Annotated in this window: 55 protein-coding genes and 2 tRNA genes (2 of these 57 only partly in view); 38 read left to right on the top strand and 19 right to left on the bottom strand. The window is 65.8% G+C overall.

Features of this window, described 5'->3' with window-relative positions:
• The 10 genes from OKW76_RS06995 to OKW76_RS16180 all read left to right on the top strand — a co-directional run.
• Positions 1-25 carry the 3' portion of a hypothetical protein gene (locus OKW76_RS06995; protein WP_265552338.1) on the top strand. Its footprint begins 779 nt before the window's first position, so the window shows 25 of its 804 coding nt (coding positions 780-804); its start codon lies beyond the left edge, outside the window; it ends in the stop codon at positions 23-25.
• A gap of 12 nt (positions 26-37) precedes the next feature.
• On the top strand, positions 38-1,123 hold the full coding sequence (locus tag OKW76_RS06990; RefSeq protein ID WP_265552336.1) for a DUF4043 family protein: 1,086 nt from the start codon (positions 38-40) through the stop codon (positions 1,121-1,123).
• Positions 1,124-1,297: 174 nt separating this feature from the next.
• Positions 1,298-1,867 carry a hypothetical protein gene (locus OKW76_RS06985; protein WP_265552334.1) on the top strand — a complete coding sequence of 190 codons (570 nt, stop codon included), beginning with the start codon at positions 1,298-1,300 and terminating at the stop codon, positions 1,865-1,867.
• A 142-nt stretch (positions 1,868-2,009) separates the two neighbouring features.
• Positions 2,010-3,215, top strand: a complete 1,206-nt coding sequence (locus tag OKW76_RS06980) for a hypothetical protein (protein WP_265552332.1) — start codon at positions 2,010-2,012, stop codon at positions 3,213-3,215.
• The gene (locus tag OKW76_RS06975) at positions 3,212-3,823 is read left to right on the top strand and encodes a hypothetical protein (protein WP_265552330.1); all 612 of its coding nucleotides are present in this window, start codon (positions 3,212-3,214) and stop codon (positions 3,821-3,823) included. Before OKW76_RS06980 ends, OKW76_RS06975 begins: the two co-directional genes overlap by 4 nt.
• A complete protein-coding gene (locus tag OKW76_RS06970; RefSeq protein ID WP_265552328.1) occupies positions 3,820-4,272 on the top strand; it encodes a hypothetical protein in 453 nt (150 codons plus the stop codon). Before OKW76_RS06975 ends, OKW76_RS06970 begins: the two co-directional genes overlap by 4 nt.
• 29 nt (positions 4,273-4,301) lie before the next feature.
• The gene (locus OKW76_RS06965; RefSeq protein WP_265552326.1) at positions 4,302-4,907 is read left to right on the top strand and encodes a hypothetical protein; all 606 of its coding nucleotides are present in this window, start codon (positions 4,302-4,304) and stop codon (positions 4,905-4,907) included.
• Positions 4,907-6,547, top strand: coding sequence for a transglycosylase SLT domain-containing protein (locus OKW76_RS06960; RefSeq protein WP_265552324.1), 1,641 nt, complete (start codon positions 4,907-4,909; stop codon positions 6,545-6,547). Before OKW76_RS06965 ends, OKW76_RS06960 begins: the two co-directional genes overlap by 1 nt.
• Complete coding sequence (locus tag OKW76_RS06955; protein ID WP_265552322.1) at positions 6,548-9,274, top strand: hypothetical protein; 2,727 nt, start codon at positions 6,548-6,550, stop codon at positions 9,272-9,274.
• A 522-nt stretch (positions 9,275-9,796) separates the two neighbouring features.
• The gene (locus tag OKW76_RS16180) at positions 9,797-9,994 is read left to right on the top strand and encodes a DUF6771 family protein (protein ID WP_322740117.1); all 198 of its coding nucleotides are present in this window, start codon (positions 9,797-9,799) and stop codon (positions 9,992-9,994) included.
• 447 nt (positions 9,995-10,441) lie between these two features.
• Here OKW76_RS16180 and OKW76_RS06950 read toward each other — a convergent pair whose 3' ends face one another.
• The 8 genes from OKW76_RS06950 to OKW76_RS06915 form a co-directional block, all read right to left on the bottom strand.
• A complete protein-coding gene (locus tag OKW76_RS06950; protein WP_265552320.1) occupies positions 10,442-10,813 on the bottom strand; it encodes a hypothetical protein in 372 nt (123 codons plus the stop codon).
• A gap of 20 nt (positions 10,814-10,833) precedes the next feature.
• A complete protein-coding gene (locus OKW76_RS06945) occupies positions 10,834-11,043 on the bottom strand; it encodes a hypothetical protein (protein ID WP_265552319.1) in 210 nt (69 codons plus the stop codon).
• 286 nt (positions 11,044-11,329) lie between these two features.
• The gene (locus OKW76_RS06940; protein ID WP_265552316.1) at positions 11,330-12,037 is read right to left on the bottom strand and encodes a restriction endonuclease; all 708 of its coding nucleotides are present in this window, start codon (positions 12,035-12,037) and stop codon (positions 11,330-11,332) included.
• 229 nt (positions 12,038-12,266) lie between these two features.
• A tRNA-Thr gene (locus OKW76_RS06935) sits at positions 12,267-12,342 on the bottom strand.
• A 17-nt stretch (positions 12,343-12,359) separates the two neighbouring features.
• The gene (locus OKW76_RS06930) at positions 12,360-13,250 is read right to left on the bottom strand and encodes a hypothetical protein (protein WP_265552830.1); all 891 of its coding nucleotides are present in this window, start codon (positions 13,248-13,250) and stop codon (positions 12,360-12,362) included.
• Positions 13,247-14,614, bottom strand: a complete 1,368-nt coding sequence (locus OKW76_RS06925) for a serine hydrolase domain-containing protein (protein WP_265552314.1) — start codon at positions 14,612-14,614, stop codon at positions 13,247-13,249. The genes OKW76_RS06930 and OKW76_RS06925 overlap by 4 nt, the downstream gene beginning before the upstream one ends.
• Positions 14,615-14,729: 115 nt before the next feature.
• Entirely contained in the window at positions 14,730-16,046 is a 1,317-nt protein-coding gene (locus OKW76_RS06920; protein WP_265552312.1) for a replication-associated recombination protein A, read from the bottom strand.
• 69 nt (positions 16,047-16,115) lie between these two features.
• A complete protein-coding gene (locus OKW76_RS06915; RefSeq protein WP_265552310.1) occupies positions 16,116-17,264 on the bottom strand; it encodes a glycosyltransferase family 4 protein in 1,149 nt (382 codons plus the stop codon).
• A gap of 94 nt (positions 17,265-17,358) precedes the next feature.
• Here OKW76_RS06915 and OKW76_RS06910 point away from each other — a divergent pair, with 94 nt between their 5' ends.
• From OKW76_RS06910 to OKW76_RS06885, 6 genes are all read left to right on the top strand, one after another.
• Complete coding sequence (locus tag OKW76_RS06910; RefSeq protein ID WP_265552308.1) at positions 17,359-17,577, top strand: DUF2945 domain-containing protein; 219 nt, start codon at positions 17,359-17,361, stop codon at positions 17,575-17,577.
• Positions 17,578-17,745: 168 nt separating this feature from the next.
• The gene (radA, locus tag OKW76_RS06905; RefSeq protein ID WP_265552306.1) at positions 17,746-19,119 is read left to right on the top strand and encodes a DNA repair protein RadA; all 1,374 of its coding nucleotides are present in this window, start codon (positions 17,746-17,748) and stop codon (positions 19,117-19,119) included.
• Positions 19,120-19,148: 29 nt separating this feature from the next.
• Positions 19,149-19,694, top strand: a complete 546-nt coding sequence (locus OKW76_RS06900; protein WP_265552304.1) for a CvpA family protein — start codon at positions 19,149-19,151, stop codon at positions 19,692-19,694.
• A gap of 43 nt (positions 19,695-19,737) precedes the next feature.
• Positions 19,738-20,178 (top strand): iron-sulfur cluster assembly scaffold protein, encoded by a 441-nt coding sequence (locus tag OKW76_RS06895; RefSeq protein ID WP_265552303.1) that lies wholly within the window; start codon positions 19,738-19,740, stop codon positions 20,176-20,178.
• Positions 20,178-21,953, top strand: coding sequence for a cation:proton antiporter (locus OKW76_RS06890; RefSeq protein WP_265552301.1), 1,776 nt, complete (start codon positions 20,178-20,180; stop codon positions 21,951-21,953). Before OKW76_RS06895 ends, OKW76_RS06890 begins: the two co-directional genes overlap by 1 nt.
• On the top strand, positions 21,950-22,282 hold the full coding sequence (locus tag OKW76_RS06885) for a DUF423 domain-containing protein (RefSeq protein WP_416221850.1): 333 nt from the start codon (positions 21,950-21,952) through the stop codon (positions 22,280-22,282). Before OKW76_RS06890 ends, OKW76_RS06885 begins: the two co-directional genes overlap by 4 nt.
• A 15-nt stretch (positions 22,283-22,297) precedes the next feature.
• On the opposite strand, the gene OKW76_RS06880 is transcribed toward OKW76_RS06885, so the two are convergent.
• Genes OKW76_RS06880 through OKW76_RS06865 form a run of 4 tightly spaced genes read right to left on the bottom strand, consistent with a single transcriptional unit; the run spans position 22,298 to position 25,611 of the window.
• Positions 22,298-23,794 carry a DUF4403 family protein gene (locus OKW76_RS06880; RefSeq protein WP_322740116.1) on the bottom strand — a complete coding sequence of 499 codons (1,497 nt, stop codon included), beginning with the start codon at positions 23,792-23,794 and terminating at the stop codon, positions 22,298-22,300.
• Positions 23,787-23,969 carry a DUF2256 domain-containing protein gene (locus OKW76_RS06875; RefSeq protein ID WP_265552299.1) on the bottom strand — a complete coding sequence of 61 codons (183 nt, stop codon included), beginning with the start codon at positions 23,967-23,969 and terminating at the stop codon, positions 23,787-23,789. Before OKW76_RS06875 ends, OKW76_RS06880 begins: the two co-directional genes overlap by 8 nt.
• Complete coding sequence (aroB, locus tag OKW76_RS06870) at positions 23,969-25,075, bottom strand: 3-dehydroquinate synthase (protein WP_265552296.1); 1,107 nt, start codon at positions 25,073-25,075, stop codon at positions 23,969-23,971. Before aroB ends, OKW76_RS06875 begins: the two co-directional genes overlap by 1 nt.
• Entirely contained in the window at positions 25,072-25,611 is a 540-nt protein-coding gene (locus OKW76_RS06865; RefSeq protein WP_265552294.1) for a shikimate kinase, read from the bottom strand. Before OKW76_RS06865 ends, aroB begins: the two co-directional genes overlap by 4 nt.
• Before the next feature lie 117 nt (positions 25,612-25,728).
• On the opposite strand from OKW76_RS06865, the gene OKW76_RS06860 reads away from it, so the two are divergent.
• From OKW76_RS06860 to OKW76_RS06845, 4 genes are read left to right on the top strand one after another with little or no spacing between them, the layout of a single operon-like run.
• Positions 25,729-25,866, top strand: coding sequence for a hypothetical protein (locus tag OKW76_RS06860; RefSeq protein WP_256504951.1), 138 nt, complete (start codon positions 25,729-25,731; stop codon positions 25,864-25,866).
• Positions 25,847-27,637: a hypothetical protein gene (locus OKW76_RS06855; protein WP_265552292.1), complete on the top strand. Its 1,791-nt coding sequence runs from the start codon at positions 25,847-25,849 to the stop codon at positions 27,635-27,637. The genes OKW76_RS06860 and OKW76_RS06855 overlap by 20 nt, the downstream gene beginning before the upstream one ends.
• The gene (locus OKW76_RS06850; RefSeq protein WP_265552291.1) at positions 27,634-28,557 is read left to right on the top strand and encodes a tyrosine recombinase; all 924 of its coding nucleotides are present in this window, start codon (positions 27,634-27,636) and stop codon (positions 28,555-28,557) included. The genes OKW76_RS06855 and OKW76_RS06850 overlap by 4 nt, the downstream gene beginning before the upstream one ends.
• Positions 28,558-28,570: 13 nt before the next feature.
• Entirely contained in the window at positions 28,571-29,518 is a 948-nt protein-coding gene (locus OKW76_RS06845) for an acetyl-CoA carboxylase carboxyltransferase subunit alpha (RefSeq protein WP_265552289.1), read from the top strand.
• A gap of 49 nt (positions 29,519-29,567) precedes the next feature.
• On the opposite strand, the gene OKW76_RS06840 is transcribed toward OKW76_RS06845, so the two are convergent.
• Both OKW76_RS06840 and OKW76_RS06835 read right to left on the bottom strand, forming a co-directional pair.
• Complete coding sequence (locus OKW76_RS06840; protein ID WP_265552287.1) at positions 29,568-29,768, bottom strand: Flp family type IVb pilin; 201 nt, start codon at positions 29,766-29,768, stop codon at positions 29,568-29,570.
• Positions 29,769-29,888: 120 nt separating this feature from the next.
• Positions 29,889-30,086 (bottom strand): Flp family type IVb pilin, encoded by a 198-nt coding sequence (locus OKW76_RS06835; RefSeq protein ID WP_265552285.1) that lies wholly within the window; start codon positions 30,084-30,086, stop codon positions 29,889-29,891.
• Positions 30,087-30,166: 80 nt separating this feature from the next.
• Here OKW76_RS06835 and OKW76_RS06830 point away from each other — a divergent pair, with 80 nt between their 5' ends.
• On the top strand, positions 30,167-30,565 hold the full coding sequence (locus OKW76_RS06830; RefSeq protein WP_265552283.1) for a (deoxy)nucleoside triphosphate pyrophosphohydrolase: 399 nt from the start codon (positions 30,167-30,169) through the stop codon (positions 30,563-30,565).
• A 16-nt stretch (positions 30,566-30,581) separates the two neighbouring features.
• Here the strand turns inward: OKW76_RS06830 and OKW76_RS06825 are convergent, their stop codons facing one another.
• On the bottom strand, positions 30,582-31,424 hold the full coding sequence (locus OKW76_RS06825; RefSeq protein ID WP_265552281.1) for a methyltransferase domain-containing protein: 843 nt from the start codon (positions 31,422-31,424) through the stop codon (positions 30,582-30,584).
• Between the two features lie 43 nt (positions 31,425-31,467).
• Here OKW76_RS06825 and OKW76_RS06820 point away from each other — a divergent pair, with 43 nt between their 5' ends.
• From OKW76_RS06820 to OKW76_RS06795, 6 genes are all read left to right on the top strand, one after another.
• Entirely contained in the window at positions 31,468-32,217 is a 750-nt protein-coding gene (locus tag OKW76_RS06820; protein WP_265552279.1) for a ComF family protein, read from the top strand.
• Between the two features lie 31 nt (positions 32,218-32,248).
• Positions 32,249-32,506: a glutaredoxin 3 gene (gene grxC / locus OKW76_RS06815; RefSeq protein ID WP_265552823.1), complete on the top strand. Its 258-nt coding sequence runs from the start codon at positions 32,249-32,251 to the stop codon at positions 32,504-32,506.
• 10 nt (positions 32,507-32,516) lie between these two features.
• Complete coding sequence (locus tag OKW76_RS06810) at positions 32,517-33,341, top strand: carbon-nitrogen hydrolase family protein (protein ID WP_265552277.1); 825 nt, start codon at positions 32,517-32,519, stop codon at positions 33,339-33,341.
• The gene (locus tag OKW76_RS06805) at positions 33,338-33,793 is read left to right on the top strand and encodes a DUF1178 family protein (RefSeq protein ID WP_256504938.1); all 456 of its coding nucleotides are present in this window, start codon (positions 33,338-33,340) and stop codon (positions 33,791-33,793) included. Before OKW76_RS06810 ends, OKW76_RS06805 begins: the two co-directional genes overlap by 4 nt.
• A gap of 76 nt (positions 33,794-33,869) precedes the next feature.
• A tRNA-Arg gene (locus OKW76_RS06800) sits at positions 33,870-33,946 on the top strand.
• Between the two features lie 91 nt (positions 33,947-34,037).
• Positions 34,038-34,439, top strand: coding sequence for a hypothetical protein (locus OKW76_RS06795; RefSeq protein ID WP_265552274.1), 402 nt, complete (start codon positions 34,038-34,040; stop codon positions 34,437-34,439).
• A 52-nt stretch (positions 34,440-34,491) separates the two neighbouring features.
• On the opposite strand, the gene OKW76_RS06790 is transcribed toward OKW76_RS06795, so the two are convergent.
• Positions 34,492-35,268, bottom strand: coding sequence for a class II aldolase/adducin family protein (locus OKW76_RS06790; protein WP_265552272.1), 777 nt, complete (start codon positions 35,266-35,268; stop codon positions 34,492-34,494).
• Positions 35,269-35,315: 47 nt separating this feature from the next.
• Complete coding sequence (locus OKW76_RS06785; protein ID WP_265552270.1) at positions 35,316-36,719, bottom strand: helix-turn-helix domain-containing protein; 1,404 nt, start codon at positions 36,717-36,719, stop codon at positions 35,316-35,318.
• Positions 36,720-36,945: 226 nt separating this feature from the next.
• Here OKW76_RS06785 and OKW76_RS06780 point away from each other — a divergent pair, with 226 nt between their 5' ends.
• The 9 genes from OKW76_RS06780 (at position 36,946) to OKW76_RS06740 (ending at position 51,809) form a co-directional block, all read left to right on the top strand.
• Positions 36,946-38,472: an acyl-CoA carboxylase subunit beta gene (locus OKW76_RS06780; protein WP_265552267.1), complete on the top strand. Its 1,527-nt coding sequence runs from the start codon at positions 36,946-36,948 to the stop codon at positions 38,470-38,472.
• Between the two features lie 229 nt (positions 38,473-38,701).
• Entirely contained in the window at positions 38,702-39,109 is a 408-nt protein-coding gene (gene mce, locus OKW76_RS06775) for a methylmalonyl-CoA epimerase (RefSeq protein ID WP_265552265.1), read from the top strand.
• 223 nt (positions 39,110-39,332) lie between these two features.
• Entirely contained in the window at positions 39,333-40,118 is a 786-nt protein-coding gene (locus OKW76_RS06770; protein WP_265552263.1) for an enoyl-CoA hydratase-related protein, read from the top strand.
• A gap of 93 nt (positions 40,119-40,211) precedes the next feature.
• Positions 40,212-42,470: a methylmalonyl-CoA mutase gene (gene scpA, locus OKW76_RS06765; protein WP_265552261.1), complete on the top strand. Its 2,259-nt coding sequence runs from the start codon at positions 40,212-40,214 to the stop codon at positions 42,468-42,470.
• Positions 42,467-43,273: a heme-dependent oxidative N-demethylase subunit alpha family protein gene (locus OKW76_RS06760; protein WP_265552259.1), complete on the top strand. Its 807-nt coding sequence runs from the start codon at positions 42,467-42,469 to the stop codon at positions 43,271-43,273. The genes scpA and OKW76_RS06760 overlap by 4 nt, the downstream gene beginning before the upstream one ends.
• Positions 43,270-44,289, top strand: coding sequence for a biotin synthase BioB (gene bioB / locus OKW76_RS06755; protein ID WP_265552257.1), 1,020 nt, complete (start codon positions 43,270-43,272; stop codon positions 44,287-44,289). Before OKW76_RS06760 ends, bioB begins: the two co-directional genes overlap by 4 nt.
• Positions 44,290-44,440: 151 nt before the next feature.
• Complete coding sequence (locus tag OKW76_RS06750) at positions 44,441-46,555, top strand: acetyl-CoA carboxylase biotin carboxylase subunit (RefSeq protein WP_265552256.1); 2,115 nt, start codon at positions 44,441-44,443, stop codon at positions 46,553-46,555.
• Positions 46,556-46,692: 137 nt separating this feature from the next.
• Entirely contained in the window at positions 46,693-48,474 is a 1,782-nt protein-coding gene (locus OKW76_RS06745) for a M14 family metallopeptidase (protein WP_265552254.1), read from the top strand.
• 32 nt (positions 48,475-48,506) lie between these two features.
• The gene (locus OKW76_RS06740) at positions 48,507-51,809 is read left to right on the top strand and encodes a PAS-domain containing protein (RefSeq protein ID WP_265552252.1); all 3,303 of its coding nucleotides are present in this window, start codon (positions 48,507-48,509) and stop codon (positions 51,807-51,809) included.
• Between the two features lie 121 nt (positions 51,810-51,930).
• On the opposite strand, the gene OKW76_RS06735 is transcribed toward OKW76_RS06740, so the two are convergent.
• Positions 51,931-52,554 (bottom strand): response regulator, encoded by a 624-nt coding sequence (locus OKW76_RS06735; protein ID WP_265552250.1) that lies wholly within the window; start codon positions 52,552-52,554, stop codon positions 51,931-51,933.
• Entirely contained in the window at positions 52,551-54,494 is a 1,944-nt protein-coding gene (acs, locus tag OKW76_RS06730; protein WP_265552248.1) for an acetate--CoA ligase, read from the bottom strand. Before acs ends, OKW76_RS06735 begins: the two co-directional genes overlap by 4 nt.
• A gap of 194 nt (positions 54,495-54,688) precedes the next feature.
• Here acs and OKW76_RS06725 point away from each other — a divergent pair, with 194 nt between their 5' ends.
• Positions 54,689-56,113 (top strand): DcaP family trimeric outer membrane transporter, encoded by a 1,425-nt coding sequence (locus tag OKW76_RS06725; protein ID WP_265552246.1) that lies wholly within the window; start codon positions 54,689-54,691, stop codon positions 56,111-56,113.
• A 21-nt stretch (positions 56,114-56,134) separates the two neighbouring features.
• Positions 56,135-56,307: the 5' portion of an MFS transporter gene (locus OKW76_RS06720; protein ID WP_265552243.1), read on the top strand. The gene runs 1,498 nt beyond the window's last position; the window shows 173 of its 1,671 coding nt (coding positions 1-173); the start codon lies at positions 56,135-56,137; its stop codon lies beyond the right edge, outside the window.

Below are 56,307 nucleotides of genomic sequence, written 5' to 3'. Positions count from 1 at the left end.
ATTCACCGATCTGTTCGACAAATAAGGAAAGTCGAACATGGCTGATTTTAAGCTGGCAAACGCAAATGCCAAAGAAGTATGGTCTACTAAGTACGCCAAGGAATATGTCGCGGAGTCGGGCTTTCTGCCCTTCATGTCCTCGGCTGATAACGCAATCATTCGCGTCAACACCGACCTAAAGTCGGCAGGCGATGTTGTCCACATCCCTTACATCGCATCGCTCAAGGGCGCGGGCGTAAGCGGTGGCGCAACTCTAGAGGGCAACGAGGAAGCTCTCCTGAACTACTCCACGGAAGTGAAGGTCCGCCATCGTCGTAATGCAGTAATGCTGGGCGAGCACGAGACTTTCAAGTCCGAACTCGACTACGCTAATATGGCGCGCGCTGGTCTAAAGGACTGGTCGGCAGAAGACCTTCGCGACGAACTCATCGAAAAGATGCAGAGCGTTGTCATTGAAGGTGGCGTGGACTCCGATGGAACCCCCATCGAAGATACCTACAAGCCTTTCGACACCGCAACGGCTGGCGAAAGGACCGCGTATCTCCTCAAGAATAACGACCGTATCCTGATGGGCACCGCTAAGGCAACCACTCAGGTATTCTCCACTTCGCTCGCGGCTGTCCCTTCCAGCGCAATCCTTACGGCTGATACCGTGTCGATGGCGAAGGAAATGGCAGAAACCACGGCTTCGTTCCGCATCACGCCTTACCGCACGAAGGAAGGCCAGAAGTGGTATGTGATGTTCGTCGGTGTCGAGGGCTTCCGCCAGCTTCGCAAAGACCCGCGCATCGAAGCGGCCAACCGCGACGCGCGTCCGCGCGAGGTGGAAACCAACCCGTTGTTCACCGGTGGTGATCTGGTTTGGGACGGCGTGATCGTGAAGAAGATTCCTGAAATCACTCAGGTTGGCAATCTGGGCGCAAGCTCGGCACCGATCGGTTTCGCGGCTCTTTGCGGCGCAAACGCTCTTGCGGTCGCGTTCTCGCGTAAGCCTTCTTTCCGCACGGAGAGCAAGGATTACGAGCATCGCGTCGGCGTCGGTATCACTGAGATTCGCGGCAGCGCGAAGATGAGTGCCGCTGGTACGCAGACCGGGCAAATCAGCATCTACTACGCTGCATAATCTCCCAAGGGAGTGCTCAAATGGGGGACAGGGCTTCGGCCCTGTCCCTTTTTGTATGTTGCCCCTTTCATAACAAACGCTAAGTGGGCCACGGCGTAGGTAAAGCCCAACTACGCCACACCTTAGCAGCCGCCTTCATGCGGCTGCTCTTTCCTTCATCCAGCTAAATACTGGATGAACTGTTCGCAAATAATCACAACGGCACTTCGCCGTCTCGGCATTCTTGCCGCTGGTCAACAGCCCGACGAAAGCCAGATTGAGGACCATCTAGAGACCCTCAAGGCACTTTACTTGCGCTGGGTCAATGACGGCACTTTCGGTCGCCTCTGCGATATTATCCCGCTGGCGGATACCGAACATCTAGCAAGTCCGATGACGCGCATTGCCGCGCTCGATCCCACAACCGTCATTTTACCCGAAACGATCCGTTGCGGCGGTCGCGAAGCTACTGCCGTGGATGGTTCGGTCATCGTAGTTGTGCATCGCACGACCCGCCAGACCGCCACATATATCTATGACTCGGCGTCGCATGATTGGCGGCAGATCGATCATTTGCAGCCAACGGATTTTGCCCCGCTGGCATACCGCGATCCCATCGGATTGGCCTGTTATCTCGCAATCGAGCTAAGCGAGGAATACGGCCAAGAAATCTCTGAGTTGACCGTCCGAAACGCGATGGCGTTCCGCACCTCGCTTACCCATGATTACTCGCGCGGCGATAACAGCCCGGTCCCGTATTACTGATATGGCTGGGGTGCCGCTGGGCTTACAGTCATACTCGCGCTTACGCTCGATCCAGCCTGAAACTCGGTTGGTAAATCTATATTTGGAGAAGGACGAAAGCGGAGCTTCACCGGATGAGGCGATGCGTCTCCAACGCCCCGGCTTGGTCAAGATGCACGCCATAGCGGGCAAGCCCATTCGCGGCCTGTATCAGTCGGACGGCGTTCTATCCAACAAGCTCATCATCGTTGCCGGAAATACCCTCTACCTCAGCGATGGTGCCAATCTTGAGACGGTGGGGACGCTCCCCGACGACAACGATACCGTCCGGATTGCCGCCACTTTTGAGCGCATCGGCATTGCGACCGCTGGTGAATTTTGGGTCTATGACGGGACGAAGCTCGCCAAGCTCGACCTTCCCGATGATCGCGCCGTCGTGGATGTCGATGTCATCAACAGCTACTTCGTTGTGATTACCTCGCCGGGTCAGTTCTATTGGCTGGCACCGGGCGCGAGTGCTTTTGACGCGCTCGATTTTGCGACCGCTGAGGCGCTCCCCGATGGCCTTAGGGCGATCCGGCGTATCCGCGATGATGTATTCCTGTTTGGGAGCCAATCGATCGAAGTTTGGCAATCCACAGGCGATGCAGACAGCCTTTACCAGCGCGCGCCCGGTCGCTTGATCGATCGCGGCGTTCAAGCTCGCGAGACCGTTGTAGCGCTGGATAACTCGGTCATTTTCCTTGGTGAAGACGGCTTGGTTTATCGCCTCTCCGATGTTCCCAAGAGGGTTTCGACCAACGGTATCGAGGAGCGTATCGCTGAGCGGTCGGACCTCTGTTCGGCGTTCAGCTACACATCGGAAGGGCATCTATTCTATGTCCTCACGATCCCCTCAGTGGGCACCTACGCTTATGATCTCTCGACTGAGATTTGGTGCGAGATGGCCAGCCATGACAGCATCGTCTTTCGCGGCCAGCACGGTTTTGATTCCGCGCTCGGGTCGGTTTGTGGCGATGCGCTGGGGAATGTCTACCGCTTCGACCGGCTCGCCACGACCGATGATGGTCTGCCGATCCTTCGCCTGATCTCGGGCACAATCCATACGGGCGCTCGACCGATCCCGAACGGGAGTTTCTCGGTTCATGTCGGCCTGAGTGAGGAAGCGACGATCCGCCTTAGATGGAGGGACGCTCGCTCGGATTGGTCAATGCCGCGATCCCAGACCGTCCGTGAAGGTAGCGAGATTGCCGATTTCTATCGGTTGGGCGCATCGCGCGGGGCTTATCGTCATTTCGAAGTGTCGTGCAGCGATCCGGTATTTCTGAGGATCAGCGGGGCGGTCGCCAATGAGGCGTGGACGATATGAGTAATAAGCTCAACATCGGCACCTTCATGGCCGGTCGCGCTATGGTCGATCCCGACAATGGCCATCCCACCATCGAATTCTTGCGCCAGCTTAACTCGATAATCCAGCAGCTTGGGAAACAGACCAACGCGAACACCGAACTGCTTGGACTGATCGAACTCGCGTTGGAGCAAGCTGGAATCGCGATCTTGACGGCGGAAGAGGCGCGAGATGCCGCTATGGCGGGTGCCCGCGATCAAAATCTCGTGAATAGCTATGTCGATCCCGGCGCGGTCCTTTCGTGCGCCGATCTAACCATAACGGTCTTGCCGCATGACCGCGTGTATGGGGATGGCACGCGGGTATCAGTGGCGGGGGCTACCTTGTCCGTGCCCAACTACTCGACCCGATATTGGATTACCTATCTTGATCCAGCGAGGACGGGTGGGGCGGTCACTTATGTGGCGACCGCGAACTACCTCGATGCCGCACAAGCTGGCGACCGCCATGTCGTCGGAGACATCATTACCCCAGCGGATGCGACCTCTCCCGGCACTGGCGGCAACGGTCCTCGACCGCCCGGTACCGGACCTTGGGAGCCGCTAATACCTAATGAGGTGCAGCCATGATGCGCACCTTTGATGCGACGATCCATGACACGATCGCTCGCCATCCAGAGATCGCCAGCGCGTTCGGGTGCGATGTGGATCGTATGCCGCTATCGTTTGCAGAAATGGCCGCGTCTCCCGACGACTTCGCGCTCTTGCGGAACGATACGGGAGATATGGGGATGATCTTCGAATGGTCGGCCCCATTCGTTTGGCAGATGCACACACTCGCGCTTCCATCATGTAGGGGAAAACGAGCCCTAAAGGATGGTAAGGCGATGATCCGGGAAATGTTTGTCGAGCATGGGGCGTGCCTGATCTGGGGTCAAACTCCCGTCGATCTCCGGGCCGCGCGGATATTCAATCGCTGGTGCGGGGCAAAATCGGTTGGGTTTCGCGAGCAACCTTTGTTCGGGTTGAGCGAAGTATTCATGGGCCTGAAGGACGATTGGTTGGAGCGGCATCCATAGGCTAGGTTTGCATAAATAACATTATGCCAATGGAAGCAGTAGGAGCGGCAACTTCAGTCGCCAAGGGAATATCGTCGGGTAAGGGCGCTAAAAGGGCCGCGCAGATTCAAGCCAAGTCTGCCGCTGAACAGCGCGCTCAATACGAACGCATTTACAACATGAACGCAAACAACTTCAAGGGCGACATTGCTCTTGGGGATGCAGCGTCAGCGCGGCAAGCTTCGTTGCTCGGATTGGCAGGGGGCGATGGTTCGAACCCCACCGAAGTCCTTCGCGCTACTCCGGGGTATGAGTTCCGCGTGAGCGAAGCTCTGCGCGGGCAGCAGGCGGGTGCCTACGCCAACGGGATGGGCACGAGCGGCGCGGCGATGAAGCAGCTTCAGGAACGCTCGATGGGTCTCGCTGATCAAACCTTCAACACCTATTTCGATCAGACCGGTCAGGTCGCCAATCGGGGCGTTGCGGCTAAGTCCTCGCTCGCCGGAGTGTCTACGAATTGGGCGGATTCGGACAGTCGAGTTGCGCAGGGTGCCGCCGATACTAAGAGTCAATTTCAGATGTTCAAGGCGGCGAATTTCAACAATACTCTTGATGGCGTCACGAAGTCATTCGGCTCCAGCTTTGGTGGCAAGTAATGAGTGGCTTCAACTTCATGCGCGATGGCGGCGCGACTCTTTTGGCGGGCGTCAATAACGACGCCTTTCGCGAAGGCGTTCAGCAGCGGCAGGTCGATCAGGATAACCAGCTTAAGCGCGAGCAAGCCGTTTACGAGAATGATCGCCAGCGCACCTATCATACCAAGCTAGCCGAAGCGATGACGGCCAATGATCCGGATCGCGCGGCGATGCTTGCATATCAGTATGGCGACGAGAAAACCGGAACCGGCATCGGTAAGGTTCGACAGGAACAGTTTACCCGCGCGCAGGGCAGCAATACCAGCTATGCTAACATTGTAGCTGGTGTTGCGGAACGCCCCTATGCGGAACGCCGTGCCGCGCTATTGAGCGCCGCTCCGATGCTAACGCGCATGGGTATCAGCCCCGCCGAAATAGAAGCGTTCGATCCAACCGATCAGAACATCGCTGCGCTCGCTGGCGTCGATTACACTGCCAAGGATCGCGACGCTAACGATGTCGCGGTCTACGGCGCGAACACCAACCGGATGGATGCGCAGACTAAGCGTATGGAGCTTAGTCAGCCTAAGGTTGTGGGGCAGAACCAAAGCCTTGTCACGCCAGAGGGTGGCGAGCTTTTCAGGGCTCCGCAGTATCAGAGCTTTGGCTTGGACGAAAATGTCTATGTCGATCCGGGCACGACTTCGCAGGGATATACCTCAAATATCACAAGCGGCGCTCGCGGTGGCGATGCCACTTGGGGTGCGATGATCGGGGCGGAATCTGGCGGTCGCCAGCTAGACGGGCAGGGACGCCCATTGCGTTCGTCCGCCGGAGCAATCGGTATCGCACAGGTCATGCCCGCTACGGCTCGCGAAGTCGCGGGGCAGATGGGTATCGCGTGGGATGAACAGCGATATCGCACCGATCCCGCCTATAATGAGGCGCTTGGTCGCCACTACTATGACAGCATGGTGAAGCGCTTTGGGGGAGATATCCCCAAGGCGGTCGCGGCATATAATGCCGGTCCCGCTGGCGTGGATCGAGCGATGGCGCGTGCGGCTCGCTCTGGCGGTTCATGGACGCAATATCTCCCCGCTGAGACGCAGGCCTATGTCCAAAAGGTCACGCGCAATTCGCAGGTGCAGGGACAGCGGCAAACCAGACCAACCCCCCAGCTATTGCAGCGCGGCGTTCCCAAGCCCGCAAGAGGTAGCAGCGCCACGGACGGCGGTAAGCCGGTTCCGGCGAAATGGGCCGACAAGTTCATGGACGCCCGAAATGTCTATCTGGGGTTCGATCGCGCCGAAAAATCGTTCAAGCCGGGGTTCGGCGGCAATGTGGCGGGAAGCGCAGAAAACCTAATCCAAGGCGTAGTCGGCGACCGTTTCGGGACGCCGGGGCAGCGCGATTGGTGGGCCAACCACTTCTCTAACGACAACAAAGAGCGTCATGAAATCTTCGGCGCGGCTTTGACCGGCACCGAGAAAGCGGCGTGGGAAGCAACCACGATCTCGCCATCGATGAGTGATGAACAGATCATGCGCAACCTCCAGCGTCGTCGCGAGATCGTGGCAAACAAGCTGAAGTATCAGCGTCGATTCTTGGTCGCACAGGGCTATTCTCAGACCGCTATCGCTGCGCTTGCAGAGGGGCTATAAATGGATTTCTTTGATCGCATTGGTCGCGGGGCGAAGGCGACCCTCGGGATGCCCGCGCCGGTATTTCAGCCGAATACCATATTTCATGTCCCTTCCGATCAGGACACTGAAGGCTACGCCGGTCGCGAAACCCTCGGCGGGATGGCGCAAGCTGAAACCTTGGGGCAACCGCAGCAAGCTCCAATGGCCGACAATCCGTTTGGCGTTGATCCCGGCGATAGCTTTTGGGAGCCCAACCCCGCGCCCGTCGAGCAGGCTCCGCAGCAAGCCCCGATGGCCTATAGTCCTCCAGCGCAGCAGCAGCAGCCAATGGCGCAACAGCCGCCCATGCCATCGCAGCAGCCAATGCCCCAGCAGGGTGGCGCAGCCGCCGCTGGTGGCGTCATGGGTAGCGGCGATCAGACTATGCAGGCGCAGACAGCGGGGCAGGTTGATCGCGCTAAGATCATACAGGCGCAGCTTGTGCAGATGCTCAACTCGGGCGTTTCCGATGGAGAGATTCGCACTTGGGTGGCGCAACAGGGCGTCCAGCTAGGTGGCTTGGACGAAAACCTTGCGCGCCGTCGCGATAACCCGAACGCGCAGATTCAGGTGGTCTCTCAGCTTCAGGGCGAGAAAATCCCCGTCGAGCCGTTACCCGAAATCTCTCGCGAAATGGCCGCGCTTCGCGGGGGCGTCGATACCTTCAGTTGGGGCTCGGACGATGAACTGTATGGTGCCGGTAAGGCGGTCGATTATCTGTTCGGTCAGGCCCCCGGCGATAGCTTCAGCGATGCCTATGCTCGCGGTAAGGCTGAACGCACCACTGAGAAAACGGCGGCTATCCAGCAGCATCCCGGCTATTACATTGGGGGACAGGTCGCGGGCGGTCTCGCAACCCTACCGTTGGGCGGGGCGCTGCCCAACATGCTTCGCGGCGGCGGTATCGTTCGCGGCATCGGGACCGGTATTTCTTCGGGAGCCGTTTATGGCTTTAACAGCGATGAAGGTGGCGTCACCGATCGTCTCGATGGGGCTGCGATCGGCGGCGCATTCGGCGGGGTTACCGGCGGTATCTTCAGCGGGGCAGGGGCAGGCGTTCGTCGCCTTACTCGCAACGGACGCGCTGAAGAGGTTTCGGATGCAGCCGCACGGGTAAACAACAGCCTCGGGACCAACATCCAGCCTTCGATCGCCCACTTCGGGCGGACGGGCAATGGTGCAGGCGAGTCGATCAGGGGCCGTATGGCAATGGGTTTGCGGAACACGCTCCCCGGTCTCGCTACCCTAGATGGCAACCTAACCCGCTTCGGCGACGATGTGACCGATGGCGTCCAGACGCTAGCAACGCGCACCGGCGCGGTATCCGACAACATCGTAGATGCAGGCGCGCGCCAGCTACAGCAGCGCCCCGGCACCATTGCGGGCTATCGCGAGACATCGCGCGGTATCGCCGATGGGCTTTACCGACAGGCCGATCAGCTTGGTGGGGGCACGCTGATTTCGCCGAACCGCACGGTCGCGTCGCTCGATACCATGATCGGTAATCTATCGCGGAGCCCCGGCACTGAGACCGCACGCACCGCCCTTCAGGGTTTGCGCGATGAAGTGGCTTCCCAGCAGTGGACCGCCGCCGGTTTGCGCGACATGCGAACCCGCTACGGTCGCCAGCTTAATGCAGTCGATGGCGTGACTCGCGGCGAAGCTAATCAAATGTGGGCGAGCCTTTCGCGCGACATTACCGATGGCCTGCACAATGCTGGTCGGAGCGATGCCGCACGGGCCTACCGTCAAGCAGATCGTTTCTATGCGCGTCGATCGCAGTCGATGCGGATCGTTGAAAACCTGATCGGCAAGCGCGAGACAGGTTTCAACTCCCCGCAACAGGTCGCCAACAAACTAACTCAGATGGCGCGAACGGACGCGGACGAACTCCAGACGGTTTTGCGTCAGCTTCCGCGTGCCGAAGCCGCCGATGTTCGGGGTTCGGTTTTGCGTCAGTTGGGCGTGGCTCCGGCATCAAAGCAGGGCGACACCCCGACATTCTCGATCAACACCTTCGCGACCGAATGGAATAAGATGGGGCCTCGCGCACGGTCGGTCATGTTCGATCAGCGGACGATCTCCGATTTGGACGATCTTGCCCGCTTGGCTACCGCTGCTAAATCGATCCCGTCAAATTCGTCCAACAGCTATGTCGCGGGGGCAATCGCCAACACCGTGCAGGGGGCGGCGGCGCTCAACATTTTCTACAACCGCGATAACCTAACTAGCTCGACCGGTGTCGCCAGCATCATCGGCGGTATCATGACGATCGGTGCTTCAGCGATCCTCGGGAACCGTGGGATGCTTCGCGGGCTGGTGAATTTTGGGAGGACGGGCAACGCGGCAGATTGGGAGCGCGCTCTAACGCGCGGTATCCGCAACGCGAAGGACAACCCAACTTGGCAGATGGAGCTAACCGGGATTCGCGATTGGATTGCGGGGACTAACTTCCCTGCACCGCCCGTATCAGCCGATACCGCCGATGCGGCACCTACCGCCACCGGGAGCATCTTTGATGATCAGGAACCGGCAACGCCCACGGGTGGGAGCATCTTTAACGGGGAAGATACCGCCATCGATGACCCCTCCAGCATGATCAATCCGTTCGGTGAGGATGATGACGAAAACGCCCCGGCGACGGGTGAGGGGATGACGGCGAAGGAACTGGTCGAAGAGGGATTGGGAGACGAACCCCTCTATTGAAGAATCGACAGGGAACAGTTTTGATAAATAATGGATGCAAAAGACATCCTCAAAAAAGTTCTCGCGTCCCTACATCATTCACAAAGGCATGAAGCAGCGATGCTCCGATCCTAACCATAAAAACTACCATCGATACGGAGGAAGGGGAATCAAAGTCTGCGAGGAATGGATTAGAAATCCCCTTGCTTTCGAGCAGTGGGCTAGAGCCAACGGATACACCGATGAACTTACCCTAGACCGTATCGACAACGATCTTGGTTATAGCCCAAGCAATTGTCGATGGGTTGACCGCAAAACCCAAATAAGAAATTCCACCGCTGCTAAGCTTACCATGCAAAAGGCGAACGAAATCAGGTCGGTCTACAAAACGACTAAGATATCTATGCGCGCTCTAGCCAAGCAGTTCGGCGTCGGCGCTACGACGGTTCACCGGATCATAAACGATGCGGGGTGGTTGCCTTCAGTTAGCGATTGACGGCCTAACCCTTGCCGCATGTTCCCGTTTTGTCCTACTATGGCGACATGGACACTCAGCGAATCGAAGCCGCCATATTGGATGCGCCAGCATGGGCGCAGATCGGCATTACCATGGATCATGAGAGGGTGCGGGCCAGTGCCGCGCATGAGCTAGCTTTGCGAATCGCGGATGCAATACAGGGGTGCGTCCAAGTGGACCTGCAAATCCGCGAAAAAAATGCCCCCCGCACGCCGTCCTATTGACTTCGCGGTGGCCCAGCTTGGTCCTCGCTTTGCGCCACAACTCATTGCATCGATGGGGGACTAAGAGGCGCGATTCTGCCTTGGCGCGGATTTACCGGCTTGTGGCTCCGGAATTTTCCGCACAATCTATAGTGGTAGCAACGGGGATACGGCCCAACCGATGGGCGATTGAAGTTGCTACCATTGCCCTCTCACCAAAAGAGGCGATGCACGATCGGGTTGGTAGCTTTAGCTAGGTCCACTGACGCTCCCCTCCAAAAGGAGAAAGTCGCTCGCAAGCTACCGACCCGATCGCTGATATTTAGGCTATCACCCCGGCGCGGATCGTCAAACTGGTTTTAGCGCGGCTTATGCGGCGTGTGGAACCGACATTCGTCATCGTCCAAGAATTACGCCGGTATCAATCATTGATATCAAAGTAAGTATAAAGACGGCCCAAGGAACCGCTTAGCGGGTCTGGTGAACCGTCACGGCAGGGGCTCTGACTTCAGCCGGAGCGACCGCGATCTCATACCCAACATAGGTCAAAAACGCGACGATTGCGAAGGCGAGACCTTTGACCATACTTCCCACGGTCTTTGCGCCTCTGAGTTCGGAGACCGTTTCGGTCTTCCATCGCTCCAGATCGACTACGCGCTTGATGGTATCATGATGCGCCTGCACCAGCGTTTCGCGGGCGGCGCTTGTAATTTCCAGCGTTGCGATCCGTGCCTCATGGCCATCGGCGCGCTGGTTGAGCCGCTCAAGTTGAGTCGTGATATTGTCCACCTTGGTATCAAGGCGAACCAGCAAATCGCGCATATCCTGCGGCAGATGCATGGAGGTGGTTGAGGCGGGCATTATTTGCTTTCGAACTGATCCAGCGCGTTCGTCGCCCCGGCGTTATCGCCCGCAGCGATTAAGCCCAAGGATGATACGATTAGGAGCACGACCGCGACGGTTTCGGCATCGAGCGTAATGCCGATCGTGGCGGCGAGTAGGGCGGTAATCGCGAACGATACGACGCGTCGTGTGGCTGTGTTAGTCAGCAGGCGAAGGATATTTTTCATAGGGGTATTTAGCCGGACGATACATATTGCCGCCCATAAGTCACGCCCTCGCGATCACTTTTTGTTCTCGCGCACAAAACGCACAGGGTATGATGACAGTGTCATGCAAAAAGCGAACTTGACCCCATCCCGTGAACGAGCGGACCTCCCCGCGATCGTTCGATCTTTTGAGCGTCAAAAGCGCCCTGCTATGGGACTTGTAGCGGTGTTGGTTTGGCGCGCTCCATCGATCGCTTTTGCGGCAGCGGCTGGATACGCAATATTTTTGCGCTGATAAGCCGAAGCCCTATAATGCGTTTATGTTATCCAACCTCGCTATCCTGACAAGATCGTTGGTATCTAGGAGTATAACACCTAGTTCGCGGGCAGCTTCGATTGCTGGTCTAGTATATCCGTTAGTGGAAATAACCATAGGGCGGTTGGCTCCTTTGCTGCAAACACCGGCTATCTCCCGGATAGGAGCTACTCCTATGGGTTTCGCGTGTCCTTTGCATTGGCACCAGTATGAATTTCCCGCGATTGAGAGTCTTAGATCAACTCCGCCGTCTCCAGTCGTTTTAGTCATTTGGGCCTTACAACCGCGAGAAATGAACAACTTCATCACCGCTCGCTCGAACGCAATTCCTTTCATTGGCTTCCAGAAGCCGACCCCAGTCTCTAACGAATGATATTCGAAAGCCTCTAGGTCCTTCCCATATTTTTTACCATTCTCGTCTTGAATGGTGAGGAACAGAGGTTTCACGAGAGACTGAGTGAAATACCCACTGCCCGCGAGTGCAACGAAGAAAACCATGGGCGCAAGCACCCATGTCCAGCCGCCGATCTGCTCGTTGAGGTTGTTTAAAATCAACACCCCCATTGCGCAGCCGCCGCCCCATCCCGCAGCGGCCCCGATGCAGCCAACGGCAGATTCCCTGCTTTGTATTCTGCCCTTGTTCGCGCGCCAGTCATAGCTTGGCGGAAGATTGTAATCGGCTGGTCGGGGGCGGTGCATCGCCTGAGACTAATGCGGTAAGTTCGGAAAGCTACACGGTTCAATCGGCCCTCAGCCCCGAGCCGCCAGAAGCTGGTGCATAGATATGTCTATCTCGGGTTAGAACTGGTGAACCCCACGGCCAACCTTGGCCAACTCCCTAACCCCCGATCTAACCCCCGAATCGGCTAGGGGTTCGTTTCCGGATTGACGGGGAAGGGGCAAAACTCTAGGTTTTCTGCGGGGATTTTGGTGCCGGTTGCAGGAATCGAACCCGCGACATCCAGTTTACAAAACTGGCGCTCTACCAACTGAGCTAAACCGGCACATGGCAGCTAATGTATCAGGTAACGCCGAAGGTCCAGCCTTCGGTTTGCGCGATATGGCGGGTCAGCGGGGCGGGGGACCAAAGTTCGGTGCGGTGGGCGTTGGCGCGCAGCCAGGCGGCGGTCAGCAGCGCGTCGGTGGCGTGATCGTCGTAGATCGCGATCGGTGAGGCGCGCTCCTGCGTAAAGGTCGCGGGATCGTGGGGGTGCGATCCGAATGCCGCGAGCGCTGCGTCGAGCGCGTCGCGGTCGCGCAGCTTGCTCAGGCCCTTGCGCAGTCCCGCCGCGCGCGCGGCGATCGTGGTGTAGATTTCGACGACGCAGCCGCCGGTGCGCGGCGCTGGGTCGAAGGGCCATACCGGCAATTGTTCGCCCAGATGGTGCAGCAGCCGCATGCCCGCGAAGCTTGCCTTGGCGACCTGCGCCGCGCCGATCGCGTCGTACACCGTCGAGGGCTTGCCGCCGCCATTGGCGTTGTAGCGCGCCTCGCAGCGGCGGAAATGCAGGAAGCCCGCCTTGGGGCCGTCGGCGGCACCCAGATAGAAATGGCTGCCGCGATGACGTTCGAGGAAGCTCGCCGCGCCGAGGTCGGCGTCGTCGCACGCGGCGTCGATCCAGCGCCAGAATGCGCGCGCGCTGTCGGGGGCGGGGAGGCCGGGGAGATAGGCGCCGCGTTCGATCCAGGGCGGGGCGAAGCTGAAATCGAAGCCGATCAGCGTGTCGCTCGCGGCCTGGTCGCGCAACCAGTCTAGCACGCCCGCGCGCGACCAGATGCCGCCGGGCGGGCGCACCAGCACCGGCGCGGCGCTGCCGGCTTCGCACAAGCCCACCGCGATGCCGCGGTGGCGATGGCCCCTGGCGCCCGACCAGTCGATCGCGGCGAAGCGGGTGAAGCGCTGCGGAGTCAGTCGATCATCTCGGCCACCGCCTTGGCGAAGCCGGCGATGTCGAACCGGGCGTTGCCGGGGTCCTCGCCGCGGCGGACGACGACCAGCCGCTTCGAGGGGATCACCATGACATATTGGCCGCGATTGCCCTGCGCGGCGTAGCTGCCGGCGGGGAGGCCCTGTTCGGGGCCGAACAGCCACATCGTCGCGCCATAGCCGGGGCCGGTGGCGGGCTGCGGGCCGGTCGGGGCGGTCATGTAGCGCATCCAGCCCTCGGGCAGCAGGCGCTTGCCCTGCCAGACTCCGTCGGCGCGCCAGAATTCGCCGAGTCGCGCCAGGTCGCGTGCAGTCGACCAGACCTGGCTCGACAGGATGAAATTGCCGCGCCAGTCCTGTTCGGCGACGGTGTGCGTCATGCCCAGCGGGCCGAACAAGGCGGTGTTGGGGAAGGTTGCATAGCGCGCGTCGCCCATGCCCTCGCGCAGCGACAGGACTGCCAGCAGGATGTCGTTGTTGGCGTAGCGGAAGCGGGTGCCGGGTTTGGCTTCGACCGGCCAGCCGGTGGTCTCCTCGGTCACCGCGGTGCCGCCGAAATAGATCGCGTCGGTACGGTTGCCCGCGGTGGCGCTGTGCAGCCCGCTCGCCATGCGAAGCAGGTTGTCGAGGGTGATCTGGCGGCGCGCGTTGGGGCCCTGCTCGTCGCGCCATGCGGCGATCCGCGCGGGTTGATCGACCTTGGCCACTCCGTCCTGCACCGCGATGCCTGCCAGCGTGCCGGCAATGCTCTTGGCGACCGACCAGGTGCGGTTCGACACGAACGGGCCGAAGCCATCGGCATAGCGTTCGGCGACGATCGTGCCGTCGCGGACGATCACCACGCCCGCGGTCTTGGCGCCTTCGCCGAAGCCGCCGGTGAAGGCGCGATCGACCGTTGCCGCCAAGGCGCGCGAGGGGCGCGGGGCGATGCCCGCGTCGCCTTGCGGCCAGCGTGCGGGGTTGGCCGGGGCGGGACCGGGCGGGGTAGAATAGCTGGTGGCGACCGGCGGCGGCACCGCGCCGATCGGCTGGCCGACACAGCCGCGGCCCTTTGCGAACACCGCGCGGCGCGGTGGGAGTTGCGGGTCGAAGGTGACGCTGACGACGCCGGTGGTACGATCGACGGTGGCGGGAAGCTCGGGCAACAGCGGTTGATATTGCGGATAGATGCCCGCAAGCTCGTCGACCTCGATCTGCGCTTCGCTGCGGCCGGCGTTGAAGATGCCGCTGCAGAGCATCGCGGCCTTGTAGCCGGCGGCGATCGCGCGGTCATAGGGTGCGGGGGCGGCGGGGGTGGTTTGCTGGCCGGCGGCGGGGGTGGTGACCAGCATTAGTACTAGCGCTGCCAACCACCGTTCGCCCTGAGCTTGTCGAAGGGCGGCCCGAACCTTCAGCTGGTGCGCGGGTTGCGGCTGCGGGGCGTGCTTCGACAAGCTCAGCACGAACGGGGATGGGGGAGTAGTCCTAACCTTCACGCGCATTCCTTGCTTCCTCCCACCACGCCATGCGTTCGGCCACGCGCTTTTCGAACCCGCGATCGGTGGGCGCGTAAAAGCGTTGCGGGGGCAGTTCGGCGGGCCAGTAATTGGCTCCCGAAAAGCCGCCCTCGGCGTCATGGTCATAGGCATAGCCCTTGCCATAGCCGATGTCCTTCATCAGCTTCGTCGGTGCATTCAGGATGTTCTGCGGCGGCATCAGCGATCCGGTTTCCTTCGCGCTGCGCCACGCGGCCTTCTGCGCCTTGTACGCGGCGTTCGATTTGGGGGCGGTCGCGCAATAGAGGCACGCCTGCGCGATCGCGAGCTCGCCCTCGGGACTGCCGAGGAAATCATAGGCGTCCTTGGCCGCGAGGCATTGCACCAGCGCCTGCGGATCGGCGAGGCCGATATCTTCGCTGGCGAAACGCACCAGCCGGCGCAGTACGTAGAGCGGCTCCTCGCCAGCGGTGATCATCCGGGCGAGATAATAGAGCGATGCCTGCGGGTCCGATCCGCGCAGCGATTTGTGCAGCGCCGAGATGAGGTTGTAATGCCCCTCGCGATCCTTGTCGTACACCGCGACGCGGCGCTGGAGCAGTGCCGACAGCCCGGCGGGGTCGAGCGGGGTCTCCAGCGCGATCGAGAACAGGGTCTCGGCCTGGTTGAGCAGGAAGCGGCCATCGCCATCGGCGCTCGCGACCAGCGCGGCGCGGGCGTCTGCGTCGAGCGGCAGGCTGCGGTCTTCGATCGCCTCGGCGCGCGCGAGCAAGGTGTCGAGCGCGGCGGCGTCGAGGCGGTGGAGGATCAGCACCTGCGCGCGGCTGAGCAAGGCGGCGTTGAGTTCGAACGACGGGTTTTCGGTCGTCGCACCCACCAAGGTGACGGTGCCGTCCTCGACATAGGGCAGGAACCCATCCTGCTGCGCGCGATTGAAGCGGTGGATCTCGTCGACAAATAATAAGGTGCGTTTGCCGATCCGGGCATGTTCGCGCGCTTCGGCGAAGACCTTCTTCAGATCGGCTACCCCTGAGAACACCGCCGAAATCTGCGCGTAGCGAAGCCCGACCGCGTCGGCGAGCAGCCGCGCGATCGTGGTCTTGCCGGTGCCCGGCGGCCCCCACAGGATGATCGATGACAGCTTGCCGGCCGCCACCATCCGCCCGATCGCCCCCTCGGGGCCGGTGAGGTGATCCTGGCCGACGACTTCGCCCAGATTGGCGGGGCGCAGGCGATCGGCGAGTGGTGCGTCGGCGGCGGGGCGGGCAGGGGGCGGGGGAGCGGAGTCCCCGAAAAGGTCGGCCATCACCGCCAGATAGGCGCGATCGCCGGGATGCGCGAGGCTTCTTCCCCCCTCCCGCAAGCGGGAGGGGGACTAGCGCGCCCGCGCCGCGATCGTTTCCAGATACGCATCGAGCACGACCTGGTTGATCCGATCCCATTGATAGCCCTGCGCCTTGGCATGGCCCGCCGCGCCCGCGGTGCGGCGCGCGGCATCGTCGCGGCAATAATGCTCGATCGCGTCGGCATAGGCACCGACGTCGCGCGGCTCGACCAATGCGCCGGTGACCCCCGGATCGACCAGCCCGACCGCGCCGGTCGCGCGCGCCGCCACCACCGGCACGCCCGCCGCCATCGCCTCGAGCGTCACATTGCCGAAGGTCTCGGTGACCGATGGATTGAAGAACACGTCCATCGACGCGACCGCGCGGCCCAGATCGTCGCCCGACTGGAAGCCGGCGAACACCGCGCTCGGCACCTGCTTGGCGAACCAGTCGTGTGCCGGGCCTTCGCCGATCACCAGCACGCGGTGGCGCACGCCGCGGCGTTCGAGCTCGCGCACCACGTCGGCGAAGATGTCGAGCCCCTTTTCGAGCACCAGCCGGCCGAGAAAGCTCACCGCGACCTCATCGTCGGCGATGCCGAGTCCGCGGCGCCATTCGAGGCTGCGCATCCCCGGATTGAAGCGCGCATGGTTCACCCCGCGCGACCAGATGTCGATCGGCGTCGTCACCCCCCATTCGCGCAGCAGGTCGCGCATGCCGTCGCCTGGCACCACGACATGATCGACGCGGTTGTAGAAGCGCTTCGACAGTTTCACCGCGAGCGGCTCGAGGAATGCGGCCTTGTAATAGCGCGGATAGGTTTCGAACCGGGTGTGCAGCGAGGCGAGCGAAGGGACGCCGTTTTCGCGTGCCCAGCTGACGACTCGGTGGCCGGTGATGTCGGGCACCGAGACATGGACGATGTCGGGGGCGAAGGCCTCGAGGTCGCGGCGGATCGCCTTGGGCAACCCCAACCCCAGCCGGTATTCGCCGCGGCCCGGGAAGGCGAACGCGGGGACGCCGATCAGCTCGCCGGTCGGCTCGAACGCTGGCTGCGGCACCGTCGGCGAATAGACGCGCAGCGTCACCCCCGCGCGCAGCAAATGCCCCGCCAACAGGTTGAGCGCCTGGTTCGCGCCGTCGCGGACATAATTATAGTTGCCGCTGAACAGCGCCACGCGAAGATTGGAAGCATGCATCGCCGGGCATCTAGCCGTACCGAGCGCGGTTTGCCACCGGAACGATCATCGCCGATCGCGGGTTTTGCATCGTCATCCAGATCGGGAGCCGTCGATGTCGAATGCATTTCGCAAGGGCCAGAAGGTGAAGTGGAATTGGGGCAGCGGTTCGGCGCACGGCAAGGTCGAGGAACGCTTCGATCGCCGGGTGCAGCGGACGCTGAAGGGATCAAAGGTGGTCAAGAACGGGACGACCGATAATCCGGCGTATCTGATCGCGCAGGAAGATGGCGATCAGGTGCTCAAACGCGGGAGCGAATTGAGCGGGGGGTGATCCTTGGACACCCTTCCGTCACCCCAGCGAAAGCTGGGGTCTCCCGGTTGGCGAGCGCACCGACTGCCGCGAGGAGACCCCAGCTTTCGCTGGGGTGACGGCTGTTGGGGTAACTGATGTCTTGGGGGCGGTATTCCCTTTTCGTTCCTCTCGCGCTACCGCTTCCCCATGGCCAAACCCCAGAAGAAATATGTCTGCCAGGCGTGCGGATCGGCGACGTCGAAATGGGCGGGGCAATGCGCCGATTGCGGCGAATGGAACACGCTGGTCGAGGATGCCGGCGCGGTCGTCACGGCGTTTTCGGCGCGACATAATCTGCAAGGCGGCGGGCGGCCGATCCTGCTGTCGGGGCTCGACAGCGAAATCGCGCTCCCCGAGCGTATGGCAACCGGCATCGCCGAGCTCGATCGTGCGCTGGGGGGCGGGTTCGTCGAATCCTCGGCGACGCTGATCGGCGGCGATCCGGGGATCGGCAAGTCGACCCTGCTGCTTCAGGCGGCGGCCAAGCTCGCGCTCGCGGGCAAGTCGGTTGCCTATGTCTCGGGCGAGGAGGCCGCCGACCAGGTGCGGCTGCGCGCGCGGCGGTTGGGGCTCGGCAACGCGCCGGTGCAATTGGCGGCGGCGACCTCGGTGCGTGACATTCTCACGACCTTCGGCGGCGCGGCGGCGCCCGATCTGCTGGTGATCGATTCGATCCAGACGATGCACTCGGACCTGATCGAGGGCGCGGCGGGCACCGTCAGCCAGGTGCGCGCGTCGGCGGGCGAGCTGATCCGCTTCGCCAAGGAACGCGGGACGGCGGTGGTGCTGGTCGGCCATGTCACCAAGGACGGCAGCCTGGCCGGCCCGCGGGTGATGGAGCATATGGTCGATACCGTGCTGGCGTTCGAGGGCGAGCGCAGCCACCAATATCGCATCCTGCGCGCGATCAAGAACCGCTTCGGCGGCACCGACGAGATCGGGGTGTTCTCGATGGAGACGCAGGGGCTGAGCGAGATCGCCAACCCCTCGTCGCTGTTCCTCACCTCGCGCGACGAAAGCGTCACCGGCACCGTGGTGTTCCCCGCGCTCGAGGGAACGCGCCCGGTGCTGGTCGAGGTGCAGGCGCTGATCGTCCGGCTCGCCAGCGGCGCGACCCCGCGGCGCGCGGTGGTCGGCTGGGATTCGGGGCGGCTGGCGATGATCCTCGCGGTGCTCGAGGCGCGCTGCGGGCTCAGCTTTTCGACCTGCGAAGTGTATCTCAACATCGCCGGCGGCTATCGCGTGCAGGACCCCGCGGCCGACTTGGCGGTGGCGGCAGCGTTGGTGTCGGCGTTGTCCGAACGCGCGGTGCCCGTCGATTCGGTGGGGTTCGGCGAAATCGCGCTGTCGGGCGAGATCCGCCCCGTCGCGCACGCCAATCTGCGGCTGAAGGAAGCCGCCAAATTGGGCTTCGCCAGCGCGCTGCTGCCCAGCGCGCAAGCCGCCGAGCCGGGCACGATGAAGCTGGCCGGGTTCAAGAACTTGGGCGCGTTCGTTGACCATATGCTGGCGCGCGGCTAGCGGCGCGGGAGCAATTTGGAACGCGCGCCATGGACCTGACCGCCCTCGATATCGTCGTCCTGCTCGCCGTCGGTAGCGCAGCGGTGCTCGGCGCGATGCGCGGCTTCGTCACCGAGGTGCTGTCGCTGCTCACCTGGTTGCTGGTCGCGTTCGTCGTGCGGCTGTTCCACACGCCGCTGTCGGTGATGATGGTCGATTGGGTCGGCACCAGTTCGGGCGCGGCGGTGCTGGCGCTGTCGATCCTGTTCGGGGTGACCTATCTGGGAGGCAAGCTAATCGCCAACGCGGTCGGCAAGCGAACGCGCACCTCGGTGCTGGGACCGGTCGATCGCGCGCTGGGGTTCGGGTTCGGGATGCTCAAGGCGGTGATCCTGGTCAGCCTGGCGTTCATCCTGGTCGTGCTGGTGCTCGATACCGTCAATGGCGGCCCGGCGCGGCGCCCCGACTGGATCAAGAGTGCGCGGACCTATCCGCTGCTCAACGCCACCAGCGCGAGCATCGCCGAGTTCGTCGATCGCCGCCGCCGCGGCGAGCCGGTGTTCCCCTTCCTCGAAGACGCCCCGCGCAAGAAATAAACGCCCTCTCGCGCAAAGCCTTGCCGTCGCCTACATCGATGCGGTGACCACGCTCTACAACACCGACATCCTGCGGCTCGCCGCGACCGTGCCGTTCCAGCAGCGGCTCGATTCGCCGATGGCGAGCGTCGAGAAGCGCTCGCCGATCTGCGGCAGCCGGGTGACGATCGACGTCAATCTCGACGAGGAGGGCCGCGTCGGCGCGCTCGGCATGCTGGTGCGCGCCTGCGCGCTCGGCCAGGCATCGAGCGCGCTGCTTGCCGAACACGTTATCGGCCGGACGCCCGAGGAGATCGCCGCCGCCAGCGATGCGCTCGCGGCATGGCTGGCTGGGGGCGAAACACCGCCCGATTGGCCGCGGCTCGAATTGTTCACCCCCGCGCTGCCGCATAGCGCGCGCCACGCCTCGATCCGGCTGGCGTTCGAAGCGGCGGCCGAAGCCGCGGCGCAAGCGGCGACCCACCGGCGCGAATTCGCCGGCTGATGGAAGCGCATGGCGAACTGAGCTTCGTTCGCGAATTCGCGCCGCTGCTCGGCGCGGCTTTGGTCTTCGTCCTGCTGTTCCGCAAGCTGGGGCTGGGTGCGACGCTCGGCTATCTGGTCGCGGGCGCGGTGGTCGGGCCGCAAGTGCTTGGGCTGGTCGGCGATGCCGAGAGCAAGCTGGGGTTCGCCGAGCTCGGGATCACGCTGCTGCTGTTCCTCGTCGGGCTCGAGCTCAGCCCGCAGCGGCTGTGGCGGCTGCGGCACGACATTTTCGGCCTCGGGCTGTTGCAGGTCGTACTGTGCGGGCTGGCAGTGAGCGCGGTGATCTGGGGCGGGGCGGGGTTCTCGCTCGCCGCGGCGTTCGCGCTCGGGCTGCCGCTCGCTTTGTCCTCGACCGCGCAGGTGCTGCCGATGCTACAATCGGCGGGGCGGTTGAAGACACCCTTCGGCGAGCGCGCCTTTTCGATCCTGCTGCTGCAGGATTTGTCGATCGTCCCGCTGATCACCATCGTCGCGGCGATGTCGCGCAACCCCGCCGATGCCGCCGGCCCGCCGGGCTGGCTGCTCGCGGTCAACACCGTGCTCGCCGTCATCGGCCTGATCCTCGCCGGCCGCTTCATCCTGCGCCCGTTGTTCACATTGATCGGCAATCTGGGCGAGCGCGAGATGTTCGTGTTCGCCGGGCTGTTCACCGTCATCGCAGCGGCGGCGATCATGCAGGCGCTGGGGCTGTCGATGGCGCTCGGCGCGTTCGTCGCCGGGGTGATGCTGGCCGACAGCCCGTATCGCCACGAGCTCGAGGCCGATGTCGAGCCGTTCCGCTCGATCCTGCTCGGATTGTTCTTCCTCGCGGTCGGCATGCTGCTCGACTTGAGCGCGATCGCCGAGCGGCCGCTCTTCGTGTTCGGCATGGCGCTGGCGCTGATCGTGACCAAGGGCGCGGTGATCTTTGGCCTTGCGTTGTTGTTCAGGATGCCGTGGCGGCCCGCGCTGGCGCTGGGCATGCTGCTCAGCCAAGGCGGCGAGTTCGGCTTCGTGCTGTTCGCGCAGGCGCAGGCGGCGTTGCTGATCGCGCCCGAGGCGGCGAGCGTGTTCGGCGCGATCATCACGCTGTCGATGGCGACCACGCCATTCCTGATGATGTTCACCAAGCGCTTCCGTGCCGAGCCCGCCGCGGGCGACGGCTCGGCGCTCGATCCGCCGCGCCACGATGGCGCCAGCGCGGTGGTGGTCGGCTATGGTCGTTTCGGCCAGACGGTGGCGCAGATGCTGATCGGCCAGGGGCTGTCGGTGACGATCATCGACACCGATCCCGAAACGATCGAGGTCGCGCGCGATTTCGGCATGAAGGTCTATTATGGCGACGGCACCCGCATCGACCTGTTGCGGCTGGCGGGCGCCGCCGATGCCGAGCTGCTGATGTTCTGCCTCGACGGCGACCAGCTCGATACCGAGGCGCTGACCGCGATCAAACAGGCCTTCCCGCAGCCCTCGCAATTCCTGCGCGTAGTCGATCGCCGCGCGGTGATGCGGCTGGCGGGCGCGCCGGTCGAGGCGACGGTGCGCGAAGTCTATGAATCGGCGATCGCGATGGCACGGCTGGCGATGGCGTGCGTCGGCGTCGACGAGGGTGAGGTCGAGCGGACCGAGGATGAATATCGCCGGCTCGACGAGGCGCGGCTGAAGCTGCAGGCCGACAGCGGCAGCATCTATGCCGGGCGCGACGAGATGTTCTCGCAGGCGCGCCAGCAGCGGCAGGCGGAGGAAGCGGGATGAACATGATCGTGGTGCTGGCGGGGCTTTCGGGCGCGATGGCAGTGGCGGCGGGCGCGTTCGGCGCGCACGGCGCGCAGGCGCAGGCCGCCGAATGGCTGCGCACCGGGGGCATGTACCAACTGGTCCATGCGGTGGCGGCGGTGGCGGTGCTCCAGCTCGGCGCGCGGGTGCCGGCGTGGCTGTTCCTGGCCGGCGGGCTGGTGTTCGCGGGCACGCTCTACGCGATGGCGTTGGGCGCACCGCGTTGGCTGGGCGCGGTGACGCCGATCGGGGGGACGTTGCTGATCGTCGGGTGGTTGTGGCTGGGGTGGCATGGGGTGCGGGGGTAGGGCGCCCGCCCAAGCCTAGGGCGTCACGGTGATCGAGGCGGTGCCCTCGGCCCAGACCGGCAGGTACAGCCCCTGGCCGGCCGCCTGCAGTTGCCCGGTACGCGTTCGTTCGAGATCGGCGCGGATGATGACGCGGTCCTGTCGCTGGTTGGCGATCGCGCGATCGACCTTGCCGATCAATTTGGCGTAATCACGCTCGAAATTCTGCGCCAGCAGGCCCGCGATCATCGGCGCCACGCCGGGCGCGTTGACCAGGTCGAGTATCAGATCGCCGCCGGTCATGTCGGTGGTGCCGCTGACCGCGAAGTCTTCGAAGCCGATCGCGCGCGAATCGGGGCGCGTGACGGGCTTTCCGGTCATCCAGACGGTGCCGTGGGTGGGCTTGGTGTCGCCCGCTTCGAGCGCGGTGAAGGTCAAGCCGACCGCGATTCGTCCATTGGTCGTCCCGTATATCTCGACCTTTTCGAACCGAGCGCGCACCGGGTCCAGCCCTGGAATGTCGAACGGTCGGGCGGATCGCCGACGCAGCGCTTTCATGAGCACGGGTTCGAGCACGCGATAGTCGGCAATTACCGGAATGAAGAAGGCAAGCCGACCGACGGGCGTGGCAACCGGCTGCATCGGCGGCAGCGGGGTTGGTTCGGGGGGCGGCGGGCGGTTGCCGATATGCGTCTCGGTGATCGCGCGCAGGCCCAGGTTCAGCCGCAATCGGCCGTCGGCGATCGTATAGCCGCCATAGCGTAATTCGCGCGGCGCGATCCGCATCCACGCCGCCGGATTTTCGCGGTTGAGCGAGATGGTGGTGAAGGCGGCGGTCCAGGCGCCGGCAATAGCGTCGCGCAATCCCATCTTGCCCAACTCGGCGGGCAGGTTGCGCTCGAGCCGCGCCAAGATCGGCGCGAGCTGGCGCTCTGCCTGCGCGGTAAAGTCGATGCGCTGGCCCAGAAACTCGATATGCGGCGTGTCGGTCCAGTCATAGGCGATGCGCATCGTGGCGCGCGGCGTCCAATCTCGGGCGAAGGTTATCCGCATGCGCGCGGTGACGATGGCGTCGGCGGTAGCGGTCTCGCGCTTGAGCACCCCGCCGACATCCACGGCGCTCACGACGGCACGCAAGGGTATCGTGATCTCGATATCCTCGCCCTTGCCGGCGAGCGCGACCCGGCCGCGCGTGACCGATCCGACGATGCGGCATTTGATCGTCGGGGTCTTGACGGTGGCGATCCCCAGGTCGACGCGTTTGCTGGCGACGCAGGTCTGGCCGGGCTTGTCGATCCGCCAAAGCTGCGCCGGCACTTCGCCTTCGATCAGTCGCGCGAGATTGCCGAGTTCGGCTTCGACCGGGACGGCGAGGATCGATGGCTGTGGTTCGATGACGATGGCGTCATTGGCGCGTGGCGGCTGCCCGCGATTGCGGTCGCATCCGGCCAGCAGGAGCAGCGCGAAGCTGATGGCCAGACCGGTCGAGCCCCTGCGCGCGATTACGAGGGGCTTGGCGGCCATCTTACGCATCGCCGCGGTCTGGCTTCGCCGCCGATGCCTGCTTCTTCCCCACCCCCCGGCACTTGTCCGAACAATACACGACATTCTCCCAATCGCGCTCCCACTTCTTGCGCCAGGCGAAGGGGCGTTGGCAGACCGAACAGGTCTTGGTCGGCAGGTCGCGCTTGGCGACGCCGCGGGGCATCAGGCGGGGACGCGCTGGGCGTCGAGGAAGGTGGCGACGTCGGTCAGGTCCACGTTCCGGTCGAGATAGGTTTGGCCGATTCCGCGCGCGAGCAGGAAGGGGAGGGTGCCGCCCGCCATCTTCTTGTCGTGCGCCATATGGTCGACCAGCCGCGCGCCATCGGCATCGACCTGCGCGCTGCCAAGGCCGTCGGGCAGGCCTACCGCGCGCAGGTGCGCGGCTACCCGGTCGGCATCGGCTTGTGGCGCGATGCCGTGCGCGGCGGAAAAGCCGAAGGCGAGCGCCATGCCCGCCGCGACGCCTTCGCCGTGGAGCAGCCGGTCGGAAAAGCCCGTTTCGGCCTCGAGCGCGTGGCCGAAGGTGTGGCCGAGGTTGAGCAGCGCGCGCTTGCCGGTGGTCTCGCGCTCATCCTCGGCGACGATCCGCGCCTTGGCGGCGACCGCGTGGGCGATCGCGTGGAGCCGCGCTTCGGGATCGCCGGCGATCAGCGCCGCGCCGTTCGCCTCGCACCAGGCGAAGAAATCGGCATCGTCGATCAGGCCGTATTTGACGATCTCGGCATAGCCCGCACGCACCTGGCGCGGCGGCAGCGTGTCGAGCACGGTGGGGTCGATCAGCACCAGGGCGGGCTGGTGGAACGCGCCGACCAAATTCTTGCCCGCCGGCGTGTTGATCGCGGTCTTGCCGCCGACCGACGAATCGACCTGCGCGAGCAAGGAGGTGGGGATCTGCACGAACTGGCAGCCGCGCTTGAGGATCGCGCAGGCAAAGCCCACGAGGTCGCCAATCACGCCGCCGCCCAGCGCAATGACATGATCCGACCGCTCGACGCCGAGCGCGAGCAATTGGTCGGTCAGCTCGGCGAGCATCGCCCAGCTCTTGGTGCCCTCGCCCGGCGGCAGGATGATCGGGTGGCTGGCAATCCCTGCGGCGTCGAGGCTGGCGCGCAAGGTTGCGAGATGGGGGGCAAGATTCTCGTCGGTGACGATCGCCATAGCGCGGCCGCGTGCCAGCGGCGCGAGCGCTTCGCCCGCACGCGCGAGCAGCCCCGCCTCGATCCGCACGTCGTATCCGCGTTCGGCCAGCGCCACCTTGATCGTCGTCATCGCCCGATGGCCTCCAATATCGCATTCACCGTGGTTTCGTGCGGCGCGTCGTAGCTGGTGATCCGCAGCGGCGCGAGCGCGTAAAACGGGTTTCGCACCGCCGCCAGTTCGGCGAGTACCGCGTACGGATCGCGCCCGCGCAGCAACGGGCGGGTGTCGCGGCGGCGGACGCGCTCGGCGAGCACTTGCGGCTCGGCGTCGAGCCAGATCGCCAGCGCCTGGTCGAGGATCAGCGCGCGCGTCTCGGGATTGACGAAGGCGCCGCCGCCGGTGGCGATCACCTTGCGCGTGCCGTCGATCAGCCGCGCGATCACCCGGCGCTCGCCGTCGCGGAAATGCGCTTCGCCGAAGCGTTCGAAAATGTCGCTCACCGACATGCCCGCGGCAACCTCGATCTCGGTATCGGCATCGACGAAGGGCAGGTGCAACCGCGCGGCGAGCCGGCGGCCGACGGTCGATTTGCCCGCCCCCATCAGCCCGACAAGGACGATGGCGCGGTCATTCGTCGCGGATGCGGGGGGATGGGTTTGCAGCATGGTCGCCGGGGCTATACAGCCAGGGGGCGTGTCGGGCAAAAGGCGGCGCGTGCTATTTGCCCAGGCGCGCTTGCTACTCACCAAAGCAGTCGCCCAACGAAGGTTTCGAACCCCCGCATGTCCCGTTCGCTTGTGATTCTCGTCGTCGTCATCGTCCTGCTGGTCGGCGGGCTGTTCTACCTGTCGGGTCGCGACGCCACTAAGGCGCCGGTCACGGTCGAAAAGGTGGTGCCGCTTGAAAATCTCTCGAACTAGCGTCGCCGCTGGCGCGCTGGCGGTGCTGCTCGCGGGGGGCGTCCTCTCCGCGCAGGATCGTGACGCGCCCGAATCGCTGCTGCCGCCGGGGTTCGGCGATCCGGTAGCGCCGGCACCGACGCCCGCCCCTGGACCGCGTCCGACCGGCGCGGTGCCGCCGCCGATGGTCCAGCCGCTGCCGGGGCCGACCCCCAGCCCGACGCCGACGCCGTCGCCGACCCCCACGCCAACCCCGACGCCGCTGACCGCCGCCGAGCTGCTCGAATATGAGCTGCCGGTATATGCACGCCGCTCGACCGCGCGGGTGGGGCGGATCGGGATGGAGAATGGCGGGCTCGCGCCCGATGCGTTCGGCGATGCCGATGGCGTGTATCTCGAAGGCTTGATGCGGCGGATCGAAGCGCCGATCGCGTCGCGCTGGCTGTCGATCGCGCTACGGCGGATGCTGTTGTCGCAGCTCGACACGCCGGCGCGGGTGAACGGTGCCGACTTCGCTGCCGAGCGCGCGTGGCTGCTGATTCGCATGGGCGAGGCGATGGGCGCGCGCAGCGTCGTCCAGGGTGTCGATACCCAGAATTACACGCCTAAATTATACCAGGTCGCGATGCAGGCGGCGCTGGCGGCGGGCGATCCGGGGGGCTTGTGTCCGCTCGAACCCTTTGCACGGCCGACCACTAACGAGGCGGGCTGGGAACTGGTCGAGGCGATGTGCGCCGGGCTGGCGGGCGAGCCAAAGCGTGCGGGGCAGATCATCGACGCCGCGCGCCGCGCGCGCGTCGCCAACGGCACCAATTTGCTGCTCGCCGAAAAGGTGGTGGGGGCGGGCGCGCAAGGCCGCCGCGCGGTGACGATCGAATGGGACGACGTCCAGCAGCTCACCGCCTGGCATTACGGGCTGGCGATGGCGACCGGGGTCGCGATCCCCGACGAGCTGATCCAGACGGTCGGACCACATGTTCGATCATGGCAGGCTTTGTCGCCCGCACTGGCACCGCAGACGCGGCTGCGCGCCGCCGAACTGGGGGCGAGCTGGGGGGTTTTGTCTAACGCGGCATTGGTCGACCTGTGGGGCGCGGTCGAAGCGTCGGACGAGGCATCGAGCGCCGATGCCGGCATCGCGAGCGACCTGCGCACCGCCTATACCGCGGGTACCGCCAGCGAGCGAATCGCGGTGATGCGCCGGCTGTGGAGCGAGCCGACCGACGCGCGCGTTCGCCATGCGCGGCACATCCTTACCGCGCGTGCGGCGACACGGATCGTCCCCGCGGCCGAGCAGGTCGAGGCCGCCGATTCGCTGGTCGCCTCGATGCTGAGCGCGGGGCTCGACCGGCCCGCGGCGCGCTGGCGTGACGTGGCACCCGAAGGATCGGATGCCTGGGCGATGATCCTGCTTTCCGATCCCGATGCGCGCGCGCCGGTCTCGGCGAACACCGTCTCGGCGTATCGCGGCGGCGCGACCGCGCGCAAGGCGCAGCTGTTCTTTGCGGGCATGGCGGGCACCGGGCGTGTCGCCGAGGAATCGGTCGAGGACCTGGCGCAATCGTTCGAGGTACGGATCGGCGACCAGAATGCCTGGACCCGCGCGATCGCGCAGGCGGCGCGTAATCGCCAGCCCGCGACGGTGCTGGTGCTGGCGGCGCTGGGGATGCAGACGACCGATTGGTCGGCGGTGTCGCCCGCCGCGCTGTTCCACATCACCGCTGCGCTGACCGCCGTCGGGCTCGAGGGCGAAGCGCGGATGATCGCCGCCGAGGCGATCGCGCGCGCTTGACCGACGCCGCCGATCGCGCGCCGAGCGAGGATCGGGCGCTGATCGAGCGGTTCCTCGAGATGATGTCGGCCGAAGCCGGCGCGGCGCGCAACACGCTGGCGGCGTATGAGACCGACCTGCGGCTGGCGTCCGAGCATTTGCGCGGCGGGCTCGCGGTCGCCGATGCCGCGGCGCTGCAGTCGGTTGCCGAGCAATGGATGCCGCTCGCGCGCAGCAGCGTCGCGCGCAAGGCGGCGGCGCTGCGGCGGTTCTTCGGCTTCCTGGCCGACGAGGGCTTCCGCACCGATGATCCGTCGGAAGCGCTGCCGCGCCCCGGGCCTGCGCGATCCTTGCCCAAGACGCTGTCGATCGCCGATGTCGACCGGCTGTTCGCCGCGATCGCCGACCGGATCGCGCGGGTGCCCGCCGACCCCAACGACCTGCGGCTGTCGGCCTTGGTCGAGCTGCTCTATGGGTCTGGGCTGCGCGCGACCGAACTCGTGTCGCTGGCGCGCGGCGCGATCTCGCCCGATCGGCCCTGGTGCATCCTCAAGGGCAAGGGCGGGCGTGAACGGATGGTGCCGATCTCGGATCGCGCGCGCGCCGCGGTGGCGGTGTGGCGCGCGCAGGTGCCCGCCGATCGCGCGTTCCTGTTCCCCTCGCGCACCGGGCATCTGACGCGGATCCGCTTGTACCAGTTGCTCAAGGCGCTGGCGGCCGAGGCGGGTATCCCGCCCGATCGGGTGAGCCCGCACGTGCTGCGCCACGCCTTCGCGACGCATCTGCTGTCGGGCGGCGCCGATCTGCGCGCGCTGCAGGCGATGCTGGGGCATGCCGACATCGCGACCACCGAAATCTACACCCATGTCGACGCCAGCCGGCTGGTCGCGCTGGTCAACGAACGCCATCCGCTCGTTGACGCGGCGGCGCGGCGCACGTAACCGCAGCGGCCACATGGCAAGCTTCCTAGACTTCGAAAAACCGATCGCCGAACTGCAGGGCAGGATCGACGAATTGCGCGAAACCGCGGCGGGCGGCGAGCTCGACATCGATGCCGAGGTCAAGCGCATCCAGGTCAAGTCCGACCGGATGCTGCGCGAGACCTATGCGCGGCTGACCCCGTGGCAGAAGACCCAGGTCGCGCGCCACCCCGAGCGGCCACATTTCAAGCATTATGTCGCTGCGCTGATCGACGATTTCATGCCGCTGGGCGGCGACCGCGCCTTTGCCGACGATCAGGCGATCATCGGCGGCTTCGGCAAGTTCCGCGGGCAGCGCGTGATGGTGCTCGGCCACGAAAAGGGTGACGACACCGCCAGCCGGCTGCGCCACAATTTCGGCATGGGCAAGCCCGAGGGCTATCGCAAGGCGATCCGGCTGATGCAGCTGGCCGACCGATTCGGGCTGCCGGTGGTGACGCTGGTCGACACCTCGGGCGCGTTCCCCGGCGTGCAGGCCGAGGAGCGCGGCCAGGCCGAGGCGATCGCGCGCTCGACCGAGCAGCTGCTGAACCTGGGCGTGCCGGTGGTGTCGGCAATCGTCGGCGAGGGCGGATCGGGCGGCGCGGTGGCGTTGGCGACGGGCAATACCGTGCTGATGTTCGAGCATGCGGTGTATTCGGTGATTTCACCCGAGGGCTGCGCATCGATCCTGTGGCGCACCGCCGATCGCGCGGCGGATGCGGCGGAGGCGATGAAGGTCACTGCGCAGGATCTGATGGCGCTGGGCGTGATCGACCGGGTGATTCCGGAGCCGCTGGGCGGCGCGCACCGTGATCCGGGCGCGGCGATCGTGTCGCTGGGCGATGCCATCGAGAAGGAGTTGGGTCAGCTCGAGGGCAAGACGCCCGAGGCGCTGCGCAAGGCGCGGCGTGAGAAGTTTTTGAAGATGGGGCGGGGGTAAAAAGAGCGGCCGGGATATTCCGGCCGCTCTCGCTAAGTTGCTAAAGTTATTAGGTGCCGCCGTCGGTGCCGCCGCCGGTGCCGCCGGTGCCGCCCATTTCGGCTGAAACCGCATTAAAAGTCGTGTTCAGGCTGGTGCCCAGGCCCTGCATTGCGGCGATCGCTGCGACGGCGATCAGTGCGGCGATCAGGCCGTATTCAATGGCGGTGGCGCCCTTGTTGTTCGAAAGAATCTTGCGAATCGTCTTCATGCCGGTCTCCATCCTATAAGAGCTTCAAAATAACCCGGCTGTTCGGGGAGCCCCGGCCAGCCTGGGGGGGATAGCGCGGCTACGGTTGAGAAATGGTTTAAGCGCCGACGGTGTCGGCAACTATTCGGTGCGGCCAGTCGTCACTTCTTCGACATCGGTGCTCACACCGTCCCACATGCCGATCGTCGCATCGGCAACCCCCGCGATCGCACCGACGATCGCCAGGAACACCAGCGCGAGAATCAGCCCATATTCCACCGCGGTAGCACCGCGGCGGTCGTCGAAGAGGCGCTTGGCCGCATAAAAAAATCGCCGCATAGGTTCCGCTCTCGATCCGTGGCGTACGCCTTACGCCAGCAGAGGTAAAAATATTGCTCGCACCGGTTTCTTCCGCTCCCGTGTTGCCCTTGCTGGTGGTCGCTGCCGCGCTGATCGATCTCGAGGGGCGCGTGCTGGTGCAGCAGCGGCCGCCGGGGGGATCGATGGCGGGGCTATGGGAATTTCCCGGCGGCAAGGTCGAACCCGGCGAGACCCCCGAGGCGGCACTGATCCGCGAATTGCACGAAGAACTGGGGATCGACGTCGAACAGGCGTGTCTGGCGCCGGCGGTGTTCGCCAGCGAGCCGCTGGGCGACCGGCATTTGTTGCTGCTGCTTTACGCCTGCCGCAAATGGCGTGGCGTGCCCGAGGCGCGACACGCCAGCACGCTTCGCTGGGTGCGTCCGCTGGAGTTGCACCGCATGGAAATGCCGCCGGCGGACAAGCCGCTGATCGGCCTGCTCGAAGCCTTGGTCTGACGTCTCCCCTCGCGCGCTAGGAAGCGGAGCCACCCTCCTTCAACGCCGCCGCGAGCGACGCCGTCGCACTCCCGCGCTTGGCGGGCTTGGGCTGCGACGGATCGGGTGCCCAACCGGTCAGGAACACGATCTGGAAGCGCTCGGGCGTCCGCCCGTCGGGATCGGCGCGTGCGGCGAAGCCCTGGGCCGCCGCCGCCAGCGCCGCGCGGGTCAGTGGCGGGGTGCCGCGCAGCAGGTTGGTCGCCGCCATGCCGCGCAGATCGTCGAGCAGCCGCCCCAGCCCCGAATAGCGCACAGTCAGCGTCTCGATATCGGCGACCGGCAGCGCGAAGCCGGCGCGCATCATCAGGTCGCCCGCCGACCGGACGTCGATCTGCGGATGCACCCGCGCGATCGCGCGATCGGGCTCGGCGGCGAGCAGCACCGGCTTGAGCGTAGCGAGCGATCCTGCGCCGAGGAACGCGCCGAGGAACAGGCCGTCGGGTTTGAGCACCCGTCGTGCCAGCGCGAGCGCGCCGGGAACGTCGTTCACCTGGTCGAGCACGCCAGCGCTCACCACGCAATCGAAGCTTGCATCGGCAAAGGGCAGGCGGTCTTCGTCGCATTGCACCCCGCGCGCTGCCGCCGCGAAGCCGAACCCCGCATCGGCGCGGATCACCCGCGACCCCGGCGGCACGAACGCGCCGTCGAAACAGCCGAGGTCGAGGATGTCGACCATCGGCCGCGTCACGCTGTCGAGCCGCTCGGCGATCCCGTCGAGCATCGCGGCGCGCAGAAAGTCGTGTGCGGCATAGCCCGGCTGCGCGCGGTCGCGGCGGCGGCGGCGCAGCGCGCGATCGAAAAGTTCGGTGGTCGCCATCGCCGCGCTTGTGCCCCCGTGGGGCTCGGCCGACAAGGGTGCGATGCTGCTTCGCTCGGCCTCGACCGTCGCCTTGCGGCTGCTCAGCGGCGCCGCGTCGCTCGCGCTGCCGCCGCGCTGCCCAGCCTGCGGCGCGGTGACCGCCGACGATCACCGCTTCTGCGTCGATTGCTGGGATACGCTCCGCTTCCTGGGCCCGCCCTGGTGCGCCGGTTGCGCGACACCGTTCGAGCATGATCGCGGCGAGGGGGCGATGTGCGGCGCGTGCCTTGTCGATCCGCCGCGGCATAGCGGGGTGCGCGCGGCGGTCGCCTATGGCGAGGTCGCGCGGCGCACGGTGCTCAAGCTCAAATATGGCGGGCGGATCGGTTGCGCCAACACCGTCGCGCGGCTCATGCTGCGGCTGCTCCCCGAGGATACGGAACTGTTGGTGCCGGTGCCGCTGCATCGTCGGCGGTTATGGTCGCGGGGATTCAACCAGTCGGGGTTGATTGCGGTTGCGCTGGGACGGGATCGAAGCGTGCCGGTGGCGCTTGATGCGCTGGTGCGGCGAAGGCCAACCCCGGTGCTCAAGGGGCTTGACCGCCGTGCCCGCGCCAAGGCGATGGCGGGGGCGTTCACGGTGCCGCCCGAACGCCGCGAGACGATCGCGGGACGCCGGGTGGTGCTGATCGACGACGTCTATACCAGCGGCGCCACCACCGATGCCTGCACCGTGCGATTGCTGCGCGCGGGTGCGGCGAGCGTCACGATCGTGTGCTGGGCGCGGGTGCTGCGGCCGGCCGATGATTGACAACCGCCGTCACGCCCCACACGTGAAGCGTATGGCAACGATCGAAATCTATACCAAGGCGTTCTGCCCCTATTGCACGCGCGCCAAGCGGCTGCTCGACGGCAAGGACGTCAGCTACACCGAACACGACATCACGATGGGCGGCCCGCGCCGCGCCGAGATGATCGAGCGTGCGCAGGGCCGTACCACGGTGCCGCAGGTGTTCATCGACGGGCAGCATATCGGCGGTTCGGACGACCTGGCGGCGCTCGACCGCGAGGGCGGCCTGGATTCGCTGCTCGCCAAGTGAGCGCGTGGGCGTGAAGGTCGCGCTGCTCCAGATGACCGCGGGGATCGATCCTGCGGCCAATGCAGCGACGCTGGTGGCGGCGGTGGGCGACGCCGCCGCTGCGGGCGCGGCGATGCTCTTCACGCCCGAAATGTCCGGGCTGCTCGATCGCGACCGCGAGCGCGCGAAGGCGAGCATGTTTGCCGAGCGCGAGAATCGCGTGCTCGCGGCGGTGCGCGAGGCGGCGCGCGCCAACGCGATATGGGTGCATCTGGGATCGCTCGCGATCCTGCGCGACGACGGCCGCTACGCCAATCGCGGCTTCGTGATCGATCCCGAGGGCGTCATCCGCGCGCGCTATGACAAGCTGCACCTCTTCGATGTTGACCTGCCCAGCGGCGAGCGCTGGCGCGAGTCGGCGGCCTATGCCGCGGGCGAGGCCGCGGTGCTGGTTGACACCCCGGCGGGTCGGCTCGGCCCGACGATCTGCTACGACCTGCGCTTCCCCGATCTCTATCGCGCGCTTAGCGACGCCGGCGCGACGTTGTTCTCGGTGCCCGCCGCCTTCACGCGGCCGACCGGGGCGGCGCATTGGCACGTGCTGCTGCGCGCGCGTGCGATCGAGGCGGGGGCGTTCGTCGTCGCGGCGGCGCAATGCGGCGAGCACGCCGATGGCCGCGCGACCTATGGCCATTCACTGGTGATCGACCCCTGGGGCGAGGTGCTGCTCGACATGGGCGATACGCCGGGGCTGGACTTTGCCGAGATCGATCCCGCCCGGGTCGCCGCCGTCCGCGCCGAGGTCGCCGCGCTGCGCCATCGCCGGCCGATCCCGAAGGTGGCGCTGGCGCCATGATCGTCTTCGACCTTCGCTGCCCCGCGGCACATGTGTTCGAGGCTTGGTTCGGCAGCTCGGCCGCCTATGCCGACCAGCGCGAACGGGGGCTGATCGCCTGCCCGATCTGCGGCGATACCGACATCCAGAAGGCGCTGATGGCGCCCAACATCGGCGCCAAGGGCAATCGCGCCGTGGCGCCGCCGCCCAAACCCGCTGGCGATGCGCCGACCCCGGAAGCGATCAAGGCGGCAATCGCTACCGTCGCTGCGGCGCAGGCAAAAATGCTCGAGCAATCGGCCTGGGTCGGCCGATCCTTCCCCGATCGCGCGCGCGCGATGCATCTGGGCGAGGAAAAGGTCGCGCCGATCCACGGCCAGGCAACGCTCGCCGAGGCGCGCGCTTTGGTCGACGAAGGCGTCGCGATCGCCCCGCTGCCGTTCCCCGTGGTACCCCCCAGCGCGCAGAATTGAATCGCGCGGCTGGTCGCGGGGCGTGGAGGGGTTCGGGATTGTCGGTCGCCGACGGTGCGACTAAACGCCGTGCGACGCACCCGTAGCTCAGCAGGATAGAGCGGTCGCCTCCTAAGCGACAGGCCACTGGTTCGAATCCAGTCGGGTGCACCAAGGATTTCCCAGCGCTGAGAAGCGCGGTGCTGTGGCGATCGATGTTCGGCTCGGTTAATCGTCTTATTGTCCCTCGACCGGAGGCGAAGCGATGACCGAGATTTTCAGAAGCTCCTATACTAACCCCGACCCCTATTGTGATATTCCGGCGTCGTTGAGCGAGATCTACGATATGCTGGCTTCGCTGGCGGGCGGCGCACCGACGTTTGTCGATCCGATGTTTCCCGAGCGTAACATCGACACCGAGTTTGAAATACTGCGCAGAGCGCTGGATATCGTTCGCCACAAGCTGGGTGACGAGCGGCACGCAGCGGCGCTCGAACTGGCGGCGCGTGCCAAGGCGCTGTTTCTCGACCATCCTGCCGAGGACAATGGTAAGACGGGCGAGGGGATCAAGCTGACCTTCGAGATCGAGGACATCATCCAGGCAGCAAGAAATCGCCGGACCAAGGCGGGGATCAAGGACGAGGAAGGGCGGGTCAGCGGCGACTGACGCCGGCCCCGCTACTCCTGATAGCCGGCTGCGCCCCGCTAAGGGCTCCGGCCTATTCGCGCCAACTCCTATCGTGCCGATCGACCAGCCGCACCATCGCGGCGAAGTCGGCTGCACCGGGGCCGCCGGGGGGCTGGACCTTGAAGAGGTCGCGCTGGTGCGTCGCGACGACTTCGGGCGACACTTCGAGCGCGGTGCCCATACTGGCGGTCGCGATCTGGATTTCGCACGCGCGCTGGAGCGACCAATGCTTGATGAAGGCTTCGGGCAGCGTCCGCCCCATCACCAGGATGCCGTGGTTCTTGAGGAACATCACGCGCTGGTCGCCCAGATTGGCGACCAGCCGCTCGCCCTCTTCGCTGCGCACCGTCACGCCTTCGAAATCATGGTATGCGATCTGGCCGACGAAATTGCAGGCGTAGAAATTGGCCGGCCGCAGCCCGCCCTCGACCGAACTGACCGCCATGCCCGCGGTGGTGTGGGTGTGCATGATGCAATGCGCGTCGGGCAGGTTGCGGTGGAACACCGCATGCTGGGTCAAGCCCGCCAGGTTGACGGGGTAGGGCGATCCGTCGAGCTTGTTGCCGTCGAGGTCGATCTTGACGAGGTTCGATGCCTTCACTTCGCTGAAATGCAGGCCGAAGGGGTTGATCAGGAACGCGCCTTCTTCGCCGGGCACCTTCAGCGTGATGTGGTTGTAGATCATCTCGGACCAGCCGAGCATGTCGAACACGCGGTAGCAGGCGGCGAGCTGCTGGCGCGCCTCCCATTCGGACTCGCTCATCTTCGTCGTCTGCGCTGTCGGCGTCTGGATCGCGGCGGTCGCCATGGCATCCTCCCGGGGACTGTTTCGGATTATGGGTATGCCATTATCGATCAGCGAAAGCGATAGGGGACGACCTGGCGGACATTGGGGTCGATCTCGATGATCGAGGCCGCGGGGGGGAATGCGCGCTGGTCGCAGGCGATACGCGGGCAGATGCGGCACGAGCTGCCGATCGGCGTGGCGGGGCCGTCGGCGCGCAGTTCGTCGGCATAGACGAAGTCGGCGGCGTGCTGCGCCTCGCATCCCAAGGTCACCGCATAGCGCCGCGGGGTGCGGGTGAAGCTGCCCGATGCCTTCACCAGCCCCTTCGCCATCGTGACATAGCGAACGCCATCGGGGGTTTCGGCGAGCTGGACGAGGATACGATCGGGAATCGCCACGGCTTCGTGCACCAGCCAGAGCGGGCAGGCGCCGCCATATTGCGCGAATTGCAGCGGGGTGGCCGAATGCCGCTTGGTGATGTTCCCCGCCATGTCGACGCGGCAGAAGAACACTGGGATTCCCGCCGCGCCGGGGCGCTGGAGCGTCGAGAGGCGGTGGCAGGCCTGTTCGAAGCTGACGCCGAAGCGCTGGCGCAGGCCATCGACATCGTGGCGCAGCTCGCGCGCGGCGTCACGATAGGCGGTGTAGGGCATCAACAGCGCGCCCGCCGCATAATTGGCTAGGCCGACCGACAGCAAGGCGCTGGCGGCGTCGACCAGCCCCGATCGCGCAACGGTGACGTCGATTTCGTTGGCGAATTCGAGCCGGACGAGCTGGTGCGCGAGCTGGAAATGGGTGCTTTCGGGGGGCAGGTTGCGGTCGATCCGCAGCGTGCGGCGGACGGGGTCGAAGGCGCGCAGCGGCGCGGTCTGCTCGCCGGTGCCGGGTTCGATCGTCACCCGGTGGCGCAGTTGCAGCCGGTCGATCATCGCGCGCACCGGGTCCGCCCCCGCGGGCAGCGCGGCGGCGAGCGCCTCGGCGGCGCGGTCGAGCGGGTCGATATAATTATTGGCGTGGTGAAACCAGTCGCGCACCTCTTCCCAGGGTTGGCGGCCGGTGGTTTCGCCGCCGCTGTCGAATCGGTCATCGAGCGCGCGAACCTGTTGCTGTACCCGAACATAGGCGTCGTGCAGCGCGACGAGCCGACGGGCGAGTTGCGGTTGCTGGCGAAGCGCGCGGTGGACCGCGGCCTCGTCGATCGCCGGGCCGGGGACGCTGGGATCGCGCGCCGCTGCGATCGCGGCGGATAGCAGCCCGGCATCCTCGCCGACCTCAGCCCAGTCATTGGGGAAAGCGCGTCCCAGCGCCGCGAGCGTGAGTTCGGTAAGCGGGCGATCGCCATTCTCGATCTGCGAGAGATAGCTGGTCGAGATACCTAGCCGCGCGGCGGTTTCGGCCTGCGACAGCGCGAGGCGCTGGCGGAGCGTTCGGACCTTCGACCCGGCGAAGAGACGGCGGCGGGGGGCGGTCAATGTGCTTCTCCCCGCTCGCCCGTTCGTTTCGAGCGAAGTCGAGAACCGGCGGCTTGGCGCATTGGGCGGTTTCTCGACTTCGCTCGAAACGAACGGGGTGGGGACGTGCCGGACATGAGTCCTTGGTAGTTTGCAAAGTGTTTCGCCGCAACTTCGCAACATCGCATTTGCCTTTCGCGCGGCGGGCTGAGAAGGGGATGGCCAGCGCAACGGAGTGATCGCCTGCATGTCGTCGACGATGCTCGAACTTGAAAAGCGGCGTGAAGCCGCGCGGGCAGGCGGCGGTCAAAAGCGGATCGATGCGCAGCACGCCAAGGGCAAGTTGACCGCACGCGAGCGGCTTGACGTTCTGCTCGATCACGGATCGTTCGAAGAACTCGACATGTATGTCGAGCATAACTGCGTCGATTTCGGGATGGAGGAACAGATCGTCCCCGGCGACGGGGTCGTCACCGGATCGGGCACGATAAACGGCCGGCTGGTGTTCGTGTTCAGCCAGGATTTCACCGTATTTGGCGGGTCATTGTCCGAGCGACACGCGCAGAAAATCTGCAAGATCATGGATATGGCGCTGAAGGTCGGCGCACCGGTGATCGGGCTGAATGATTCGGGCGGCGCGCGCATCCAGGAGGGTGTCGCATCGCTTGGCGGCTATGCCGAAGTGTTCCAGCGCAACGTTTTAGCTTCCGGCGTCGTCCCGCAGCTCAGCCTCATCATGGGGCCGTGTGCGGGCGGCGCAGTGTATTCTCCAGCTATGACGGACTTCATCTTCATGGTGAAAGATTCGTCGTATATGTTCGTCACCGGCCCAGATGTAGTGAAGACCGTTACAAACGAGATCGTCACGCAGGAGGAACTGGGTGGAGCGGTGACGCATACCACGAAGTCGGGGGTCGCAGATGTGGCCTTCGAAAACGATATCGAGGCGCTGCTCGCAGCCCGCGACTTCGTGGACTTTCTTCCTGCCTCGAACCGCGCCGCAGTGCCCGAGCGTTCGAGCGACGACCCGTGGGATCGGCTCGAGCCTAGCCTCGACACGCTGATCCCGCCCAGCGCCAACATGCCCTATGACATGCACGAGTTGATCGCCAAGACGGTCGACGAGGGCGATTTCTTCGAATTGCAGCCGAGCCATGCAGGCAACATCCTGATCGGCTTTGGTCGGATCGAGGGGCACACGGTGGGGATCGTCGCCAACCAGCCAATGGTGCTGGCGGGCTGCCTCGACATTAATTCATCGAAGAAGGCGGCGCGATTCGTGCGCTTCTGCGATGCATTCGACATTCCGATCGTCACCTTCGTCGACGTTCCCGGCTTCCTGCCCGGCGTGGGGCAGGAGCATTCGGGAATCATCAAGCATGGCGCGAAACTGCTCTTCGCCTATGCCGAGGCGACGGTACCCAAGATCACGGTGATCACGCGCAAGGCCTATGGCGGTGCCTATGACGTGATGGCGTCGAAGCATCTGCGCGGCGATCTGAACTATGCCTGGCCGACCGCCGAAATCGCGGTGATGGGGGCCAAGGGCGCGGTCGAGATCATCTTCCGGGGCAAAACGCCCGAGGAAATCGCCGAGCGTACCGCCGAATATGAGGCGCGCTTCGCCAATCCGTTCGTGGCGGCGAGCAAGGGCTTTATCGACGAGGTGATCCAGCCGCATTCTACGCGGCGGCGGGTGGCACTGGGGCTGCGCAAGCTGCGCGGCAAGAGCCTGGAAAACCCGTGGAAGAAGCATGACAATATTCCGTTGTGAGCCCAGATTTTGAAGTTTCCCATGTATTTGTAGTGCTGGTCACGACTATTTTTGGGGGCGCTGCACATCGGATGCATTCGACCCAGACGTATTTCAAAAGAAATATGTTGAAGGGTGTTAGTGTTAAACGGGCGGACAATCCGACTGAGTTTATTGCTTGCTTTGTAGTTTTCAGCGCAATCAGTTTTACGGGTGCTACGTGGTTACTTCTGGAGTTGTGGCAGGCGCTATGAAACTCGGCCGCCTCAACCATGTCGGCGTTGCGACACCGTCGATCGCCGATTCAGTCGTCTTCTACCGCGACATCATGGGCGCCACCGCGATTGGCGAGCCCTTCGATCTGCCCGCGCAAGGGGTGAAGGTGTGCTTCGTCGATACGCCCAACACGCAGATCGAACTGATCGAGCCGCTGGGCGAAGGCTCGCCGATCCACGGCTTCCTCGCCAAGCATCCCGGCGGCGGACAGCATCATCTATGTTATGAGGTCGAGGATATCCTGGTCGCGAAGGCGTGGTTCGAGGGGCGCGGGGTGCGGGTGCTCGGCGAACCACGGATCGGCGCGCATGGGACGTTGATCCTGTTCCTGCACCCCAAGGATACCGGCGGCGTGCTGACCGAATTGATGGAAGCGCACTGACTTCCCCTCGCCCCTGAAAGGGGAGAGGGTTGGGCAGACTTGGTCGTGCTTTTTCAGCACGGCCTAGTCGTAGCTGGGTGACGGGTAGGCGCTTGCCCTTGCAAGCGCGCGAGCCGGCGGCTCGCTCGACCCCTCACCAACCTTCGCTAGGCCGCTTCGCGACCAAGCTTCGGTATCCTCTCCCCTGTCCAGGGGAGAGGGGTTTTTTTAGCGGGAGAGGCTGTTGCCCCAGTACGAACACATCCTCACCGAGCGGCGCGGCGACGTGCTGGTCGTCACGCTTAATCGCCCCGACCGGCTGAACGCAGCTCCGCCCGCTATGTTCGACGAATTGCGCGCCGCGCTCGGCGATCTGGACGGCGCGCGTGCGGTGTTGATCGCCGGGGCGGGGCGGGGCTTTTGTTCGGGGGCCGATGTCGGCGGTGGTGCGCTGGGGGCGGCGGATCCCGGCGCTGCGACCTACGAAGCGCTGACCGAGCATTATAATCCCGCGCTGCTGGCGATCGCCGGCCTCGATGTGCCGGTCGTCAGCGCGGTGCTTGGGCCGGCGGCGGGGATCGGGTGCAGCCTGGCGCTGGCCGCCGATTTCTGTGTCGCGGGCGACACCGCCTATTTCCTGCAAGCGTTCGTCAATATCGGGTTGGTGCCCGATGGCGGCGCGTCGTGGATGCTGCCGCGGCTGATCGGTCGCGCGCGTGCGACCGAGATGATGCTGCTGGGCGAGCGGGTGCCGGCTGCCAAGGCGCTCGAATGGGGGATGATTCACCGCGTCGTCGTCGACGAAGCGGTCGATGCCGAGGCGTTTGCGCTCGCCGAGCGGCTGGCGGCGGGGCCGACGCGGGCGTTGGGGCTGATGCGGCGCGGGATGCAGGCGGCGCTTGAGAGCGATTATGCCGGCGCGATGGTCCGCGAGGCCGAGAACCAGCGCGCGGCGCGCGGGACGCAGGATGCGCTCGAGGGGGGGATGGCGTTTTTGCAGAAGCGGAAGGCTGAGTTTAAGGGGCAATAAAGCGCGCCGTTCGTTTCGAGCGAAGTCGAGAAACGTTCCAGCCCACCGCCCTTACTTGCTTCTCGACTTCGCTCGAAGCGAACGGAGACCTTTTTGACCGACAAACCGACCCTCGCCGACTGGCAGACCCTCGCCGCCAAGGAATCGAAGGACCGAGACCTTCGCTGGCACACGCCCGAAGGTATCGCGGTCAAGCCCTTGTACACACAGGAGGACGTCGCCGATCTCGACCCCGGCCTGCCGGGCTTCGCGCCGTTCACGCGCGGGGTGCGCGCGTCGATGTATGCCGGGCGGCCCTGGACGGTGCGGCAATATGCGGGCTTTTCGACCGCTGAGGAATCGAACGCCTTCTACCGCCGCAACCTGGCCGCGGGGCAAAAGGGGCTGAGCGTCGCGTTCGATCTCGCCACCCATCGCGGTTACGACAGCGATCATCCGCGTGTGACCGGCGATGTCGGCAAGGCGGGCGTGGCAATCGACAGCGTCGAGGACATGAAGATCCTGTTCGACGGCATCCCGCTCGACAAGATGTCGGTCAGTATGACGATGAACGGCGCGGTGATCCCGATCCTGGCGTTCTTCATCGTTGCGGGCGAGGAACAGGGGGTGCCGCGCGAACAGCTCGACGGGACGATCCAGAACGACATCCTCAAGGAGTTCATGGTCCGCAACACCTATATCTACCCGCCCGAGCCCAGCATGCGGATCATCGCCGACATCATCGGCTATACTTCGGCGCACATGCCCAAGTTCAACAGCATCAGCATCTCGGGCTATCACATGCAGGAGGCGGGGGCGACGCAGGTGCAGGAGCTTGCCTTCACCATCGCCGACGGCCGCGAATATGCGCGCGCGGCGATGGCGGCGGGGCTCGACATCGACAAGTTCGCCGGGCGGCTGAGCTTCTTTTTCGCGATCGGCATGAACTTCTTCATGGAAGTCGCCAAATTGCGCGCCGCGCGGCTGCTGTGGCACCGGGTGATGACCGAGCTGGGCGCCAAGGACGAGCGATCGAAGATGCTGCGCACGCATTGCCAGACATCGGGCGTGTCGTTGCAGGAGCAGGACCCGTATAACAACGTGATCCGCACCACCGTCGAGGCGATGGCGGCAGCGTTCGGGGGCACGCAGAGCCTGCACACCAACGCGCTCGACGAAGCGATCGCGCTGCCGACCGACTTTTCGGCGCGGATCGCGCGCAATACCCAGATCGTGCTGCAGGAAGAAACCGGCATCACCAAGGTCGTCGATCCGCTGGGCGGCAGCTATTATGTCGAGGCGCTGACGCAGGAAATCGCCGATCGCGCCTGGGAAATCGTCGAGCGGGTCGAGCGCGAGGGCGGGATGGCCAATGCGGTCGATGCCGGATGGCCCAAGGCGATGATCGAGGAAGCGAGCGCGGCGCGGCAGGCGCGGGTCGATCGCGGCGAGGACGTGATCGTCGGGGTCAACAAATACCGGCTGAAGGACGAAGACCCGGTCGAAATCCTCGACATCGACAATCATGCGGTGCGCGCCGGGCAAGTCGCGCGGATCGAGCGGATCAAGGCGACGCGCGACGAAGCGGTGTGCCGCGCCGCATTGGATGCGCTGCGTGAAGGCGCGCGAAATCCTCCCCGGAACGGGGAGGGGGACCATGCGCAGCATGGTGGAGGGGGCGAGCCGCAAACGGCATCGCCCGAGGAAAGCCCCCTCCGTCAGCCTTCGGCTGCCACCTCCCCCGCTGGGGGAGGAACCAACCTGCTCGCGCTCGCGGTCGAATGCGCCCGCGCGCGCGCGACGCTAGGCGAGATCAGCCAGGCGCTGGAGGATGTGTTCGGCCGCTATGGCACCACGCCGACCCCGGTGAGCGGCATCTATGGCGGAGCCTATGGCGACGATGTGCGCTGGTCGCGGCTGACCGACGGCGTCGCGGCCACCGAGCGGCGGCTGGGGCGCAAGCCCCGGATGTTGGTCGCCAAGATGGGGCAGGACGGACATGATCGCGGCGCCAATCTGGTGTCGAGCATGTTCGGCGATCTGGGGTTCGAGATCGTCCCCGGTGCGCTGTTCCAGACGCCCGAGGAGGTCGCCAAGCTGGCGATCGAGCAGGAGGTCGATGTGGTCGGCGCATCGAGCCTGGCGGCGGGGCACAAGACCTTGGTGCCCGAACTCATCGGCCATCTGCGCGACGCGGGGCATGGCGACATCAAGGTGATCGCGGGCGGCGTGATCCCCGCGCAGGACTATGACTTCCTGCGCCAGGCTGGCGTCCAGGCGATCTTCGGCCCCGGCACCAATTTGATCGACGCCGCGGGCGAAGTGCTGCGGCTGCTGGGGCACAACATGGCACCCACCGAGGATGCCGCGTGAGTCTTGGCTTTTCGGTCGAGACGCTGATGCCGCGTGCGCGCGGCGGCGGGGCGTTGCGGATGGGGCTGGTGCCGCTTGCGCACGATCAGTGGCTGCACCCCGCGCCCGATCTTGCCACGCGCGCGGCCGCATTCGACGCGGGCGATTGCGTCGCGGTATTGCCCGAGGCCGAGGCTGCGGCGCGCGAGACCGCGGCGCTGCTCGGGGTTGCGGGCGGGCTGGGCGAGGCGGCGCGCGCGGTGTGGGAGGATCTGTGCCTGGTCACAAGCGACGCCGATCGCGGCTATCGGCTGACCGGCGGCGCGGTGGCGTTCCCCACCGATTGGCGGTTGCCCGAGAAGCTTGGCCAGTCGCTGACGCAGGTCCACGCGCCGATCCATGGCTATGCCGAGCAATTGTCGAAGGGGGTCGATCACTTCGTCGCGACGCTGCCCGCGGGGGCGATCTATGGCCGCGCGAACTGGTTCGTCGTGCCGACCGCGGCGGGGCGCTATTTGCCCCAGGACGATCCTGCGCAGCGTTTTGCGCATGTCACCACCGCCAACGCCGGCGATACGCTGTTCGTGCGCTGCGAGCGCCAGACGCTGCGCCGGCTGCCAGCAACCGGCGCGGTGCTGTTCACCATCGGCATCCACGTCGCGCCGCTGCACGCGCTGAGCGCCGGCGTGGTGCACCGCGTCGCCGATGCGGTGGCGCAGACCGGCGGCGGCGAACATGCGCGGCGCGCCGCGCCCTTTTACGCCGAAGCGCTGGCGGGCTATGCCGCCGCGCGACGCGACGAGCTTGTGGAGACGATCGAGTGACGACCCTTATTGCCGATGGAGGCACCCGCAACGATTGGACGCGCGAGGAAATTGCGGCGCTGTTCGACCTGCCGTTCACCGAACTGGTCTTCCGCGCTGCCGAGGTGCATCGCGCCAACCACGCCCCCGATCGGGTCCAGCGGTCGACCTTGCTGTCGATCAAGACCGGCGGCTGCCCCGAGGATTGCGGCTATTGCAACCAGGCGGCGGGGGCCGATACCGGGCTGAAGGCATCGAAGCTGATGGATGTCCGCGCGGTGCTGCAATCGGCGGCGCAGGCCAAGGACAATGGCTCGACGCGTTTCTGCATGGGCGCGGCGTGGCGCAACCCCAAGGACCGCGACATGCCCGCGATCGTCGAGATGGTGCGCGGCGTTCGCCAGATGGGGATGGAGACCTGCATGACGTTGGGCATGCTGACGCCGGCGCAGGCGCGGATGCTGGGCGAGGCGGGGCTCGATTATTACAACCACAATATCGACACTTCGCCGGAGCATTACGAAAAGGTCATCACCACGCGGACCTTCGCCGACCGGCTCGATACGCTGGAGCAAGTGCGCGCGGCGGGGATCAACGTGTGTTCGGGCGGGATTGTCGGCCTGGGCGAGACGCGCGCCGATCGCGTCGGCTTCGTCCATGCGCTGGCGACGTTGCCCCGGCATCCCGAAAGCGTGCCGGTGAATGCTTTGGTGCCGGTGAAGGGCACGCCGCTGGGCGACATGCTCGCCGACACGCCGATGGCGAAGATCGACGATATCGAATTCGTGCGGACGGTGGCGGTCGCGCGGATCACGATGCCCGAAAGCATGGTGCGGCTGTCGGCTGGGCGCGAGAGCATGAGTGAGGCGACACAGGCCTTGTGCTTCCTGGCGGGGGCGAACTCGATCTTCACCGGCGATCGGCTGTTGACGACGGGCAATGCCGGCGACGACGCCGACAGCGCGCTGTTCGCCAAGCTGGGGCTGCAACCGATGGCGGCCGCCGCGCCTGCGCAGCTTGAGGCGGCAGGGGCGTGATGCTCGCTGTGCCGCTGGTAATCGTCGCGATGACCCACCCTCGTCACCCCGGACTGGTTCCGGGGTCCACGCTTCCACCTGCGGCGGCTTCGCTGGGCGCAAGGTGGACCCCGGAACAGGTCCGGGGTGACGTTCAAGATTGGTGCAACTGATGTTCAAGAAAATCCTGGTTGCCAATCGCGGCGAAATCGCTTGCCGCGTCATGCGGACGGCGAAGAAGATGGGGATCGCCACCGTCGCGGTCTATTCGGACGCCGATGCGCGCAGCCCGCATGTGCTGATGGCCGACGAGAGCGTCCGGCTGGGGCCGGCACCCGCTGCGGAGAGCTATCTCAAGGCCGAGCTGATCCTGCTGGCGGCCAAGGAGACCGGGGCGGACTGCATCCATCCGGGCTATGGCTTCCTGTCCGAGCGCGAGAGCTTCGCGCGCGCCTGCGCCGAGGCGGGGATCGCCTTCGTCGGCCCGCCGCCGGAGGCCATCGCGGCGATGGGCGACAAGATCGAATCGAAGAAGCTGGCCAAGGCCGCGGGCGTCAACGTCGTTCCCGGCTTCCTGGGCGAGATCGCCGATACCGACCATGCGGTGCGGATCGCGGGCGAGATCGGCTATCCGGTGATGATGAAGGCGAGCGCGGGCGGCGGCGGCAAGGGGATGCGGCTGGCCTGGGGCGAACAGGACGTCCGCGACGGGTTCGAGGCGACCAAGCGCGAGGGGCTGGCGAGCTTCGGCGACGACCGTGTGTTCATCGAGAAGTTCATCGAACAGCCGCGGCATATCGAGATCCAGCTGCTCGGCGACCAGCACGGCAGCATCGTGTATCTGGGCGAGCGCGAATGCTCGATCCAGCGGCGGCACCAGAAGGTGGTCGAGGAAGCGCCGTCGCCCTTCGTGACGCCCGAGATGCGCAAGCGGATGGGCGAGCAGGCGGTCGCGCTGGCGCGCGCGGTGGGCTATTATTCGGCGGGCACCGTCGAGCTGATCGTGTCGGGCGCCGACACGACGGGCGAGGGATTCTACTTCCTCGAGATGAACACCCGGCTGCAGGTCGAGCATCCGGTGACCGAGGCGATCACCGGGCTCGATCTGGTCGAACAGATGATCCGGGTGGCGGCGGGCGAACGGTTGGCATTCGGGCAGGACGAGGTGCAGCTCAACGGCTGGGCGATCGAGAACCGCGTCTATGCCGAGGATCCGTATCGCGGGTTCCTGCCGAGCACCGGGCGGCTGGTGCGCTATCGTGCGCCTGAGGCGGGGCCGGCCCCAGGCTCGTCACCCCAGCGAAAGCTGGGGTCTCTCGCCGCATTCGATGCGCTTCGAACGGGCGAGACCCCCGCTTTCGCTGGGGTGACGGATGATGGCGAGGCGCAACCCTATATCCGCATCGACGACGGCGTCGCCGAAGGCGGTGAGGTCAGCATGTTCTACGACCCGATGATCGCCAAACTGGTCACCTGGGCACCCACCCGCGACGGCGCCGCCGATCTGGCGGTCGCGGCGCTCGACCGGTTCGAGCTCGAGGGCGTCGGCAACAACATCGATTTCCTCTCGGCGCTGATGCAGCATCCGCGCTTCCGCAGCGGCGCGCTGACGACGGGGTTCATCGCCGAGGAATTCCCCGACGGCTTCACCGGCGCCGATGCATCCGAAGCGATGATCCGCAAGCTGGCCGCGGTGGCGGCGGTGCTCGACATGGAGACCGCGTGGCGCAACGCCAGCATCTCGGACAAGCTCGACGATCGCTTCATCCCGCGCGAGGATCGTGCGGTGCTGATCGGCGAGCGGCGCTACGACGTGTCGATCGACGGCTATGATCGCGGGCTGCTGGTCAATCTCGATCCGCAGGAAAGCCCGCTCGACGTGGTGACCGGGTGGAAGCCCGGCCAGCGCCAGTTCGTCGCGACGATCGACGACGAAGCGATCACCGTGGGAGTGAAGCGCACCCGCACCGGCTGGCGGCTCAACGCGCATGGCCGAACGCATGTCGTGCGTGTGATGACGGTGCGCGCGGCCGACCTGGCGGCGCACATGATCGAGAAGGTGCCGCCCGACCTGTCGAAATTCCTGCTCTGCCCGATGCCTGGGATGCTGAGCGCGCTCCACGTCGCCGAGGGCGATGCGGTCGAGGCCGGACAGCCGCTGGCGACGGTCGAGGCGATGAAGATGGAGAATATCCTGCGCGCCGAGCGGCCGGGAGTGGTGGGCAAGATCCACTTCGCGCCGGGCGAGAGCATGGCGGTCGACGCGGCGATCCTCGACTTCGTTTGAGGGACCCTCGAGAACCGTTCGTGTCGAGCGAAGTCGAGACAGGGTGGCCAGAAGCGGGCGGGTTCTCGACTTCGCTCGAACCGAACGGGGGGGGAGGATGATTGCCGCTGGTTTCGCCGCGCGATAGGACCGGTGGCATGATCCTTCGCGTTGCCACTTCGCTCGCGCTGCTCGCAGCCGCGCCCGTCCATGCCCAGAACCGATCTGCTCCGCAGCCCGCGCCGCTGCCGCCGGTGCTGCCCTGGTCGGGGGCGAGCGAAGCGCTGGTCGCCAAGCCCGGCGCGCACTGGATCACCCCGGCGGAGGTCGCCAGATTCGAGACCACCCCCGATTACGCCGCGACGCGGGCGTGGATCGAGCGGCTGGTCGCCGCCTCGCCGCTGCTGACGCTCCAAAGCTTCGGCACGACGCCCGAGGGGCGCGACCTTTATTATGTCCGCGCGAGCAAGGGGCCGGGCAAGCCGGTGGTGCTGGCGCAGGCGGGAATCCACGCCGGCGAAATCGACGGCAAGGATGCCGGCATGATGCTGCTGCGCGACATTGCGTTCGGCGGCAAGGATGCGCTGCTCGACCAGGCCGATCTCGTCTTCGTGCCGATTTTCAACGCCGATGGGCATGAGCGGTCATCACCCTGGAGCCGCCCCAACCAGCGCGGCCCGCGCGAACAGGGCTGGCGCACCAACGCGCAGAACCTCAACCTCAACCGCGACTATCTCAAGGCCGACACCCCCGAGATGCGGGCGATGCTCGCGCTGATCCGGCGGATCGATCCCGCGCTGTACCTAGACCTGCACGTCACCGACGGTACCGATTACCAGTACGACATCACCTACGACTTTAACGGGCTGTACGGGCACTATGCCAACAGCGTCGCGATCGGGCGCTGGCTCGACGAGCGGCTGCGCCCGGCGTTCGATGCCGCGCTGACCGCCAACGGCCATGTGCCGGGTATCTATGTCGATGCGATCGACAATCGCGACCCCGCCAAGGGAATCGCGCACAATGCCGATGCCGCGCGCTTCTCGACCGGCTGGGGCGACCGTGCCCGCGTGCCGACGGTGCTGCTCGAGACGCATTCGCTCAAGCCCTATCGCCAGCGGGTGCTCGGCACCTATGTCTTCATCGAAACCGCGCTCCGGACGGTCGGCGCCGAGCGCCAGGCGCTGCAACGTGCGATCGCCGCCGATCGCGCTGCCCGCCCGCGCGAGGCGGTGCTGGGCTGGAAGCAGGCGCCCGCGCCGATCTTCACCATCCCGTTCAAGGGCGTCGCGCACGATCGCTATCGCTCGGTTGCCTCGGGGCGCGAAGAACTACGCTGGTTGGGGCGGCCGGTGACGCTGACGATGCCCGTCATCGGCCAGGTGCCGGCGATCACCACCAAGCTGCCCAAGGCCTGGTGGGTGCCCGCCAGCGCGCCGCAGGCGATCGAGCGGCTCCGCGTGCAGGGGATCGCGTTCGAAACGATCGATGCGCCGCGCAAGCTACGGCTCGACATGGTGCGGCTGAAGGATCCCAAGCTCGGCACCGCGATCGAAGGCCATGTGCCGCTGACCGCGGGGTTCGCGCACGAGACGCGGAGCGAGATGATGCCCGCCGGATCGGTACGGGTGCGATCGGATCAGCCGCTTGGGCTGCTCGCCGCGGCGATGCTCGAGGCCGAGAGCGCCGATTCGCTGCTGGCGTGGAATTACTTCCCCGCGATCCTGACGCGGACCGAATATATCGAAGGCTATGCGATCGCGCCGATGGCCGATGCGATGCTGGCGCGCGACCCCGCGCTCAAGCGCGCGTTCGAGGCGAAGCTGGCCGCCGATCCCAAGTTCGCTGCGGATGCAAATGCGCGGCTGGCGTGGTTCTACGAACGCACGCCCTATTACGACGCGCGGTATCTGCTGTATCCGGTCGGCCGCGAGCTGTGACAATCGCGCCGCGAGCGGCGTAGGATAGCGGCGTGAACCCGGTCGTCCTCACCCTTGTCGCGTTCGGCTTTGCCGTGCTGCTGTTCGCGGTGGCGGCGTGGGTCGAGGGGCGGCGCGAGGCGCTGGCGCAGCACCGCTTCCGGCATGTCGCCTATGCGATGTCGCTCGCGGTCTATTGCACCAGCTGGACGTTCTTCGGCGCGGTCGGCAGCGCGGCTGCCGAGGGCTGGTCGTATCTGCCGATCTATCTCGGGCCGATCCTGGTCTTCGCGCTCGCGCCGCGCTTCCTGCGGCGGCTGGTGGCGGCGGTGCAGGCCGAGGGGGCGACGACGATCTCGGACTTTATCGGCTCGCGCTTCGGCAAGAGCCGCGGCGTGGCGGCGCTGGTGACGGTGACCGCGGCGTTGGGGGTGATGCCCTATATCGCGCTCCAGCTGCGATCGGTGGGAATCGCCTTTTCGACGCTGAGCGGCGGATCGGTCGCGGTAGTGATGGGCGTCACCGCCGTCGTGCTCGCGATGTTCGCGATGTTGTTCGGCACGCGGCGCTATGAGGCATCGGGCCGCAACGAAGGCGTGGTGTTCGCCACCGCGTTCGAATCGCTGGTGAAGCTGGCGGCGCTCGCTGCGGTCGCGGTGACCGCGACGGTGCTGCTGCTGTCGGCGCCACGTGACGCAGCGGCGGCGGGCGCGGCGGCGATCGCGCGCAACTTCTCGCCCGCGGGGGCAGGGGTCGAGGTCGTCCTCATCACCTTGCTGTCGATGGCCGCGATCCTGTGCCTGCCGCGCCAATTCTATGTCAGCGTGATCGAGGCGCATTCGCCCGACGACATCGTTCGCGCGCGCTGGCCGTTCGTCGGCTATCTGCTGGTGATGACCGCGATGGTGATGCCGATCACCTGGGCGGGGCTGGCACTGTTGCCCCCCGGCGCGTCGCCTGATCTGTTCGTGCTGCAACTGCCACTGGCGATCGATTCGCAGGCGCTCGCGTTGGTCGCGTTCCTCGGCGGGTTTTCGGCGGCGACCGCGATGGTGGTGGTCGAGACGATCGCGCTGTCCACGATGGTGTCGAACGATCTGATCGCGCCGATCCTGTTGCGCTCGCCGCGGCTGTCGGGCGAGGCCAATCTGGGTCGGTTGCTGCTGTACGTCAGGCGGCTGTCGATCGTGCTGGTGATCGCCCTGGCCTTGCTGTGGGCGCGTTCGATTTCGGGCGAGCAGCGGCTGGCGGTGATTGGCCACATCGCCTTCGCCGCGATGGCGCAGATCGCGCCGTTACTGCTGCTCGCGGTCGACGGGCGGATGCGCGATGCGCTGGCGGCCAAGGCGGGGCTCGCGGCGGGGCTGGTGCTGTGGCTGTGGACGCTGGCGCTGCCGCCGGTGCTGCCCCGCGCCTGGCTGACCGCGCTGGCGGACACGCCGTTCGATCCGCGCCATCTGCTGGGGATCGGCGATGCCGGGCCGCTGGTGCACGGCGTCGCGTGGAGCCTGGGCGCGAACCTGCTGCTGCTCGCGCTGGTCGCCGCGCGCAAGGCGCCCAAGCGCCCGCGCCTGTTCGCGCGCGCTGCGGTAGGCCAGGTCGAGGACATGGCGGCGCTGTCGGCCTTCGTCGGGCGCTTCGTCGGCGAAGGGCGCGCCGCCGAGACGCTGGGGCCGCCGCAGGCGCGGCCGATCGCGCGCGAGGATGCCAGGCGCGCCGAACGGCTGGTCGCAGGCGTGGTCGGCGCCCCCTCGGCGCGCGCGCTGATGGCGTCGGCGCTGGCGGGCGAGCGGCTGGGGCATGAGGATGTCGCGCGGATGCTCGACGAAAGCGGGCAGAGCCTGCAATTTTCGAAGGGACTGCTGGCGGCGACGCTCGAGCATATCGACCCCGGCGTCAGCGTGGTCGATGGCGAGCAACGGCTGGTGGCGTGGAATACGCGCTATCTCGAGCTGTTCGGCTATCCCGAGGGGCTGGTGCATGTCGGCGCGCCGGTCGCCGACCTGATCCGCTGGAACGCGATCCGCGGCGATTGCGGGCCGGGCGAGGTCGAGGCGCATGTCGCGCGGCGGCTGGGGCATCTGCAGCGCGGCGAGGTGCACAGCTTCGAGCGCACCCGCCCCGATGGCCGCGTGCTCAAGACCGTGGGCGGGCCGATGCCCGGCGGCGGGTATGTGATGTGCTTCACCGACACCACCACCGAAGCGCGCGCGCGCGCCGAGCTCGAGGCGCGGGTGACCGAGCGGACCGCCGAGCTGACCCGGCTCAACGAACAACTGGCGCTGGCGACGCGCGACAAGACGCGCTTCCTGGCGGCGGCGAGCCACGATCTGTTGCAGCCGCTCCACGCCGCGCGGCTGTTCAGCGCGGCGCTGGGCCGCGAGACCGGCGCGCACCGGCTGGTCGAGCGGGTCGACAAGTCGATCGCCGCCGCCGAGCAATTGCTGCGCGCGCTGCTCGATATCTCCAAGCTCGACGCAGGCGGGATCGAGCCCGTGCCCGAGGCGATCGACGTTCGCCCGCTGCTGAGCGACGTGGTCGAGGGGTTTCGCCCGCTTGCCGCCGAAAAGGGGCTGCGGATCGCGTTGGGGGCGGGAACGGGGACGGTCGCGACCGATCCGGTGCTGCTGCGATCGATCCTGCAGAATTTCGTGTCGAACGCGATCCGCTACACCGATTCCGGCGGGGTGCTGGTGGGCGCAAGGCGGCGCGGGGGCCGAATCGCGATCGAGGTGATCGACACCGGCCACGGGATTCCCGACGACAAGCGCGCGGCGATCTTCCGCGAGTTCGAGCGGCTCGGGACCGGCGGCGAGGGCGGGATCGGCCTTGGCCTGGCGATCGTCGAGCGGACCGCGCGGTTGCTCGGTGCCGAGGTGACGCTGCGCTCGCACGTCGGGCGCGGGAGCGCGTTCGGGGTGGTGCTGCCGCGTTCGCAGGCGCAGCCGGTCGCGGCGACGTTGCGCCTGCCTGCGACGATCGGCGAACGGCGGCATGCGATCCTGGTGGTCGACGACGATCCCGACATTCTCGACGCGATGCGCGCGCTGCTCGAAGCCGATGGCCACCGCGTGGCGATCGCGCGCGATGCCGCGAGCGCGGCGGTGGCGCTCGGCGAGGCGAGCCTGGCGCTGGTCGACTTCCATTTGGGCGACGGCCCCGACGGGCTGGCGACGATCGCCGCGCTCCGGCGGCTGCGGCCCGGGCTGCGCGCGGCGCTGGTAACCGCCGATGCCTCGGCGGTGACGTCGGCCAAGGCGCATGGGGTTGGCGTCACGGTGCTGGCGAAGCCGCTGGCGGCGGCGACGCTGGCGGGGTGGATCGCGGAAGGTGAAGGCGCGCGGGCGGCGGAGTGAGGGTGCGGGGACCCTAACCGCACCCGTTCGTTTCGAGCGAAGTCGAGAAACGGGGTTCTGCGCTGCGTGGCGGCTTCTCGACTACGCTCGAAACGAACGGCGCTATGCCGTTCGCTCGAATTCAGTGCGTAATCCCGAGCCCCAGCGCGCGCGCCGCCAGCACCGCCTGGGTGCGGTTTTGCACGTCGAGCTTGCGCAGCACCGCGGTCATGTGCGCCTTCACCGTCGCCTCGCTGATCGACAGGTCATAGGCGATCTGCTTGTTCAGCCGGCCGTGCAGCACGCCCAGCAGCACCTTCAACTGCATCGGCGTGAGCCCGGCGACCTTTTCGGCGACCGCGTCGATCTCGGGGTCGGCGGGGCCAGTGATTGCCTTGCCCGCCAGCGCGTCGGCGATCGCGGCTTCGATGTCCTCGAGCGGGCGGTCCTTTCCGATGAAGCCGACCGCGCCGAAGCGGCAGGCCTCGTGCGCCACCGCGAGCCCGCCGGCGCTCGACACCACCAGGATCGGCACGCCGGGGCGTTCGGCGTGGAGCAGCGCGACACCCGAAAACCCCTCGGCGCCGGGCATCTTCAGGTCGAGCAGCACCAGCGCCAGATCCTCGGCCGTCGCCGCAAGCTCGGCGGCGCGCGCGAGCGTGCCCGCCTCGACGATCCTCGCCTCGGGCGCCACCCGCTCGATCGCCAGGATCAGCGCCTGGCGGAACAGCGGATGGTCGTCGGCGACGAGGATCGTTCGATTCATGCAGGAACCATCGGACGGTTCTCGATCAGATTATCGACCACCGCGGGGTCGGCGAGCGTCGAGGTATCGCCGAGCGACCCGATATCGCCCTCGGCGATCTTGCGCAGGATGCGGCGCATGATCTTGCCCGACCGCGTCTTGGGCAGCCCCGGCGCGAACTGGATGACGTCGGGGGTCGCGATCGGGCCGATCTCGCGGCGCACCCACTGCGACAATTCCTTGCGCAGCTCCTCGCTGTCGGGGACGTTGGCGTTGAGCGTGACATAGGCATAGATGCCCTGGCCCTTCACCGGATGCGGCATCCCCACCACCGCGGCTTCGGCGACCTTGGCATGCGCCACCAGCGCGCTTTCGACCTCGGCGGTGCCCATCCGGTGGCCGCTGACGTTGATGACGTCGTCGATCCGCCCGGTGATCCAGTAATCGCCATCGGCGTCGCGCCGCGCGCCGTCACCGGTGAAATATTTGCCGGGGAAGGTGGTGAAATAGGTCTGGAAGAAGCGGTCGTGATCACCCCAGACGGTACGCATCTGCCCCGGCCAGCTGTCGGTGATGACCAGGCACCCCTCGGTCGCGCCGTCGAGGACCTTGCCCTCGGTATCGACGAGTTGCGGCTGGACGCCGAACAGCGGCTTGGTCGCCGATCCGGGCTTGAGGTCGGTCGCGCCGGGCAACGGCGAGATCATCGCGCCGCCGGTCTCGGTCTGCCACCAGGTGTCGACGATCGGGCAGCGGCCGTCGCCGACGACGCGGTGATACCAGTCCCACGCCTCGGGATTGATCGGTTCGCCGACGCTGCCGAGCAGCCGCAGCGACGAGCGATCGGTGCGGGTCACATAGTCGTCGCCCTCGCGCATCAACGCGCGCAGCGCGGTGGGCGCGGCGTAGAAGATGTTGACCCCGAACTTATCCACCACTTCCCAAAACCGGCTCGGATCGGGCCAATTGGGCACGCCTTCAAACATCACCGTGGTCGCGCCGTTGGCGAGCGGCCCGTAGACGACATAGGTGTGGCCGGTGACCCAGCCGACATCGGCGGCGCACCAATATACCTCGCCGGGGCGATAATCGAAGACATAGTCGTGGGTCATCGACGCCCATACCAGATAGCCACCGGTGGTGTGCAGTACGCCCTTGGGCTGGCCGGTCGATCCGCTGGTGTAGAGGATGAACAACGGGTCTTCGGCGCCCATCGCTTCAGGCGCGCAATCGGCCGATGCCGTCTCGAGCGCTTCGTGATACCAGAGGTCGCGCCCTTCCTGCATCGTCACCGCGCCGCCGGTGCGGCGGACGACGACGACCTTCTGGACCGAGGAGCAGCGCTTGAGCGCTTCGTCGAGATTGGCCTTGAGCGGGATCGCCTTGCCGCTGCGCAGCCCCTCGTCGGCGGTGATCACCAAGGTGCTGTCGCAATCCTGAATACGCCCGGCGAGCGCATCGGCCGAAAAGCCGCCGAACACGATCGAATGGATCGCGCCGATCCGCGTGCAGGCGAGCATCGCCATCGCGGCTTCGGGGATCATCGGCATGTACAGCGTCACGCGGTCGCCGCGCCCGACGCCATTGTCCTTGAGAATGTTGGCGAAGCGGCAGACTTCGGCGTGCAATTCGCGATAGGTGATGCGCCGCGCCTCGCCGGGGGTGTCGGGCTCCCACAGGATCGCGATCGCGTCGCCGCGTTCGGCGAGATGGCGATCTAGGCAGTTGGCCGAGACGTTGAGCTTGCCGTCGGCGAACCATTTGATGCCGAAATCGGCTTCGGCGAACGACGTTTCCTTGACGCGCGTGAAGGGCTCGATCCAGTCGAGCCGCTTGGCCTCGTCGCGCCAGAAGCCGTCGGGATCGGTGATCGAGCGTTCGTAGCGCTCGGCATAGCCCGCGGCGTCGATCTTCGCGGTTGCCGCCCATTCGGCGGGCACGCGGTGGATGGCCTGGCTCATATGCGGCTCCTCTCTGCTTGTTTCCTCCGCAAATACCCGCTTCGCGGGCTTTGCGCACCCCAGACATAGGTCGCAGGGGCGCCCGGAGGCATCGACGAAGGTCTAACTATCGCATGTTCGTCAGGGGGGCGATCCTAACGGCTATAACTAGAGCGTGCGCCATGAGCGCGGGCCGGTTGTTCGGGAGAGTTCGGATGCTTCGCTACAAAAGTACATTGCTGGCGGGTGCCGCGGTCCTTTCGATGAGCGCAGGCAGCGCCAATGCGCAGACGGCGCGCGAGGTGCAGTTGGAAGAGCGGCTGCGCCAGCTGGAGGAAGCGGTGGCGCTGCTACGCAGCGAATTGCAGTCGGCGCGCGCAGCGCCGGCGACGGGCGCCGCCGTACCCATGCCGCAGGCAAACGTCGCCTCGGCGCCGCCGCCGCCGGGGACGAACGTACAGGTTACGCGCGCCGCCGGATCGTCGCAGGGCGATGTCGCGGTGGCCTCGGCACCGCCCGCCGATGGGTTTCGCGTCGGCAACACGACGGTGAAGCTCAACGGCTTCGTCCGGCTGAACACCATCGCCAGCCGCTACAGCGACGGCGAGGTTGCGGTCGGCGGGCTCGGCAAGGAATTCTACCTGCCGCAGCAGATTCCGGTCGGCGGCGGCTTTGCGAGCGAGGATCTGCTGCTGTCGGCGCGCCAGTCGCGGATCGTGCTGAGCTCGTCGACCCCGGTCGGCGGCGTCGACATCAAGACGTTGGTCGAGTTCGACTTTGCCCTCGCGACCGCACCGGTGGGGGCGCAGCGCGCGACCAACCCCTATGTGCCGACGTTCCGCCGCGGCTTCATCGAATATGGCAATTTGCTGGTCGGGCAGGAATGGTCGACCTTCCAGAATGTCGGTGTGCTGCCCGAAAGCACCGATTTCGTCGGCCCGCTCGAAGGCACGGTGTTCAACCGCCAGGCGCTGATCCGCTACACCGTGCCGCTGTCGAAGAGCGCGAACCTGCAGCTGGCGATCGAGAATCCGCAGAGCGAAACCGCGCTGCCGGGCAACGCGGCGTTGGTCGACACCGACGACGATCGCGCGCCCGATCTGGTCGCGCGGCTCAACCTGAAACCCGCGTTCGGCGACTTCGCGATCGCCGCGATCGCGCGCGAACTGCGTGTCGATGCCCTGGGCGTCGGCGACAGCGCATTCGGCTGGGGCGTCTCGGGATCGGGCAAGGTACCGATCGGTGCCAATGGCAGCGATATCCGCTTCATGGCGACCTATGGCCAGGGCATCGGCCGCTATCTGGGCCTCGGCTATGTCCCCGACGCGCTCTATGCCGGGCCGGGCGGCCAGCTCGAGGTGATCGACAATTTTGCGGGCTTCGCGGCGGTGAAGCTCGGCTGGACGCCGACGATCCGATCGACCTTTACCGGCAGCTACCAATCGGCGCAGTATCCCGACGGGCTGATCGTCACCGGCCTGGCCAATGCCAAGGCGTATAGCGGCGCGGCCAATCTGTTCTGGACGCCCGCCAAGGGTTTCGATGTCGGCGTCGAATATCGTCACGGCGTCCGCGAATTGCTCAATGGCGACACCGGTGCGCTCGATCGCATCGAATTCGCGATCAAATACGGCTTCTAATTCACCACAGGGAGAGGGTGCATGGCGACGACATATGACGAGGTGCCACCGGGCAAAATGTCGGTGAAGCAGAACGAGAAACTGGTGATCGCGGCGTCGTCGCTGGGCACCGTTTTCGAATGGTACGACTTCTACCTCTATGGCCTGCTCGCAGCCTATATCACCGCGCAATTCTTTTCGGGCGTGAACGAGAC

This window comes from Sphingomonas sp. S1-29, from assembly GCF_026167545.1.
Lineage (GTDB): Bacteria > Pseudomonadota > Alphaproteobacteria > Sphingomonadales > Sphingomonadaceae > Sphingomonas.
Note: the sequence above shows the minus strand (reverse complement) of the source record. Positions and strands in the feature narration are given on the sequence as shown.

Bases quoted from the DNA above. Each gene is read 5' to 3' on its own strand.
- OKW76_RS06990 (WP_265552336.1), top strand. From the start codon at position 38: ATGGCTGATTTTAAGCTGGCAAACGCAAATGCCAAAGAAGTATGGTCT.
- OKW76_RS06985 (WP_265552334.1), top strand. From the start codon at position 1,298: ATGAACTGTTCGCAAATAATCACAACGGCACTTCGCCGTCTCGGCATT.
- OKW76_RS06975 (WP_265552330.1), top strand. From the start codon at position 3,212: ATGAGTAATAAGCTCAACATCGGCACCTTCATGGCCGGTCGCGCTATG.
- OKW76_RS06970 (WP_265552328.1), top strand. From the start codon at position 3,820: ATGATGCGCACCTTTGATGCGACGATCCATGACACGATCGCTCGCCAT.
- OKW76_RS06965 (WP_265552326.1), top strand. From the start codon at position 4,302: ATGGAAGCAGTAGGAGCGGCAACTTCAGTCGCCAAGGGAATATCGTCG.
- OKW76_RS06960 (WP_265552324.1), top strand. From the start codon at position 4,907: ATGAGTGGCTTCAACTTCATGCGCGATGGCGGCGCGACTCTTTTGGCG.
- OKW76_RS06955 (WP_265552322.1), top strand. From the start codon at position 6,548: ATGGATTTCTTTGATCGCATTGGTCGCGGGGCGAAGGCGACCCTCGGG.
- OKW76_RS16180 (WP_322740117.1), top strand. From the start codon at position 9,797: ATGGACACTCAGCGAATCGAAGCCGCCATATTGGATGCGCCAGCATGG.
- OKW76_RS06950 (WP_265552320.1), bottom strand. From the start codon at position 10,813: ATGCATCTGCCGCAGGATATGCGCGATTTGCTGGTTCGCCTTGATACC.
- OKW76_RS06945 (WP_265552319.1), bottom strand. From the start codon at position 11,043: ATGAAAAATATCCTTCGCCTGCTGACTAACACAGCCACACGACGCGTC.
- OKW76_RS06940 (WP_265552316.1), bottom strand. From the start codon at position 12,037: ATGCACCGCCCCCGACCAGCCGATTACAATCTTCCGCCAAGCTATGAC.
- OKW76_RS06920 (WP_265552312.1), bottom strand. From the start codon at position 16,046: ATGGCCGACCTTTTCGGGGACTCCGCTCCCCCGCCCCCTGCCCGCCCC.
- OKW76_RS06915 (WP_265552310.1), bottom strand. From the start codon at position 17,264: ATGCATGCTTCCAATCTTCGCGTGGCGCTGTTCAGCGGCAACTATAAT.
- OKW76_RS06910 (WP_265552308.1), top strand. From the start codon at position 17,359: ATGTCGAATGCATTTCGCAAGGGCCAGAAGGTGAAGTGGAATTGGGGC.
- radA (WP_265552306.1), top strand. From the start codon at position 17,746: ATGGCCAAACCCCAGAAGAAATATGTCTGCCAGGCGTGCGGATCGGCG.
- OKW76_RS06900 (WP_265552304.1), top strand. From the start codon at position 19,149: ATGGACCTGACCGCCCTCGATATCGTCGTCCTGCTCGCCGTCGGTAGC.
- OKW76_RS06890 (WP_265552301.1), top strand. From the start codon at position 20,178: ATGGAAGCGCATGGCGAACTGAGCTTCGTTCGCGAATTCGCGCCGCTG.
- OKW76_RS06885 (WP_416221850.1), top strand. From the start codon at position 21,950: ATGAACATGATCGTGGTGCTGGCGGGGCTTTCGGGCGCGATGGCAGTG.
- OKW76_RS06880 (WP_322740116.1), bottom strand. From the start codon at position 23,794: ATGCGTAAGATGGCCGCCAAGCCCCTCGTAATCGCGCGCAGGGGCTCG.
- OKW76_RS06875 (WP_265552299.1), bottom strand. From the start codon at position 23,969: ATGCCCCGCGGCGTCGCCAAGCGCGACCTGCCGACCAAGACCTGTTCG.
- aroB (WP_265552296.1), bottom strand. From the start codon at position 25,075: ATGACGACGATCAAGGTGGCGCTGGCCGAACGCGGATACGACGTGCGG.
- OKW76_RS06865 (WP_265552294.1), bottom strand. From the start codon at position 25,611: ATGCTGCAAACCCATCCCCCCGCATCCGCGACGAATGACCGCGCCATC.
- OKW76_RS06860 (WP_256504951.1), top strand. From the start codon at position 25,729: ATGTCCCGTTCGCTTGTGATTCTCGTCGTCGTCATCGTCCTGCTGGTC.
- OKW76_RS06845 (WP_265552289.1), top strand. From the start codon at position 28,571: ATGGCAAGCTTCCTAGACTTCGAAAAACCGATCGCCGAACTGCAGGGC.
- OKW76_RS06840 (WP_265552287.1), bottom strand. From the start codon at position 29,768: ATGAAGACGATTCGCAAGATTCTTTCGAACAACAAGGGCGCCACCGCC.
- OKW76_RS06835 (WP_265552285.1), bottom strand. From the start codon at position 30,086: ATGCGGCGATTTTTTTATGCGGCCAAGCGCCTCTTCGACGACCGCCGC.
- OKW76_RS06825 (WP_265552281.1), bottom strand. From the start codon at position 31,424: ATGGCGACCACCGAACTTTTCGATCGCGCGCTGCGCCGCCGCCGCCGC.
- OKW76_RS06820 (WP_265552279.1), top strand. From the start codon at position 31,468: ATGCTGCTTCGCTCGGCCTCGACCGTCGCCTTGCGGCTGCTCAGCGGC.
- grxC (WP_265552823.1), top strand. From the start codon at position 32,249: ATGGCAACGATCGAAATCTATACCAAGGCGTTCTGCCCCTATTGCACG.
- OKW76_RS06805 (WP_256504938.1), top strand. From the start codon at position 33,338: ATGATCGTCTTCGACCTTCGCTGCCCCGCGGCACATGTGTTCGAGGCT.
- OKW76_RS06795 (WP_265552274.1), top strand. From the start codon at position 34,038: ATGACCGAGATTTTCAGAAGCTCCTATACTAACCCCGACCCCTATTGT.
- OKW76_RS06790 (WP_265552272.1), bottom strand. From the start codon at position 35,268: ATGGCGACCGCCGCGATCCAGACGCCGACAGCGCAGACGACGAAGATG.
- OKW76_RS06780 (WP_265552267.1), top strand. From the start codon at position 36,946: ATGTCGTCGACGATGCTCGAACTTGAAAAGCGGCGTGAAGCCGCGCGG.
- mce (WP_265552265.1), top strand. From the start codon at position 38,702: ATGAAACTCGGCCGCCTCAACCATGTCGGCGTTGCGACACCGTCGATC.
- OKW76_RS06750 (WP_265552256.1), top strand. From the start codon at position 44,441: ATGTTCAAGAAAATCCTGGTTGCCAATCGCGGCGAAATCGCTTGCCGC.
- OKW76_RS06745 (WP_265552254.1), top strand. From the start codon at position 46,693: ATGATCCTTCGCGTTGCCACTTCGCTCGCGCTGCTCGCAGCCGCGCCC.
- OKW76_RS06735 (WP_265552250.1), bottom strand. From the start codon at position 52,554: ATGAATCGAACGATCCTCGTCGCCGACGACCATCCGCTGTTCCGCCAG.
- acs (WP_265552248.1), bottom strand. From the start codon at position 54,494: ATGAGCCAGGCCATCCACCGCGTGCCCGCCGAATGGGCGGCAACCGCG.
- OKW76_RS06725 (WP_265552246.1), top strand. From the start codon at position 54,689: ATGCTTCGCTACAAAAGTACATTGCTGGCGGGTGCCGCGGTCCTTTCG.